Source organism: Listeria rocourtiae subsp. hofi (genome assembly GCF_963575615.1).
Classification (GTDB): domain Bacteria; phylum Bacillota; class Bacilli; order Lactobacillales; family Listeriaceae; genus Listeria_A; species Listeria_A hofi.
This window is the reverse complement of record NZ_CAUYTL010000015.1, coordinates 1-57,671: the sequence shown is the minus strand read 5'-3', so window position 1 is coordinate 57,671 and position 57,671 is coordinate 1. Positions and strand designations below refer to the sequence as shown.

The window sequence follows — 57,671 nt, the reverse complement described above, 5'->3', positions numbered from 1 at the left end:
AAGGCGTGGAGAATACAGCGATTGCAACAGCCTGGATTTTACGTCACCCAGCGAAAATTCAGACTGTGGTAGGCACAATGAATCCAGAGCGTTTGCAAGCGATTAGCAAAGCATCGAATATTACGTTGACACGCCAAGAATGGTATGAGATTTATTTGGCGGCGGGTAATGAGTTGCCTTAAGTATAAGGAAAGGCTATGCGTACGAATCGGCAGTGCGCATAGCCTTTTAACCTTTATTCAAACTATGACGTTTTATAAATCAATTTTCACTGGTAAAACGGCTTTAAATAGTTTATCCATCTGCGACCAATCGGCAGGTGTTGCCATCTGTTGTGACCAGTACATGATAGCCCCTAAATTGGCCGCATAAATATACGTCAAGAGCTCAGCAGGAATGTCATCTGAAAGTGTCAATTTATCCATATTCGCCTCGATGTCTTTCTGAAATTCTGTTAAAAAAAACGAGGCCATCGTCTTGAAAAACGTATCATCATCTTTCTGCTTTTCAAGTACCAACTGCATGTCCATATAAACGGTATCAAACCCAGACTGAAACGGGTGATTAATCCGATTTCTAATATCTAACGCAAAATAGTCTTGAAATTGCTCGTGCAACACATACATTAACAAATCATACTTATCATAAAAATGCTTATAAAAAGTAGTCCGATGAATCAGTGCTTCTTTGCAAATACTGTTCACCGTAACGCTTGCCAACTCCTGTGTTTCAAGCATTGTGAGTAAAGTTTTATAGAGTGCTTTTTTTGTTTTTTGCACACGTAAATCCGAATCGTTCATCTACACATCTCCTAAAGTGTTGCTTAACTATACAGACTAAACAATCTGGTTCTTACATTTCGTCTTGAAATCGTGTAATATACACTGTATGTCTATAAATATATAATAGCGTGAATTGAAGGAGGAAACAATCAATTGGCAAATTTACTTTACAAACTAGGGCAGACCTTTGCTAAACACAAATGGAAAACCATTATTTCCTGGTTTGTCGTTTTAGGGATTATCGTTGCCGTACTAGGCATCAAGGGAATTAATTTTACGGATGATATTAAAATGAGTGGCCTAAAATCACTGGATACATCAAATAAAATTGAGGAAGAATTCAAGCAGGATAGTCAAAAAGGAAGCATCCGAATCGTCTTCAAAAGCAATCAAGAAAAAGGCGTTGTAACACCTGAATCACAAGCCGCGATTACACAAGTTTTAGCAGAAATTAAGAAAAATGATGATACAATTGAAAGTATCGCGAACCCGTATGAAGCGAAAACAATTAGCCCAGATATGACGACTGCTTTTGCGGATATTAGTTATAACGTCAATGCAATGGCTGTAACAGAAAAATCCATCGATAAAGTCAAAGATGCACTAAAGGGTATGGATGATAAAGATCTTCAAACGGAATTAACAGGTAATGTTATGATTACACCAATGGATATCGGTGGTTCATCAGAAGCGATCGGTATTGTTGTAGCACTAGTTATCTTGATTATCGCGTTTGGCTCCGTCATCGCAGCTGGGTTACCAATAATCACTGCGATTCTAAGTCTAGGAACAAGTATTGGCATTATCGCAATTATTTCAAGCTATTTCGAAATGCCAAATGTTACGCTCACACTTGCCGTCATGATTGGCCTGGCTGTTGCCATCGATTACGCGTTATTTATCCTATTTAAATACCGCCAAATCATCCGCACCGAGAAAGACCATCTAAAAGCAGTTGGACTAGCGACAGGAACGGCAGGTAGTGCGGTAATTTTTGCTGGAATCACTGTAATTATCGCGGTATGTGGTCTGTCACTTGTTGGCATCGAATTTCTGACAGTTATGGGGCTGGCATCCGCACTAAGCGTCCTTTTCGCTGTGCTTTCCGCGCTAATTCTAATCCCAGCTTTCATCGGGGTTTTCCATAATAAAATCAGGCCACAAAAAGAAAAAACAGCTAAAAAAGCTGACAACATCTGGACAAAATTCGTCGTTGGAAAACCGCTTATTGCATTTTTACTTGCAGTTATCGTACTCGGGGGACTTAGCATCCCGTTCGGTTCGATGGAACTAGGTATTCCAGATAACGGCTCAAAACCGAAAGATTCCACGGAGAAGAAAGCATACGATATTTTATCCGACAAATTTGGCGAAGGTATTAATGGACCATTAGTTATTTTAGCGGATACGAAGGATAAAGGTAGCGCGGCGCATTTAACCGAAGTTACCAAACATATCACCGGCATGAAAAACGTTGCAATCGTAACGCCACCAATGCCGAATCAGAATGGCGATTACGCGCTTATTTCCGTTATTCCAAAAACTGGACCGACAGACAATAAAACAACGCAACTCGTTCACGACCTTAGAAGTTACGCCAAAACAGCGGATAGCAAATACGGAATCAGCATGGAAGTAACTGGTCAAAGCGCGATTAATATCGACATGTCGCAAAAGCTTAATGACGCGATTCCAGTTTTCGCAAGCGTCATCGTTGTGCTTGCTTTCATTCTATTAACAGTTGTGTTCCGCTCATTACTGATTCCACTAACAGCCGTACTTGGCTTCGTGCTTTCACTAACAGCGACACTTGGCTTCACGACGATGGTTATGCAAGACGGCGTATTTAATGAACTATTCGGTATCAGCACCACAGGCCCAGTTCTTGCCTTCCTGCCAGTGATCACAATCGGAATTCTTTTCGGGCTTGCGATGGATTACGAGGTATTCCTGATGTCCCGCGTACACGAAGAATATACGCTAACAAAAGACAATACCCATTCCATCAAAACCGGCTTAAAAGAAAGCGGACCAGTTATCATTGCAGCAGCTCTGATCATGTTCTCTGTTTTCATCAGTTTCGTTTTCGCGCCAGACCCAATGATTAAATCAATCGGGATTGCGCTAGGCTTCGGTGTATTATTCGATGCATTTATCGTGCGTCTAACAATCATCCCAGCCCTCACAAAACTATTCGGAAAAGGTTCATGGTACATGCCGAAATGGTTGGACAAAGTGCTGCCGTCGATGGATATTGAAGGGCATCATTTGAAGGATAGGAAGTAAGATGTATGTAGATAAAAGTGCGCTGATGTGATTTGGCGTGCTTTTTTCTATATAGCCAGTATATTCGGTAGAAATTCTATTATTTCACAACCAAACAAACATTGTTACATTTTCGCTTCATAGTAACATTCAAAACCCGATTTATGGTATGATTAAAGTATGCTTATCTTCGTACAAAAATGAGGATGAAATCTTAAGGGATGCTTGGAATTTTTAAATTTACGAGGGAAATTACATAACAAAGGACACCTAATTTCGATGCTAATCTAAGAAAGCAAGGGGGCTTATTGCTGATGTCAGGCTTTTTTCAGAAGAGAATGCTGAAATATCCATTGTATGGGCTAATAGCAGTCGTACTTGTCCTGACGGTTGTCACTTTTTATTATAAGTGGTGGTTGGCAGTACTTTTATTTGTTGCTGTTACATCGCTCATTATAACGCTGTTTTTTATGGAGAATCGGCTGAATAAAGAGGTTCAGGAGTATATTTCGAACTTATCGTATCGAATTAAGCGCAGTGAGGGTGAGGCGCTTGTTGAGATGCCGATGGGGATTTTACTATATGATGAGAATTATAATGTAGAATGGTTCAATCCGTTTATGGCGAAATATTTCGGGCAGGATGATGATATTTTAGGTTTGTCGCTCGCGGATGTTGGACCGGAATTTTTAGCGGTAATTCGTGGGGAAGATGATCAAGGAATCCAGTCGATTGCGTGGCGCAAGCACCGTTTTGACACGATTGTGAAGCGGAAGGAACGCATTATTTATTTGTATGACCGGACGGAATATTATGATTTGAACACGCGATATCAGGCGGATAAATCTGTTTTTGGAATTATTTTTCTGGATAATTATGATGAGTGGACACAAGGCATGGACGATCGCCGTCGCAGTGCGTTGAATAATTTGGTAACGTCGATGTTGACGAACTGGGCGAAGGAGCACCGGCTTTATTTGAAGCGGATTTCTTCGGATCGATTTATTGCTTTTTTGACGGAGGCGCAGTTGGAGCGATTGGAAGAGGAGAAATTCCAGATTCTTGACCGGATTCGTGAGCGGACGTCGAAGCAGAATATCCCGCTAACGCTCAGTGTAGGGATAGGTTACAAAGAGGATGATTTGATTAATCTCGCGGATCTCGCGCAGTCGGGGCTTGATTTGGCGCTCGGTCGTGGTGGTGATCAGGTCGTGATTAAGCAACCTGAGGGCCAAGTTCGTTTTTATGGTGGAAAGACGAATCCGATGGAAAAAAGGACGCGAGTTCGGGCGCGGGTTATCTCGCAAGCGTTGCAGGAACTTATTACACAGAGTGATCAAGTTTTTGTAATGGGGCATCGTTATCCAGATATGGACGTTGTGGGTTCAAGCCTGGGTGTGATGAAGATTGCAGAGATGAACGAGCGGCAAGGTTATGTCGTTGTCGAACCAGGAAAAATGAGTCCGGATGTACAGCGCTTAATGCGTAAAATCGAGAAATATCCAGACGTGATTCGCAACATTATCACACCACAAACCGCGCTTGATACAATAACCGATAAGAGCTTACTTGTCATCGTCGATACGCATAAGCCATCGATGGTTATCAATCGTGAATTGTTGGAAACCGCGGCGCATGTAGTGGTTGTGGATCACCATCGCCGTTCAGAAGAGTTTGTGGAGAACCCAGTGCTCGTGTACATTGAGCCGTATGCTTCTTCAACCGCAGAATTAGTCACAGAGCTTTTTGAGTACCAACCAGCCACCGAAAAAGTTGGAAAAATTGAAGCAACGGCGCTTCTTTCAGGGATTGTGGTTGATACAAAAAACTTTACGCTGCGTACGGGTTCCCGTACTTTTGATGCGGCAAGTTATTTGCGCTCACTTGGTGCAGATACGGTTCTTGTACAGCAATTTTTGAAAGAAGATATTGAAACGTTTAGGCAGCGTAGTCGTTTAGTCGAGTCGCTTGAAGTTTACCATGACGGGATGGCGATTGCGACAGGGCGTGAAGATGAAACTTTTGATACGGTCATTGCAGCACAAGCGGCGGATACGATGCTTTCGATGGAGAGTGTTCAAGCCTCGTTTGTTATCACGCTACGACCTGATAAAATGATTGGAATTAGCGCGCGTTCACTCGGCGAAATAAATGTCCAAGTAATTATGGAAAAACTGGGCGGCGGCGGACATTTGTCCAATGCAGCAACTCAGATAAAAAATAGTACAGTTTTAGAAGCAAAAAAACAACTTTTAGAAGCCATCGATGCTTATTGGAAGGGAGAAAACTAAGATGAAAGTTATATTTTTAAAAGATGTAAAAGGTACAGCTAAAAAAGGTGAAATTAAAGAGGTTGCAGAAGGCTACGCGCAAAATTTTCTTATCAAAAAAGGGCTAGCAACACCGGCAACGAGTAGCAGTATTAGCGCCCTTGAAGGCCAAAAAAAGAAAACTGAAAAAGAAGCAGCACAAGAACTAGCAGACGCTAAAGCATTGAAAGAAAACGTTGAGAAACTAACAATTGAACTAAAAACAAAATCAGGCGAAGGCGGCAGACTTTTCGGATCCATCACGTCGAAACAAATCGCTCAAGCCTTAGAAAAAGACCATAAAATCAAAGTCGACAAACGCAAAATCGACCTTCCAGAAGCCATCCGCGCACTAGGACACACAAAAGTCCCTGTGAAGTTACACCATGAAGTTGTTGCGACTTTGGATGTCCACGTAACCGAAGAATAAAGAAAAATCGGTTTTTCACGATGGAGAGTTCGAAACGAGCGGGCTCTTGTCGTCGCCCGCGTGAGAGAGGAGATTTTAATGGTGGATAACCTTCAAGACAGAACACCACCTCAAAATGTTGAGGCCGAGCAGGCAGTTTTGGGTGCGATTTTTCTGCAACCAGAAGCCTTGATTACAGCCTCAGAAATTTTAATGCCGGATGATTTTTATCGTCAGGCGCATCAACTAATTTTTCAATCCATGTTGGAACTTAGTGACCAAGGAAAAGCTGTCGATGTCGTGACTATTTATGAAGCATTGGCATCCACGGGCAAAATTGAAGATGTTGGTGGATTGCCATATTTGACCGAGCTTTCAGGCGCAGTTCCGACTGCAGCCAACTTGGAATATTACGCCCATATTGTAGAAGATAAAGCCTTGCTTCGGAGGCTGATTCGCACGGCAACACAAATCGCGACGGACAGTTATGCGCGCGAGGATGAAGTTGAAACACTCATGGATGAGGCGGAAAAAAATATTTTAGAAGTTTCCTCACGCAAAAACGTCGGAGCTTTTAAAAATATTAAAGATGTTCTCGTCAAAACATACGATGATATTGAGATTCTCCATAATCGAAAAGGTGATATTACTGGGATTCCAAGCGGATTTAGCGCGTTAGATCATATGACTGCGGGCTTTCAGCGTAATGATTTGATTATCGTTGCGGCTCGTCCTTCCGTGGGTAAAACTGCCTTTGCACTAAATATTGCCCAAAACGTTGCGACTAAAACCGATGAAAATGTCGCGATTTTTAGTCTCGAAATGGGAGCGGAACAGCTTGTGATGCGGATGCTCTGCGCAGAGGGCAATATCAATGCTCAGAATTTGAGGACAGGATCACTGACCGCTGATGATTGGCAGAAGCTGACTATCGCGATGGGAACGTTGTCTAATTCAGGTATTTATATTGATGATTCACCGGGTGTGCGCGTCAATGAAATCCGTTCAAAATGCCGACGTTTGCAACAAGAAGCTGGACTTGGGATGATTGTGATTGATTACTTGCAATTAATTTCTGGAAGCGGTCGTAACGGTGGCGAAAATAGGCAACAAGAGGTTTCCGAAATTTCACGTTCTCTTAAAGCGTTGGCACGGGAGTTAAAAATCCCAGTTATCGCATTATCGCAGTTATCTCGTAGTGTGGAGTCACGACAAGATAAGCGCCCAATGATGTCAGATATTCGTGAATCTGGTTCGATCGAGCAAGATGCGGATATCGTTGCGTTCTTGTATCGCGATGATTATTATGATCATGAAAGCGAGAATGACGGAACGATTGAGATTATCATTGCGAAACAGCGTAATGGACCAGTTGGAACCGTGCAATTGGCGTTTGTAAAAGAATACAATAAATTCGTAAATCTCGAAGTTAGGTATGATGATGCACAAGTTCCGTATGGAGCCTAGATGATAAAAAGTAGTTGCAGTAACCAATTTGGTTGTTGCAACTACTTTTTTATTCTGTAAATCGAAGTTGGGATAAAACTCATTTTCATGTAAAATAAGCAAGGTATCACGAATCCTTTTTTTCGAGTAGGATGTGAATCTTGCTTGATACAAACGCTTGTCGCCGACATATTTGGGCTATGTTCCCAGTCACATTGTGTTTTAAACGGTGTATGTCATCGTATAGTCGTCCATGATGAAGCCACTACCGACATCGGTTATAAGCGCTTTTTCGACAGTAAAACCCATCTTTTTGTAGGCTGCGATGGAGTTTGTGTTGTACTTATTTACGAAAAGTCGAATGCTTGGCAAATTATTATTTTGTGCGAATTGGGTGATTTCTGCGAAGAGCTTTTTGCCAATTCCTTGTTTATGATAGGTAGGGTTGATGTATAGTTTGCTTAGGAATAGTTCAGCATTTTTCTGATAGAATGCGGCGTAACCAACAAATGTGGCTGATTTATAGGCCATTAAGTAGGTTGTGCCGTTTTCCATTTCGCTATGTATTGTATCAGCGGATTGGAATTTGTTTAGCATGTAATCGATTTGTTCCTTGGTAATGATGGAGGGATAGTGCTCGTGCCAGATATAGTGCGCAAGTTCGGAAATATGTTGGCTATCTTCTTTTGATTTTGCGATTTTGATATGCATGGTAAAACTCCTTTATTTTAAGTATGCAGTAATAGTAGCATAATGATGTTTTAATGGGAAGTAAGGCGAGTTGTAAAGGTAGACAAAACACATAAAAATAGACTTATCATAGAAGTTACGCGCGTGTCATTGATTTTCAAAATTAGGGCAGATATACTGAAAATGAAAACGAATACAAAAATGGCTGGAAAACTGTTTTGGGATTGGTGAGAGGGGCGAAATTTAGATGAAGAAAACAGCGTACATAATTTCACATTCGCATTGGGATCGGGAGTGGTTTTTGCCGCTTGAGACATTGCGTTATCGGTTGGTAACGTTGCTGGACGAGACGGCGGATTTGTTGGAGAATAAAGACGGATTTGATTATTTTCATTTGGATGGGCAGACGATTATGCTGGAGGATTACTTGTCGGTAAAATCTGGTGAGAGGGCGCGGATGGAGCGCTTGGTCCGAGATGGGAAATTGCGGGTGGGTCCTTGGTATATGTTGCAAGACGCATTTTTAACGAGCAGTGAATCGAATGTACGAAATTTGCTTTATGGCATGCAGGATGCGCAAGAATTTGGAGCGGTGGAGCGAATCGGTTATTTTCCGGACACATTTGGGATATATGGTCAGGCACCGCAACTCGTGAAGCAGGCTGGAATGGATTCGGTGATTTTTGGGCGCGGTGTGAAGCCAACAGGGTTCAATAATCAGGTTTTTGAGGGCGGTTATACGTCGCCATTTTCGGAAATGTACTGGGAGGCGCCTGACGGGACAAGGGTTTTGGGTGTTTTGCTGGCCAATTGGTATTCGAACGGGAATGAGATTCCGGTGGAGCGCGCGGCGGCAAAGGCTTTTTGGGATAAAAAACTCTCGGATGTTAGCGCCTATGCGTCGACGGGAGCGTTGTTGTTTTTGAATGGATGTGACCATCAGCCTGTGCAGGTGGATTTACCCGAGGCGCTGGATGTGGCGCGGGAGCTCTATCCAGACATGGTTTTTAAGCATAGTAATTTTTCTGAGTATGTTTCGGAATTGCGGAAGTTGTTGCCGGGTGATGAGTTGCAAGTGATTGAGGGTGAGCTTACGAATCAGCGGACGGATGGCTGGTCGACACTTGTGAATACGGCCTCGTCGCGGATATATTTGAAGCAGGCGAATCAGCGGGTCCAGCAGTTGCTGGAGAAACTTGTGGAGCCGATTGCGGTGATGGCAACTCGGATTGGGAAGGTTGCGTACCCGGAGGAGTATTTGAAGTTTGCGTGGAAGTTGCTGATGGAAAATCAGATCCATGATAGCATTACAGGTTGTAGTGTTGATGCGGTGCACTGGGAGATGGAGACGCGGTTTATGAAGGCGGAGCAAGCGGCGCGCGCGATTTTGGACGATAAGGTGACGAGGATTGTACGGCAAATGGATACGGTGGCAAAATTTGATGGCGGCGCGGAGTCGGTACCGGTTGTGGTGTTTCATACATCGGGTTACGCGGCTACGAGGGTCGTGACGGTGGATGTGGAGTTGGCGCGGACGTACTTTGCGGAGATGCCATTTGAGGAGATTCCAGCGTATTTGAACGGGTTGCCAAGTGTGCGATTGGAGATTCGAGATGAAAATGGTAATTTGGTGGATGCGGACGTTACGGAACTTGGGATGCAGTTTGATTATGAGTTACCGGATCGTGCATTTCGGAAGCCTTATTTTGCGCGGCGATACCAGGTGAGTTTTGTAGCGGAGGACTTGCCGAGGATGGGCTTTGCAACTTATTTTGCGGTACCTGTGGCTGGTGAAAATGAGGTTGTGCGGATTGAAAATGACGCGAATCGATTGGAAAATCGGTTTTTGCAGGTAAATATTGCGGAAAACGGTTCGTATTCTGTGAGTTGTAAGGAGTCAGGGCAAACTTTTGCTGGGCTGGGAACGTATGTGGATCAAGGCGATATTGGGAATGAGTATATGTTTAAGGAGGCTGGCGACAGGAAGCGGATATCAACGGATAATTTGGTTGCTGAGCTCGCGGTTTTGGAGAGTTCGAGGGTTCGTAAAGTCGTGGAGATCAGGCACCGGATGATGTTGCCGGAGAGTGCTAATACGGAAGCTTTTGCAGATGAAAAGGCGCGTGTTGTTTGGCATCCTGAGCGAGTGTCGCCAAGGTCGGAGCAATTTCGGGAATTTGTCGTGCGAACACGATTGACGCTTGATTCTGGTTCGAAGGCGCTAAAGGTAGATGTGCGGATGGATAACCAAGTAGCGGATCATCGTTTGCGGGCGATTTTTCCGACTGGAACGGCGCGCGCGACGCATTTTGCGGATAGTGTTTTTGAAATTGTGGAGCGGCCTAATCGGGTGAGTGAGGAGTGGCAAAATCCGAGCAATGATCAGCGACAACAAGCCTTTGTGGCATTGGCGGGCTTGATGGTTGTAAATCGCGGTTTGCCAGAGTATGAGGTGAGCGCGGATGGTTCGGAGATTCGTTTGACGTTGCTTCGTGCGAATTCGGAAATGGGTGATTGGGGCAACTTCCCAGCTCCAGAGGCGCAGTCATTTGGTGAACAAGTGGCAGAATTTTATGTTATGCCGTATGTGGAAGAGACGCTTCGGACGGAGGCAGCGAAACGGGCGTATGAGTATCAGCTGGAACCGTTTGCTGTTCAGGCGGATGGGCAACATGATGGGGAGATTTTGAGTCGCATGGAATTCGCGATGTGGGAAGATGCCCCAGGTTTGATTTTCTCTAGCTGGAAAAGAGCGGCGAGTCGGGATGCAGAAATTTTACGTTTTTATAGTGTAAGTGAGAGGATGCAGGAGTTGGTTTTACTTAGTAGCATGCGAAAAACGACAATTTTGGAAGAGGCTAGTCCAGATGATGGGTTAGCAACGAATTGGCAGGTTGCGCCGAGCGAAATTATTACGTGGAGAAAAGAGGATGAGAAATGACAACGAAAAATGTGCCGAAAAGCTTTCAGAGAATGATTGATCGGGTTGCGGAAGTGTTTCCAGAGCACCTGAAATTGCAGGAGATGTTTCAGCAATGTTTTTTAAATACGTATACGACAACGCTTATTGAGACGAAGGAAGGCTTACCGTTTGTGATTACTGGTGACATTCCAGCGATGTGGTTGCGGGATTCAACGAGCCAGATTCGGCCATACTTGATGGTTGCAGAGGAAGATCCGGAGATAGCGGCAGTGATTGCGGGTCTTGTGAAGCAACAGATGCGTTTTGTGCAATTGGATCCTTATGCGAATGCCTTTAATCAAGAAGCGAACGGAAAGGGTTTTCAAGCGGATAAGACGGAAATGTCGCCACATGTTTGGGAGCGGAAATACGAGGTTGATTCACTTTGTTATCCGATTCAATTGGGGTATTTGTTATGGCAGAGTACGGGAAGTTTGGTACATTTTGACACGGATTTTCGGCAAGGTGTAGCAGCGATTCTAGATGTTTGGAAAACAGAGCAGTATCACGAAACGAAGTCGCCGTATTCGTTTGAACGTGAGGATGTGCGCCAGTCGGATACGTTGAATCGTGACGGCAAAGGTACAGAGGTTGCTTATACTGGAATGACGTGGAGTGGCTTCCGGCCTAGTGATGACGCATGTCTTTACGGTTATCTTGTGCCGAGCAATATGTTCGCAGTTGTCGCGCTCGGATATCTTGAAGAAATAAACGCTGCATGTTGGCGTGATGCGAATTTAACTGCAGAAATTGTATTGCTAAAATCAGAAATTGAGCAGGGAATTCAAAATTTTGCGGTGCAAGAGCATCCCTATTACGGTGAAATGTACGCCTACGAAGTCGATGGAACTGGACGCAAAAATTTTATGGATGATGCCAATGTGCCGAGCCTGCTAGCTGCGCCGTACCTGGGTTTTGGCGATTTCACTGATCCAAAATATCTTGCAACACGGGATTTCATTTTGAGTCGGGAAAATCCATTTTATGTAGAGGGCAGTCAGTTGACAGGAATCGGTAGTCCGCATACGCCGGATCATTACGTATGGCCAATCGCGCTTAGTGTGCAAGGGATGACCGCGACCAGTTTATCAGAAAAATTAGCGATTCTCGAAATGCTTACGACAACAGATGGCGACACTGGCTTCATGCATGAAGGCGTCAATGCTAGCAATCATAACGAATATACGCGTGAATGGTTTGCTTGGTCGAACGCGATGTTCAGTGAGTTTGTGCTAAGCCTTTGCGGTATATGTGTGAAAGGCTCCCCGCTAGCCAAAAATATAAAATAGAGTAGCGAAGAGTGCGCCGAATTTGGCTCGCTCTTTCGTGCTAGGAGATGGTATACATGGAAAAAGTAGAAAAAATGGATAAATTCTTTGTTGCTAGTCAATGGTTAATTCGCTTCGTTTGGGCAAACCTAATTTGGATGTTCTTAACTATTATCGGTCTCGGTGTTTTCGGATTTATGCCAGCAACCGCAGCTCTTTTCACGGTAACGCGAAAGTGGTCACAAAAAGAAATTGATATCGCGATTTGGCCGACAGCTTGGAATTCTTATAAAAAAGCGTTTCTAGAAACTAACATAGCAGGCTTATGTTTCGCAGCGATTCTAGGATTCTTATACATTGATCTTCGCATCGTTTTTGCAACAATGAATGGCTTAGCGTCAAGTTTGCTCTACTTCTTTCTATTCTTCTTGTTTGGTATGACAATACTCGCACTCGTCAACTATTTTTCTGTGTACGCGCATTTTATTTATCCGCTAAGAGGCTACATCATTCAGTCTTTTTTGCTCGCTTTCACAAGCTGGAAAACATCACTGCTCCTCATTGCAGGCTTTGGAATTGCAGCGTATTTGATTGCCCAAGTCCCAGCGCTAATTCTTTTTATTTCTGGAGTTTTGCCAGCATATTGGGTGATGAAAGTGAACCTCATTCGGTTTCAGAAAATGCAAGCAAAAATGACAACCCAATCTGCGCAAGATGTGGCATAATAGGGACTGGGGGTGTTTTCTAAAATGAGTGCGAACAAATTAAAACGGCGAATCTTTCAGCGAATGTTATTGATTTTTTCCTTAACATCGCTGTTCACCGTTGGATTATTATTGTTTTTCATATCAAAATACTACACAAACATAAAAGTCGATGCGGTGCTCCAAGAAACGAAAGCGGTTTCAGAGTCGCAACTTGTTGCCGTAAACCGAAAAGAAGCTGCGCTCGTGGCCATGACACAGGAAATCTACAAAAACAGTGAACTCATGAATGACGTCCAAGTTGCGATGACCCATGATTATGCGGATTACATCCAACAAAATATCGATAATTATTACGCAAAACAAGGGTTTTACAGTGTAGATTTGCAGAGTTTTTTAAGGTCCTATTTTACATATGATGACGATGTAATTGCGGTACAACTTGTGTCCTCGGACAAAGAATTCACGTACACTTTTCCCGTAAATTATGGCAAATGGCAACCAATTTACGAAAAATACGGCGAGCAAAGACTACTCCAAAGCGTTTCCCAAAAAGAAAATGTATTTCGCGTCGGATCGAGTATCGTTTTCAAACAAGTTGTTAATGATCCGAGTACGCTTCAACCGCTTGGTACAGTTTTGATGTACGCTGATCCAGCATTTTTAAGAGGCCTCATTCCAAAAGCAAAATCAGCATCCACGTTTGCCGTGCTAAACCGCTCAAAAACAGCGCTGTATAGCAATCATACCCTACCCAACATCACGTCCGCAAACATGGAGAACGATTACCTTCATAACAACGGCTACATCCAAACCACCGAGGAACAAGCATCCGGCGTTTTTGGTAAAGTCATTGTCCCAGAAAGCCAAATCGGCGGTATCCCTGTCCTCCAGTGGACTTTATTCGGCGTCGGCGTTATTCTTGTCCTAATCTCCATTGCAGTCAATTTTTTCATCAGTAGACGTTATTCTAACCGCATTCAAGTCATCATCGACGGCATGGATCAGATGGAAAAAGGTGAGCTCCACGCTAAGCTGCCAGTCGATGAACGCGAAGACGAACTCACACTAATCAGCCAAAGTTTCAATAAAATGGGTGATAGCCTGAACGACTATATTAAGCAAGTGTATACGCTCAAAATCGAGGAACAGAAAGCACAATTAAAAGCGCTACAAGGCCAAGTCGAGCCTCATTTCCTGTACAATTCCTTGGAAGCGATTCGGATGCATGCGAGGCTAGAAGGAGCGAAAGTAACAAGTAACATGATTTACCATTTATCTACGCTACTTCGTTATACCGCTGACAACATCGAGATGGTCACGCTCGCCGACGAGGTTAACTACGTCCGCCAATACCTCCAATTCATGGAACTTCGCTACCAACAAGAAGTTCCATTTTTCCTAGAAGTCGAAGAACCATTATTGGAACATCCATTTTTAAAGTTCACACTTCAACCACTCGTCGAAAATTTCTTCAAATACGCGCGACATGAAGAAAAACGAACAAGTCTCACATTTAGCGTGAAACGAATCGGTGATACACTCGAGGTCAAGATGCGTGATGATGGACGTGGGATTACCGAAGATAAAATGCGCCAAATAAAGAACGATTTAGCTGGTGAAAAAGGCGAGCAAGGTCGAATTGGACTTGTCAATATTCACCGCCGCATCCAACTTTATTTTGGAGAGCAATACGGACTAGCGATTACGAGTATCAAAGGCCAGGGTACCGAAGTGATGCTACGCGTTCCGTACACATCTGAGGGGAGGAAAAACTATGTTGAGAATGCTTTTAGTAGATGATGAACCGCTGATCGTGCAAGGTTTACAAGCGGTGATTCAAGAGTTTGATGAAGAGATTGAGATTATAGGAACCGCCAAAAACGGGGTGGAGGCACTAGCCCATTTTGCGAATGAGCCATGCGATCTTGTGATTACAGACATCAAAATGCCAAAAATGGACGGCCTGCAGTTGATTGAAGCGTGGAAAAAAGAGCAACCTGAGACAAAGTTCATCGTTTTGTCAGGATTTCAGGAATTTGAATACGTAAAAAGAGGGCTTGCCATCGGGATTGAAAACTACCTACTCAAACCGCTAAACGAAACGGAATTACTCGAAACAATTACGCAAATTAAAGAAAAGGTGGAAGCAGATTTTCAAGCAACAGGAGATGACGAAGCGTACTATATTTTGCGGGATAATGCACTTTGGCGCTGGTTGAACAACCGAATTGGAATGGAGGATTGGAAAGAACGGATGGCACTATACAAAATGCCGCTCGCGAAGGATATGCGAACAGCGCTTGTTTGGATACAACCGCTATACGGCCAAGTAGATCGAACCGCGGAAGGCTGGCAGAAACTCCAAAGTCATTTACGTGCAGAGTATCCATTCATGCTGCTGAATCCCGAAGAAGAGCTACTTATTGGATTGATGGCGGAAGACGATGCAGGAATTGCCGCTCAAATCACGACGGTATATGAAGAAATTGGTGCTTTGATTGGCGTGGAGCAATGCTTTTTCTTGATGAGCGAGGTCGGAACTGGAACGGCCTATTTTCCCAAAGCATTCCGCGGGCTTGAGCAGCTACTCCAAGAACGACTCGTCTCCTCACCAGGAACACTGATATCAGCCGACAAGATTTTACCACATCGCTGGCGCCCAAATTTCAGTCAACATCAATTAGCGCGCGCCCTTGTTTTGCAAGAAAAAGAAAAAACACTCGCTTGGCTCGATCAATTCTTCAATGAATGGGATGCGCATCTTTACGAAAGTGATCCACACCAAATCATACGAGTACTTAGCGAAGTCGCATTAATGATGTCCGAATCCGATCCCGAACAGCTACTAAAGGCGATTCGGCAACTAGATGGTGCGGCAACCCCGTGTGAACTCAAAACAACGATGCTGGAACTAATCCACCCATTTTTCGATCGCAATCAGCACGATGACAATAGCAAAAGTCCGATTATCCAGAAAATCATGTCTCACATCACTGAGCATTTCACAGAAGGCATGTCCCTCAAAACACTGGGCGCCAAGTTCCACATTAATGCCGTTTATCTCGGTCAACTTTTTCAAAAAGAAGTCGGTAGTCATTTCACAGATTACTTAAACCAATATCGAGTTAACCACGCAAAAGAAGTGTTGCTCACAACGAAGCAGCCCGTGACAGCCATTGCTGAAGAATCAGGCTACACCGACATGGCTTACTTTTACCGCCAATTCAAAAAATATACTGGATACACGCCAAATGGCTTCCGAAAAAAAGAGAAAGTACAGTAATCAAGAAGTCGCGTTTCGAATTTGCTAAGTACAAAATGTCGAGCTATAATTGGAGTTGTAGAGGGAAAAAGGGGAGGGAAACATGAATATCCGTCTCAAAGTAATATTTATTGTGTTAGGTATCATCGCTATTATCATATTAGGATACATTATCTACAAGGATTATTCTGCTGATTTTAAACTATTCTTTGATCCGGATGCAGATAGAACACAGCTGATGGAAAGCATTCGTAGCCATAAGTTAAAAGATGCCTTGCTACTAGTAGTTTTGACAGCCGTCATGTGCGCTATTCCTGGTGTTCCTAACTCAGTAATCGGTATTCTTATAGGTGTGAGCTTCGGTCCATGGATAGGTGTTCTGATGAATGCCACCGGAAATATATTAGGAAATTTCATCGTGATTATCATGTTACGTAAATTTGGAATATCCAAAAAAGCAAACAGATCGGACGAATTCATAGCTAATATTTCACGCATGAAAAAGCCGCTCTTTGGCATCACAGCGGGTTACATGATTCCAATACTCCCATCCGTTATCGTGAACTACACAGCAGTCAAATTAAGATTACCACTAAAATCACTTTTGCTAGCGATTACATTCGGTGTTTTACCTACTTCATTCCTATATGCATTTGGAGGAGATGCGCTACTAAAAGGAAATACTAAAATTGCGATCTTATCTATTGTTTGTGTTGCCTTACTCGTAGTTTTACTGAGATTTATCCATAAAAGGCAAGCAAGAATCAGTGCATAATCACATTGATTGTAACAAGAATATAAAATAAAGAGAGCGAGTGAAATGAAATGACAGATAAACAAATTTTAGTAGCTATCGATGGCTCAGATCAGTCCAATGATGCCTTTCAAGAAGCCATCCGTATCGCGAAATTAGAAAATGCTAGTTTGGTCTTTTTTACAGTTATTCAAGAAATCATGCCAAATAATGACGAGCTTTACTTATCACTCAATGTACGTCCAGAAATGGATGATGTCTATCGTGCCTTAGCTGAAAAAAGGCTGGAAAGCATGACTGCGACACTTGATTCAGACATAGCATTCAAAAACGAAACGGTACACGGAGATCCGAAACGCAGCATTATCGAATTTGCAAAAGAAAATAACATCGACTTAATCGTTATCGGAGCAACAGGAAGAGGAACCATTGAAAGAACACTGATTGGCTCAACGACTGCATACGTTGTTAATCACGCCCCATGTAATGTAATGGTAGTCAAATAAAAGAGTGTATCGAATGGCTTAAAAACCATTTGATACACTCTTTTGGCATCACATATGAAATTGCTCCTCTTCAAGGCGTTTCATACGTGTAGTCAAACGATAAAAACGCTCTTTATTTTGAGTTTCTAAAGCAAGATCAATCTCATTTTGGATACGTTCCATCCGTTGTTTCTGTGCGAGCATTGTCATGAAACAGTCGATGAACATATCCATAACGATTCTTTCATTCTCAAGCTCCTTGTATTGTTGGGACATTGCTTCAGATATTTTCTTGGCAGACATGACAATCACTCCTTCAAACTATATTTTGTAAATTATTAATAGACAATACCACCTTAAAAGAGCGATGAAACATTATTGAAGCAAAAAAATTGGAGAGTTGAATCATGTATAAAAATAAATCTACTTGATAAGTTAACCTTCAGTTAATATACGACGAAGATAGGGTATATAGCTATTAAATATATCAATTGAAATGTAAGGAGGGAGATGCATCAATGAAAACAATATTAGCCTTGATATGTGTGTCAGCAATCATACTACAGTTATTTGTCCCACAAATTAGTTATGCGATACCAGATGAGAGTGGAAAGAAGCTAACAACAACTTTTGAGTTTATTCTTGTGAGCGGTGTGAACGAAAATCAAGTAAACCAAAGTGTAACAAAAGCGCTAAAGACAAATGGGGAAGGCGGATATTATTTTGATAGGTTGGCTCCTGAGAAATATGAAATCAAGGAAGTTCAGGCTCCAGCTGGCTATATTTTAAATAAAAAGGCACAATCGTTTGAAATTATAGCGGAATTCATGAAGAATTTAGGAGCAATCAAGTTAGCGGATTTTGTGAACTATAAAGGTAGCTATAACGGAAAGAATGGAATATTACCAGAGACGGGCGATTCTGATTCGATGGATTTATTGATTATCGGAATTATTTTACTTGGGGTCGGAATGTTCCTTTTCAAACCGAAAAAGCGAGATGAGTAAGTAAGCAAAAAGCCATACGGCTCTTCTGATTGAAATACATGTGAGCTTGTTTTGGCCTCGTGTGTTTTGTGATATAATTGTAACTTCACTATATCAAATTGGTATATTTTTAATGTGAAATATTTGACATTCTGAAACAACAATGTTATATTGTTTAATGATTCACAAATAAAAATAGGAAACGGAGGTTTTTTTTATGCAAGATTTGTATAAAAGAATAAGAAGAGAAGATGCAGTTATGTTGTTAGTTGATCATCAAACGGGTTTAATTTCAGGTTTAGTACGAGATTATGAATCTGATGCATTTCATCAAAATATCGAAGCTTTAGTAGATATGGCAAATTTCTTTGATTTACCAACCATTGTGACAACAAGTTTTGAGCACGGACCTAATGGGCCGTTAATTCCTTATATTACAGAAAATCTCTCAAATGCTGTGAATATACCGCGACTAGGGGAGATTAACGCATGGGATAACGAAGAATTTGTACAAGCCATTAAAGATACTGGGCGTAAGCAGTTAATTATAGCTGGAGTCGTAACGGATATTTGTGTTTCTTTCCCGACACTTTCAGCCTTAAACGAAGGATATGAAGTGTTTGTTGTTTCAGATGCTTCTGGGACGGTAAGTAAACAAGTGGCTGATGCTGTGTTACTAAGAATGCTAACAGCAGGTGCAGAATTGATGAACTGGTTTAGTGTAGCAGGTGAACTTCAAAGGGATTGGAGAAATGATATAGATGGATTTGGAAAATTGTTATCGAAACATCTGCCTGCTTATTCGGATGTAGTGGCAAGTTATGATGCTGCCCAAAGAGACTTGAGTAAACAACATTAAATTAATATGTGATTAAAGCTATTTAAGAAAGCGGATACAAAATTTCATCCCGGAATTGAATTTAATTCTGGGATGAAATAGTATACTTTTTTGTTTTGTGTTCTATCAGACCGGGTGTTGCAGACTGCATGATTTTATTGCACCCACAAGATTCTTCGATTAATAATAAAGAAAAATCGACTGCTTATCACTACAGGCGTTAACAATGCGTCGATTGTTACAAGTGAGATTTTGGTGTTAAGTGAGCGATTGTTAGAGAGCAGGGTAGCTTATTATAACAGATAGTAGCATGGTGTAACTGATGAAGAATTTGCCAAAGTGTGTAAGTGATATCAAGAATTGAATAAAAATTAACAAGTTATTCCAGCTAGGGAATGATAATAAGCACAGTATCGATGTTATTTCCATTAGTTTTGTTATATATCAAGATTTATTAATTGACAAAATAGCGAGACCGAAGTACACGTTACTGAATATCGTTTACTTTACACCGTAGTTCAAATACTAGGTTGATACTCTTACAAAGAGATAGTCTGCAAAGCATGCTATTATGCTAAATCGATTACTGACTATTATTCTGGCTGGGCATCCAAATATTTTTGTAGTTTATTATCTCCACAATAAAAGTAGCTAAAAACATACTAATATTAGTAGGCAAGACCATGGCCGTGGTACTACCTACTAGTATTAGTATGTTTTATTTGTGTACAATTTGGTATACCAATTTGCTAGCGCCAACGCTCCAACTTTTTCAAGAATTTTTTAGTATACATTTTATTAAGGAAAAATTTTCCGATTTTACTCATATCAGATTCTTGAAACCCTTTTAAGCTGATTTCGTAAAACTCATCAAATGTTGCATCAGGATTAGTCCACTCACCATTTTCGTAACATTTCAAACAATATTTTTCCGAACGTGTACCGCTTTTTTCGGTACCAAATGCTTCTGGTGTGCTCATAGGTATGCCGCAACTTTGGCACTGTGGTGTTTTTGCCATTCACTATCTCTCCATTTCTGAACTATATAAATTGTTATATTTAAAGTATAGCGTACTCTGCAATTTGATACAATAACATCATCTTATCGCTTGTTAGTACAGGTTGAATGCACTACAATATAAACAGGTATTGATTTAAGACAATATGGAAAAGGAGGCTTTTTATAATGAAGCACATAAAAAAAGAGTTCATGCTTGATTGCGGACTTGAAGAGGCTTGGCAATTAATTGTCGACCGCAATAAATATGAAAAGTGGGCAAATGCTTTTCATGAAGGATCAACTTATACGGGTGATATGGGACTTAATGAAACCGTTAACTTTGTTGATCCAGAGGGTAATGGCTTAGTTTCTAAAGTAGTTGTTTTTGAACCAGAAAAAGAAATTAGATTCGCCTTTTTAGGTGAAATCAATGATGGGAAATATGTTGAAGTTGCCGAATTTGCAGATATGCTGGAACACTATATATTTGAACCAGTGGGAAACCAGACAAAAATGCTTGTAGATGTTGCGATGGATGATAGATATTATGATATGATGAACGAGATGTGGGATAAAGCAGGGATTGAGCTTGTGAAGTTAAGCAATCAGTAGTTGTGCTCAAGATTACGATGAAACTAAAACGATAAAAAGAAGATGCCTATAGCCATAATTGGTGGTAGGCATCTTTAGTTATGTAGCAGGCTGAATCGCACTTAAAATTCATACGGCCGCCTATCTCGAAAAATACATATACGTGTTAAATTTCTTTGAATATCTAGTGATACTTTTTTACAACAATGCTTGCTTGAAATGTTTTTTTTACGGAGTTGACTTGAAATTGGACAAAGACATTTGTGTATTTAGCAGCTAGCTTTGTCAAGTTAAATAACCCTTTGCCACGATTGGCTCCTTTGGTAGAATAGTTTTTTTCTGTGAATTTAGATAGAGGTATTTGTAGCTTCTCGTCAGATACACTATTTTCTACTTGCAAGGTGACTGCATCCTTAAATTCTTTTAAATACACTTGAATGAGTGGACAGGTTTGATCTGTACATTCTTCAATTGCATTATCGAGTAGTATATTGAGCATTCGTAGGAAATCGAATAAGTCAATGTTACCTAGGAGAATGGTATTGCAGTCTATTTCAACAGGTATATCTAACTCATCTGCCAGCTTTAATTTGGTCAATAAAACACTTTGAATAGGAATATTATTAATCAGTTGAATATATTCAATTTGATGTGAGGGCAGGTGAGTTCTAGAGTAGGCTTTTATTTTATTAAGCAAATTTAAGGCATCTTCTGTCTGGTTATTTTCGAGGTGAACGGACAATGTCATGAGTAGGCCTCTATAGTCATGTTTAAATTCTTTTGTACGTTCGATAGATTCTAAATTTTTTTGATATTCCATACTCAAAATGTCTAATTTGGTAGTAATACTGGATTTTATGTGTGTAAAATAAATCGTCGCGAATAGAAAAGCAATGTAGGTGTACCACAATAATTCGGTATATATATATAATGATACGGAAGGGGGAGCAAGCATGTAATGTGGGATCATAATGGAGCACGCCCCTATTATTAGAAAAATGGCCAGTAGTGTATGTTTTTTATTAACCTGTACTAAGGTGTCTAAAAAAACATATTTCCGGTCAAGAAGAAGAATGGTTGTAATGATTGTAGAGAGAACAAATAAATGTGGAATAGCATTGTTTAAGTTCGCTTTTGGATAATACAGATAATCTTGATTCAAAAAAAGTTTATGGTATAAATACTTAGAATCAAGAGTAATGGCCCACGTCAAGCTAATCGCTAATGTTCGAAATAAAAGCATCAGCAACACCTTATAGAGGTTTCTAAAAGCGTGATAAAAGATAGCTATAGATAATATAGGTAGTATTATGATGGATAGCATAGTGGGAACTACAGTATTGTAAGAAAACAAGGTTAATAGTAGGCTCATGGAATAGACGAATAAAATAGAGTAAACATAATTTCTATTACTGAAAAATTTATACTCAATGAAAAGCAAAAAGGCAGTGAAATCAATAATGAGAAGGAAAAAATAGTTAACTTGCATCGCTGGGTTCACCGGCCTTTCTAGCAACATCTATTTTTTTTAATGTTCTTGGGTTTAAGATAATATAATCGCCATTTGTAAAAAATACTTTTTCTTCATAGGTGGATATTGATGCTACATTATACAGATTTATGATGTATGATTTTAAGATGACGAAATTACTATAGGTAGCTAATTTTTTTTTAAGTTTCCCTAAACTTGTATTTATAATTAAATTTGAAGTTTGTGTGCGTAGGGTGGCGCTATAACGATTATTTGGTATAGATGCAATGTAGTTAATGGAAGAAATGTTCATCTTTTCTGAGTTAGAACTAATATTTAGATAAACTATTTCCTTCACAAACATAGGCTGTACCTGTTTTTGTATAATCTGAGAAATAGTATTTTTAATTCTTTCTTTCACAGTTTCAGAATGGAAATCTTCTTTAATAATATAATCAGTAGGTAATGTACCACTATTAATAGAGGATAGTGCTTTAGACGGATCACCGGTAACAAATATAATAAAACATTGTTGATTGTAGTTTCGCAGTATACTAGCAATTTCAATCCCGTTGAAATAAAAATTCAAATCAATATCGATCAAAAAAATATCAAAATCAGATATAGCGCTTTCTTGTAAACTTTTTAAGTAACTTGTAAAATCTTGGACTACTACTACCTCGAAACTGACAAGAGGATGTTCTACTTCCCTCACAGCGCGCTCTATATACTCCGCATGCAGAAACTCATTTTCAAAAATTGTAATCTTGATAATAATTCCTCCTTCCTTGTGAATGTATACCCTATGTTCATCTATTGTACAGCAAAAAAACAAAAAAGAACATCGATTTATTTTATAACACAAAATACAAAAAATGCGTTTGAAATACAAATGAAATTATGAGGATATGTATTATCATAGTGTGTATAAAGTAGTTCGTTGTTAAGTAGATAATATTGAGCTGTAGTCTATTATTCTTTTGGCTACAGCACGTATCTGAATAACTTGAGGGGAGATAATAATGAATTTTTTTGAATTCCAATATTACTTTGAAGAGAATTCAATAATGTTTGACTTAGTGAGAACAAAGATGCCCTCCAACTTAGTTTCATTAAAAAAAAATGAAAAATGCATTTTAAGTGATGAACACCTATATTTTATAGAGAAAGGTGTATTGTTGCTGAAACAAAATTTTTATAAAGGGAAGGCTCGTCATACATTATTATTAGAACCGGGATTTATACAATCTAAAACGACTAGCTCTATTGTTAGTATACATTCTTTAGAAAATACAGAATTACTAGTTTTTAATATAGTTGACCTATTCGATCAATTAGAAAAAGAGATGATACTCTCTAATTTTGTATGGTACTTAGCTAAACAAATAAACTTAGAGTTCCAGAATACTTATAAAATAATCAAATCAGCTAACAAAAAAAGCATACTCTCTATTTTATCATACATCAAAGCATCTATTCCTGAAGCTGATGAAAAAATAATGCCTTCCTGGGTGAATGTTAAACTTTTGTCATTACTTTGTAGTTGTTCTGTTGCCTCAGCTAAGAGTAATTTAAAGGCATTAGAGGACGAAAACATAATACAAATGAAAGATGGCCATATAGTGATGTCATGAATAAGAATACCTAATTTAAAGGAGGGATGCGCTATGTGATATGTATCGATTTATAGGTTAAAAAGAATTCATAAAAAAGGAGATACGTATGAAAAGAAATCTAAAATTATCTATTAAGAAATTAGGGCTAATAAGTGCTACAGGAGCACTTATGGTAAGTTCAATAGCTCCAACATTAACAGTCAACCCAGTAAATACTTTTGCATCAAAAACGGTAGCAAACAAAGCCGCTACTAAAACTCCGGAAGACGAAAATATTAGTAATACAGGTGAGACAAGTTATTCAGCTCTGGGTTCAACAGGAACAACGGGCGTATGGGTCAATAAAAACACCAGCACATTTAACTTTGATTACATTACACGCTATAAACTTACCGCAACGTCGCTTTCTTCACAAAAATTTGTGTTGAAAATGGACCCAGCATTGCAAAAGCATATAGTTAAAGTGCAATTGAAAGGAAACACATCTACTTCAAGTAAAGGTGTTGACTTAGTACAAGATAAGAATGGAAACTATACCTATAAATTAGGTTCAATGTACAAAGGAGCTTTCATTGGGTATAACCAAAGTGCGATGATTAGTATCACCACAGATGTTCCTGTCGACTCGCTTGAGCAAGACAGATATAAAGTACAGATGGGAATGTATACAGACGATGAAAGATATATCAGTAGATCGGGACAACAAGTTATTTTAACAAAGAATAACACGGATTTAAAGATTGATAATTCAAACAGCTATATAACGTCAGGTAAATTAGGTTTTGAGAATGGCATTCCTGAAAAAACAGACACTGTGATTTCACTAAAACATGAGCTTCAATATCAAGTGACACTAGCGACGTTTGCAAGAAATAGCTATTACGTATACCAAGTTGATCCTGCATTGGTACCTTACTTATCTCATGTTAGATTTACGGGAGTTAATGGAAGTGTATATGATAATATATCCATCCCTGAGAACGGAAAAATCAAAATGGACGCTGCATCCTTATATGGTAGCTCATTGGCAATTAGTGTTCCGTACTCGATGAAAATGGAAGCAGTTTTAAAGAATGGATTAACAATAGGTGACTTGCCACAAGAATATTACAATATTACAGCACATCAAAATTATAGCGATAGTGGTTCGAAAGCAGGGATTACTGTGGACCATTCCTATGTGAGTGTCGGTATAAAAGGAAGTAAAGAAGCACCAATTCCTAATGCACCAACTGTTAACAAAATTAAAGCGAATGATACCACAATAAGTGGAAAAGCTACAATGAATAATACAGTAACAGTTACACTACCTAACGGAGAACAATATACGGGCAAGGCGGATCAAAATGGTAATTACAAGATTACTGTTCCTGCACAAAAAACAGGCGATCAAGTAAAAGTTACACAAACAAGCGCCCAAGGTAAAGAAAGCGCGGCTACAACAGCAACTGTAGTATCTAATGAAAAACCTACAATCAACGCTAATCCTAAGACAATTCAAGTAGGGGACACATTTAATCCACTTTCAGGAGTAACAGCCAGCGATAAAGAGGATGGCGATTTAACATCTAAGATTCAAGTTACGAGTAATACTGTAAATCCAGCAGTAAGTGGTGTTTACTCTGTTAGCTATTCTGTGACTGACTCAGATGGGAATAAGACGTCAAAATCAGTTCAAGTCACGGTTCAAAGTTTAAATGGAAGTATCGATGTAAATACATTCTACCTAGGTAAAGATTCTTGGCTAAATGGGAAAGTAAGTGGTGATGTAGCTAAAGTTGGGCTTGAAGTAAACGGTAAAAAACATCAGGTGGTCGATGTAACTGGTGCATCATACAAATACTATGCAAAAGATAAAATTTTAAATTTACAAGATGATGTTAAGCTAGTGGCCTACAGTAGCGACAATAAAGTCATCAAAACTGTAAAAGTCAAAGTAGTAGATTCGTCAGTACTACAAGGGGATATCCAAGCAAATAAATATTTTGTTGGTACAGATTCCTTTGTATCAGGGACATATACAGGAGCTGTTAAAAAGATTAGCTTAGCAGTTAATGGCAAAGCTTACAATAAAGTCGATGTAGGCGCAAATAACAAGCTACAATACTACGCGAAAGATAAAATTTCATCAAAAAAAGATGTAGTCGAGATTATAGGCTATAACGTAGAAGGAACTGAGATTTCTCGTACAAAAGTTGCTTTAGGCGATGCTAGCGAACAAAACGGTACTGTAACACCATCAACGTATGCAATTGCTGACGATAGTTTTGTTCAAGGAAGCTATACTGGAAGCGTTGAAAGAGTAGCACTTCAAGTAAATGGAGTAACATATCCAGCTGTAAATGTCCTAGATAAATCAAGTTTCCAATATTATGCGAAAGATAAAATTAAAAATATTACTGATGATGTAAAAGTGCTAGCCTACAATTTGGCAAACCTAGTGATTGATACGAAGCAGGTGAAGGTTGTACAATCGCACGAAGGTAATGCAACGGTATCGCCTGTAAAATATTCTATCGCCGATGATAGTTTTGTTAAAGGCACATACAAAGGTGCAGTAAAAACAGTAGCATTAGAAGTAAATGGTACTAAATACGCTCCAGTAGCAGTTATGGATGGATCAAACTTCCAGTATTATGCGAAGGACAAGATTAAAAAACCGTCTGATAACGTCAAAGTATACGGTTATGATTCTACAGGTACGGTAGTAGATACAAAATCAGTAACAGTAGTTTCGTCTAACAACACAGCAGGGCAGGTAACACCTATGGATTATAATATTGAAGCAGGTGGTTTTGTAAAAGGAACCTACACTGGAGATATTAGAAGCGTAGCACTTCAAGTAAATGGAACAACATATTCCTCGGTAAATGTGGTAGATGATTCGAATTTCCAATATTATGCGAAAGATAAGATCAAAAAAGTATCTGACACTGTGAAAGTACTTGCTTATAATTCTCAAGGAGCTCTATTGGATACAAAACCAGTAAAAGTAACAGATACATCAGCAACTAGCGGATCTATCAATGTGAATTCTTATACAATTGGAACAGACAGCTGGGTTACTGGAATTTACGCTGGTGATGTGAGCAAAGTGGCTCTTAAAATAGATGGCGTAGAACATATGGCTGTAGCAACACAGGATGATGGAACATTTAAATACTATGCAAAGGATAAAATAACCAAAGCAACAAAACAAGTAGAGGTTATTGCCTATTCAGCTGCAAATAAAGTAATCGACAAAAAAATGCTCCCAATTAAATAATAAGTAATTTGGAAAAGCTCAACCGGAATCTGGATAAGGATTTGCATGAGTAAATGCTTATCCAGATTATCCTATTTAAGCGACAAGAGATTAGTCTATTCGAGAAAGGAATTATAAGATGAAAAAAATATTCATACCTATTTTATCTGCGTTATTTATTTTTTCGCTTGTAGGATGTACTACAGGTGGCGCAAAACAAGAGGAAACAAGTAAACAAGAAAAAGTAGAAAATGTAACAAAAGCGGTTAACAATGTGGACATGAAAATTGAAAAAGTAGAAATGAAAGAAAATGGAAAAGGCGATAAAAACATTATGCAACTAACGATGCACTTTAAAAATGAATCGGGTAGTAAATATGGTATCGGTGGCAATGATTTTATTTTGAAATCTAGTGATAAAACCTACCAAGTGAAAAGTGATGCAAACAATATCGGAACAGAAATTGCCCCTGGTAAAACAGCAACGGGTGCGTTGAATTTTGAATTACCGAAAGACGTAAAAACAGGCGAGCTCGTTTATCAGCCAGTTACTTCTGGAAAAGAAAAGTCAAAGGCGCTTGCTACATGGGAAATTTCGCTTCCAAATAATAAGTAATTTTTAAAATCTATGAGGAGATGATTTTTTGAAAATCGCAGTCATTGGGTTAGGCTATATTGGTTTACCAACAGCAATTATGTTTGCTAATCATGGCCAGCGCGTTATAGGTATTGACTTGAAAGCAGATGCGGTGAATATGCTTAACGCTGGAAAAATTCATATCGAGGAACCAGGGCTTCAAACAGAATTAACGAAAGCTTTGTTATCAGGTAATTTTAAAGCACAGTTGGATCTAGAAGAAGCGGACGTTTTTATCATTGCTGTGCCGACGCCTAATAAAGCTGATGCTTACCGAACATGTGACTTAAAACATGTCAAAGATGCTGTAAAAAAAACACTACCTTATCTAAAAAAAGGAAACGTCATGATAGTAGAATCGACTATAGCACCACGCACGACAGAAGATGTAGTAAAACCGATGTTGGAAGAAAACGGGTTTATCGTAGGAGAGGATATCTTTTTAGTTCATTGTCCAGAGCGTGTGCTACCGGGGAAAATTATTCATGAATTGGTGCACAATAATCGAATTATAGGAGGTTTGACGCCAGCTTGCATCGAAGCAGGAAAGAAAGTGTATGGCATTTTTGTTCAAGGTGAACTGATTGAAGCAACAGCAGGCGCTGCGGAACTTTCGAAATTGATGGAAAATACGTATCGAGACGTCAATATTGCTCTTGCGAATGAGCTTGCAAAAATTGGTGACACGCTAGGTATTAATGCATTGGAAGTCATTGAGATGGCGAATAAACATCCTCGTGTTAACCTGCATCAACCTGGCCCAGGAGTTGGTGGTCATTGTTTAGCTGTTGATCCATACTTTATTGTTGCGACAACGCCTCACAACACACCACTAATTCAACAAGCACGTGCTATTAATAATTCGATGCCGAACTTCATTGCAGAAAAAGTAAAAGGCTTGATGGAAGTCATTAATGGCAAAAAAATAACGGTTTTCGGTGTGACATATAAAGGTGATGTGGACGATATTCGTGAAAGCCCAGCTCTTGAAATTATCGAGCTTTTGGGAAAAGAAACGACTTTTGAATTCTCTGTTTTTGATCCGCATGTGAAAACATCTTGGATTGAATCTGATTTGGAGAAGGCTGTAGAAGGTTCAGACTTAATTTGTGTGCTAACAGATCATAGTGAATTTAAAACCGTGACGGCAGAACAGCTGGCAGGTATGAAACAGAAACATATATTTGATACAAAAAATGTGATTCCGAAGATGGAAACAGTGGCGATTTACAATATGGGCAACTTATATGAGATGCAAAAAAGCAGTAAAAAGTTAGTTCCAATAGCGGAATAAGCCAGGAGGCAACAATGGAAGATAGTTTAAACATCAAACAAATATGGGATCTTTTGAAAAAGAATAAGTGGATTATTTTTATAAGTATGTGTGTTAGTGCCTTGCTTATGAGTGGCTACCTTTACTTCTTCTCAACTCCAATCTACCAAAGTGAAACGCAAATATTAATTAATCAGTCGGTACCACAGAATACGGTTGTTCAATCACAAGAGGTACAGGCGAACTTGCAACTTATCAATACGTATACGTCAATTATCACAAGTCCGCGAATTTTAAGGCAAGTATCAGATAACATGGATGACGCGTACACCACTAAAGAGCTCGAGAAGATGATTAAAGTAAATAGTACATCTGATTCACAAGTCGTCAAAATCAATGTGGAGAGTTCAAACGCTGCAGACGCCGTCCAAATTTCTAATGAAACGGTTCGTATATTCAGAAAAGAAATTCCTAAAATCATGAAGATAAACAATATTTATACACTATCAGAAGCAGTGTTGGAAGCGGATACACAACCGATAAAGCCTCACACAGCGCTACTAATTATTGTGGCGAGCTTGTTAGGATTAGTTTTTGGAATCGTGATTGCGTTTATTCGTAATTTATTTGACCGCTCGATTAAAACAGCAGAGGATGTGGAGCAAACGTTAGGGCTTCCCGTGCTATCCATGATTAATGAAATAAAAGACGAGGATGTACTAGAGCATAAAGCAGGCAAGAGACGAAAGAATAGGAAAGGATAGTGTCCAGTGAGTAAACAAATAAAAAGCCAAAGAAAGTTGATTACAGAAACAAATCCGAGTTCCCCGATTGCGGAACAATTCAAGACACTTCGAGCAGCTATTCATTTTTCTTCGGTGGAACGTGAGTATGCATCGATTTTAGTAACATCGCCAGAACCAGAAAGCGGTAAATCGACAGTGTCAGCGAACCTGGCTATTTGCTACGCCAAGCAAGGAGAAAAAACATTACTCATTGATGCGGATATGCGAAAACCGACAAGTCATCAGACATTTGGCATTCCTTATAATATTGGGTTATCCGATATGCTCACAGATAGTAGAACAGAGCTTAAAGATGTAAGTCATCAAACGGACATCGAAAATTTAACAGTTTTGACGAGTGGGACAATGGCACCTAATCCGAATGAACTGCTTGCTTCTAAAAAAATGGAGCAGCTAATTAAGAAATTTGCAGAACAATTCGATCAAATTATTATTGATACCCCACCTATCTTAGCTTCATCTGATGCCCTTGTTTTAACCCCCTATGTGGAAGGCGTAATTGTCGTCCTGCGAAGTGAAAAAACCCTAAAAGAACGTGCAAAAACAGCCGTGATGCAACTGCAAAATACGCAGGTTCCTATTATCGGCACGGTTCTAAATCATGTGAAGAATAACGCAAATAACTATTATTATTATTATCAATAAGGAGAATATAATGGAATCCATGAAAACAGTGGCTAAGTCCACCAAAAAAGCTACGAAACGTTATCCATTGGTCAAGCGAGGGATGGATTTTTTAGGCGCAAGCATTGGTTTACTTCTGCTAGTCCCACTATTTATCGTGTTAGTTTTGGTGATTAAATTAAGTGATTTTAGTGCTCCTGTCTTTTTCAAACAAGAACGGATTGGAAAAAATGGATCGAGGTTTACGATGTATAAGTTCCGCACGATGATTCCGAATGCGGAGGCAAAACTCTCGGAACTACTTCAATTTAATGAGATAGAAGGCGCAATGTTTAAAATAAAGCATGATCCGCGTATTACGAAGGTAGGGCATTTTTTAAGGAAGACAAGTATTGATGAACTGCCTCAGCTTGTCAATGTGCTAAAAGGCGATATGTCCCTTGTTGGACCGCGTCCCCCGCTAGAACGAGAAGTTGCTGAATACTCTGTACGTGATTATAGAAGATTATCTGTTACGCCGGGGTGTACGGGCTTATGGCAAGTCAGCGGGCGAAACAATGTTAGTTTTGCGGAAATGGTGGATCTAGATTTGGAGTATATTCAAAAAGTTAGTTTTACGCTAGACATCAGGATATTATTCCGAACAGTATGGATTATCTTTGTCCCGAATAGTGCCTACTAAGTAAGAGGAGAAGTGAAAGATAGAATGACAAGAACATTTTTGTTAGGTAGTTATGTGGATGTACTTACAATGCAAGAAACGTTGATGAAAGTAGAAGCGATTATTCGAGTCGGAAAACCAGTCCAACATGTGGTGATTAACGCCAGCAAAATTAATTTGATGGCAGAAAACAAAGAACTTGCGGACATTGTCAATGCATCGCCGCTTATTAATGCAGATGGCCAGTCCATTGTTTGGGCGATGAAAATCCTTGCTAATGAAACGCAGGAAAGAGTTACGGGTATCGATTTGTTTGAAAAATTAGTTAAAAAAAGTGCGGAGAATGGCTACCGTGTGTATTATTTTGGTGCTAAGGAAGAAGTTGTGCAAGAAGTAGTTCAACTTCATCAACAGCAGTATCCAAATTTGAAAATTGCTGGGTATCGACATGGCTATTTTGAAGAATCTGAATCAGAAGAAATCGCGCTAGATATTCATAAATCAAAAGCTGATATTGTCTTTGTTGCCATCTCTAGTCCAAAGAAAGAGCAGTGGATTCATGCGTATAAAGAGACAATGGGTGCCCCCTTTGTAATGGGTGTTGGCGGAAGCTTTGATGTTATAGCGGGTGTCACAAAACGCGCACCGCAATGGATGCAAAAAGTCGGTTTAGAGTGGTTTTATCGGTTTATGCAAGAACCTAAGCGAATGTTCCGACGTTATTTTGTTGGTAATATCAGCTTTGTATGGAAAGTCATGAAAGAAAGGTGGCATAAATGAGGTGCTAGCTAGAATGATATTTATGTTACTAAATAATTTCCCAATGCCCAGTAAATTAGCGATAGGCCGAATAATTCGCCGCATTAAAAACCAGGCTGCGCATTCTTTTTTTGGAAGTTGTGCAAAAAATAGCAACTTACGTCCGAAGTTAAAATTACGCCATCCAAAAAATATTTATCTTGGAGCACGGTCATCCATTGGTGACAATGCACGTATTATTGCTACTGCCCCAGTTCACATTGGTGAGGATGTATTGATGGCACCGGAAGTGGTGATTTTGACCGATACGCATTGTATAAAAGGAAAAGAAAAGATTTTAGATAGCGGAACGGCACAAAAACCCGTTTTTATCGGGAATGATGTCTGGATTGGGACACGAGTGACGATTTTAGCGGGAGCTGAGATTCCAGATGGCTGTGTAGTTGCAGCAGGAGCGGTTGTGCCGGCCAAGAAATATCCGCCGTATAGTGTTATTGGTGGGGTGCCCGCCAGAGTGATTAAACAAGAGAGGTAAGGATAACTTTGTTCAAAGAAACCAATATTTTCATCTTTTTATTCGCCATTTTTCCGATTGTTGATGCACTGAATGGCTTTATGTTGTCAGCTGGAATCAATTTTCCTATCGGTGTTGTCTATCGCCTTGTCTGTATTGCCTTTATCATTTTTCAAATTGCTAGAAAAGGGTTTTCGAAAAATCTCTACACATTTTTATCTGTTTCGCTGGTTGTTTATGGTATTGTATCGCTCTTCATACAAACTATCGCACTGCATAATAATGCATCGGCTCTTTTATATGATACGACTAATATGATTAAATTTTTCCTTTGGGTACTTATTCCTTATTACGTATATCAACGTGCGGACGTGTTAAGGAAGGCAAATTATGAAAAGATGTTTTTGACGATTAGTACTCTTTTTACGCTTGGTTTGCTTATTCCCTATGCTCTTGGGGTTGGAAATCAAACATACGCGGCTGCAGATGCTGGATATAAAGCTTTCTTTTTTGCCAATAATGATACAACGATAGGGTTTATTGTTTCGGCGACATTTACAGGTTGGTATTTGTTTCAGCAAACAAAGCAGACAAAAATAAGCACGCGTCTGTTATTAGGATTACTTTATCTCGGTAATTTACTGGGCTTGTTGCTTCTAGGAACAAAAACAGGGATTGTATATGGCCTTGTTTTGACCATTGTATTGCTTCTTCGTTTCTTTTTCTTTCAAAATAGACTTGGTTTCGCTGTGAAATGGGGAATTGGCGTGACAGTTATCTCAGTATTGATGCTGATTGTAATCCAAGGAAGGGCTTTTATCTTAACAACTATTTCTGGTCTTGTTCAGCGACTCACGTATTTTTATAATCTGTATGATGGTGATTTAGTCCGTTTTCTCACGAGTTCGCGTAGTGAATTTTTAGATGTTGCTTTCGAAGCATTTATTGATACTGGCAACTTGGCGACGCAACTCATCGGTTTCGGATTTAGTGCACGTATAGCAACATGGGGATTAGGCGATTTAGTGGAGATGGATTTCTTTGATGTTCTCTTTTCTCTAGGTGTTTTGGGGCTTGTGGTTATGTTAGCGCTCCTACTCTTTTTCATGGTTAAATCCTGCCAGAAACGGAGCATCTACACAGCACTATTTATTATACTCGTTTGTTATGGAGCTTTTGCCGGACATGTTTTATTTTCTGCTTTATCATCCACTTTATTTGGGCTGGTGTGTGGTGGGCTATTCCTACAAAAAGAAAGTTTGTGTGAAAAAGAATGAAAGCTCTTATAATGCGTTTGATGCAGTTTGCGATTGGTTCTCTTGGCTCAGCAGTATTAAATTTGATGACGATTCCAGTCATTACTTTTTTCCTTTCACCAGAAGAATACGGGAAAACGAGTATGTTTATGCTTGTGCAAACGTTGTTAATTTGCGTTATCTACTTAGGTTTTGACCAAGCGTTTGCGCGCGAATTTTATGAATATCCGAATAAGCAGAAACTACTTAGCACGGCAATGGTCATTCCTTTCCTGTTCTCGGGTGTTGTCATTGGATTGATGTGCGGGTTTGCCAAGCCTATCTCTTCTTTTCTGTTTGGCAGTCTTGTACACTATCACGTCGTGTATCTTATCGCCGCTTCGGTTCCATTTCTGATATTTGAACGCTTCTTATTCTTGTACGTTCGGATGCAGAATAAAGCGCTTGAATTTTCGTTGTTTAATATCTTAGTGAAGCTTAGTATTTTAGTTTGCACCGTTTTATTCCTCCTATTTTTCCCCCACACATTTATCACGGTGATTTATGCCACTATTATTGGACAAGTTCTAGGCGATACGATTTTAATGATTCGAAATGTTCGATCGTTATATATGAACCCGATGAAAACAGATCCGTATTTATATCCGAGACTAGCGAAATTTGGCTTGCCGATAGCAATTGCCACGGTTATTTATAGTTTATTTGTGATTATTGATAAATTGTTTCTTCGTTATTTTTGTGATTTTGACGAGCTGGGTTTATACACCGCCGCTTTTAAAATTGCGAGTGCCCTTCTGATTTTGCAGACGACGTTTTCGAACTTTTGGATACCAACGGCGTATGAATGGTATAAGAAGCAAAAACCGATGCGTTATTTTAAATTGGTGAGCGACAGTATTATGTTTCTAATTGCGATCTTATTTATGGGATTGCTACTTTTTAAAGGGGTTATTTTGATGGTTTTATCCCCAGAGTACAGTCAGGCGCAATATATATTCCCGTTTCTCTGTTTTTACCCGCTAATGATGACGGTGAGTGATACAACGAATCTAGGTATCGTTTTTCTGAAACGCAGCTCGTTGAATATTCTTGTTTCGGTTATTGCGCTGATTGTTGCTATTGGTTTGAATTTTCTACTCGTACCTACCTATGGCGCGATTGGAGCTTCGGTTGCAACAGGTTCTGCTTACATTGCCTTTTTTTTAGCACGGACGTATTTTTCCATGCGGATTTGGCATGGTTTTTCTGTAAAAAGCCATCTTATAACGACTTCGCTGCTCGTTGTTGCTGTTAGTTTAAATACGCTGATTCACACCGTTTGGCTGATTTCGCTGATTAATATCATCTTTTTGTTAGGTATTGTTACCGTCTACCTTCCATTACTTCGCACATTGTATCGGTCGTATTGCGCCAGAAAACAGCCAGCTAATATAGAAAAGAAAGGAATGAAATTATGAAAATACTTGTTATTTCCAATATGTTTCCGTCTGAGGAATACCCATCGTACGGTATTTTTGTAAAAAATCATGTTTGCTTGATGGAGGAAGCAGCAGATGAAATAGAGACAGTTACGATGAAGAAAGAAGTAAATAAAATGAAGAAAATGTGGCACTACCTCCTTTTTTATTGCCGTATTTTCTGGACTTTGCTATTTAAGAAATACGATATTGTCTACCTGCATTATGCCTCGCACAGCGCGTTTCCCATTTTATGTGCAAAGCTTTTGAACCGCCACATTAATCTCGTTGTGAATGTTCATGGAAGTGATGTGTTTCCGGAAACGCCTTTCCAAGAGAAGTTGCAAAAATGGGTGGCACGACTATTGAAGCAGGCAAGTCACATCGTTGTTCCCTCGGATTATTTTAAGCAAACAGTCATCAACCGCTATCGTCTTTCACCTGCTCATATTTGGATATCCCCTTCTGGAGGCGTCAACCGCGATTTGTTCGCGCCGCAAGACACAGTGAGAGATACCTCCATTTTTCAAGTTGGTTATGTGGGTCGCATTGATGTCGATAAGGGCTGGGATGACGCGCTTCGTGGTTTTTCTGAATTTAAGCGCCAATCGGATCGACCAGCTGAATTGATTATGGTTGGAAGTGGCAAGGAAAACCAGCAAAAAGAAGCACTTATTCAGGAGTTAGAGCTACAGGGAGATGTTCGCTGTTATGATTTATTGCCGCAAGAAGAACTCGTAGCAATGTATAACGAGATGGATGTCTTTGTTTTTCCAAGCCGTAGAAAAGGTGAGAGTTTAGGTCTTGTAGGCATTGAAGCGATGGCTTGCGGTGTTCCAGTGATTGGCAGCCAAATTGCAGGGATCAGAGGGTATCTCATCGATGGGGAAAATGGCTATTTTTCAGAAACTGGCAACCCTGATTCGATCACTGAAAAATTATTAGAATTCCTTGCGAATAGCGAAGAAGAAAAGCAAGCGTTGAGAAGTAATGCTTTTCATTCTGCGATTCCTTATGATCAACTACGCGTACGAAATGATATGTTAACCATGTTAGCTGATTTAGCAAAATAAGTAAATTAGTACTTAAATTATGATGACAAGGCGGTGAAGACATGCAGATACAAGGAATGTCTGAGGATAACACGATGTATAAAATGAAAAAAATCATCCACTTGAAAAAACATGAAAGTGTACCGTATCCAGGTGACTACATCGTGCATGAAGGCTTTTTAGCTTGTAAAACAGCAGAACAGTTAGTTTATTTTGCCAAACCAGGAGACACCATTGTATCGCTTCATAACAGTTGTGGAGGTTTATTGCAATTTCAAGCGAAAACAGACGTTATACTGGTCAGAATACCAAAAGAATCGTTACTTATCACATTGGAACGGCAAGATGCTATGAAAGAAAAATTGATACATGCACTTGTTATGCGCGTGCAATTTTTTTCTGTACCAACAAAAGATCGATTATTTGTTTTGTTGTATCAATTAGGAAAGGAAATAGGTGTTTCAATAGGCGCAGATTGTTATATTCCATCTGTTATAACGCAAAAAGAAATGGGAGACTACGTTAGCTGTACTAGAGAGTATTTATGTTTAGTAAAAAAGCAGCTGATAGAAGAGGGGTGGCTGGAAGAAGAGCGTGGATGGAAGCTACTGGGCTGGGAACGCTGGGAAGGTGAGTTTGGTAGGATTGTATAGAATGTATATAAAATAGATTTTAAAACTCATTTCACAATACACTGGTTATCCGCTATACTATAAAGTAACAAAGTTCAAAAGGAGAACCGTATGAATATAAATGAAGTGATGCAACAGCTCGAATCTCTTGGTTCTGAGCAAACAAAAAAGACCCTCTGTAAACATGGCGCTAACGAACCGATTTTTGGTGTTAAAATTGGAGATATGAAGAAATACTTAGTCAAAAAAATAGTGAATCAAGACGTGTCACGTGAGCTTTTCGCGACAGGAAACTACGATGCTCAATATTTAGCGGGATTAACCATTAATCCAAAAGAAGTCACAAAAGAAGAACTTCTTAATTGGGCAGAAACTGCAAATTGCACCGCCATAAATGAAGCTATTGTAGCAAGCCTTGCAGCAGAAACACGGTACGCAACTGAGCTCGCAAAAATATGGATGGCATCCAGCGAAGAACGAATCGAGGATACTGGATGGAGCTGTTATGCCAATTACTTATCATTGGCACCGAACGAGGAAATAAACGAAAATGAGGTACTTGCTCTTTTAGAAAATATCGAAAAAAATGTTCATAACGCCAAAAACAGCGTTAAATATACTATGAACCAATTTGTCATTTGCGTTGGAACGTACTATCCTCCCCTACTTGAAAAAGCCATCTCTGTTGCCAAAAACATCGGCCAAGTTTATGTAGATATGGGTGATACTTCATGTAAAGTCCCATTAGCGACAGATTACATCGAAAAAGTGATTGAAAAAGATCGCGTTGGAAAGAAACGAAAACGCGCAATTTGTTAAGTGATTAAAGTTCCAAATAGTCAAAGCTATTGACACGTGAGATGGAGAGAAGGCATATTATTGTCTTCTTTTTTATGTTACCTCGCTCTAAATCCTAATTTTGTCCATAAATCTATATTTCCCCCACTATTCGCCTAACACTCAAAAAGGGTACACTTAAGATGTTGAAAACACTTACAAAAGCGGGGTGACATGAATTGAAGAAGTTCTTCAAAAAACTCTACGCGAATAAAATTTGGTTATTCATGGTTTTGCCGGGGGTCGCATGGTTTGTAATTTTTGCGTATTTACCCATGTTTGGAACTGTGATTGCCTTTAAAGATTACCGTGTAGATGGAAACGGTTTCATATCGAGTCTGATGAACAGTGACTGGGTAGGTTTAGAGAATTTCAAGTTTTTATTTAGGACAGATGATGCTTTCATTATTACGAGGAATACCGTGCTTTATAACTTAGTCTTTATTATCGTGGGACTTCTTTTGGGCGTTGCTTTGGCGATTGTCTTTAACAGTCTTGTGAACAAACGCATGGCAAAAGTATACCAAACTGGGATGTTATTTCCATACTTCTTATCATGGGTTGTTGTAAGCTACTTCCTTTATAGCTTCTTGAGTGAAGATAGCGGACTACTTAATTCATTGATTGTTTCTTTCGGTGGCGATCCGATTTCATGGTATAGCGAACCTAAATATTGGCCGTATATATTGATTTTCATGAATACGTGGAAGGGATTAGGCTACGGAAGTATTGTCTATTTAGCAGCGATTGCAGGTATTGATCGGAATTATTATGAGGCAGCGATGATTGATGGTGCTGGCAAATGGCAACAAATTCGCCATGTCACGATTCCAGCTTTGACACCACTGATTATTATTTTAACGATTCTAAACGTCGGCAAAATTTTTAACTCTGATTTCGGTTTGTTTTATCAACTTCCACGTAATTCAGGGCCACTTTTTCCAGTGACGGATGTTATTGATACATACGTTTATCGCGGTTTGACATCGCTTGGGGATATCAGTATGAGTGCTGCGGCCGGTCTTTATCAATCGGTTGTTGGTTTCATCCTCGTCATGCTGACAAATTATATTGTGAAGAGGATCGATCCAGAGTATGCCCTATTTTAAAAACGGAGGCGAGTTAATTGGCAGAACAAATTGAACAAGTCGAGCAGTTAGAGCAGGTTAATGGCGACCTCCGCTTGCCACCGAAAAAAGGTAAACGTAAAAAGCCTGATGTTGTGGATTTCGGAACAAAGACGAATGTGGCAATGAATATTTTACTTGGATTTCTGGCAATTCTTTGCGTCTTTCCATTTCTATATATCATTGTTATTTCGTTCAGTAGTCAAGGGTCACTAGCAACAAATGGTTTTCGCCTTATTCCGAGTGAGTGGAGTACCGAAGCTTACAAGTATCTATGGAATATGAAAGGGCAGCTACTTCAATCTTACGGAGTGACTATTGTCGTGACAGTAGTTGGGACGATATTCAGCGTATCAATGATTGCGTTATATTCGTACGCGATTTCCCGCAAACAATTCGCGTACCGGAAGCAATTCACATTTTTCGCTTTTTTCACCATGTTATTTAGTGGCGGAATGGTACCAGCATATATCGTTATGACTCAAGTACTACAATTGAAAAATTCAATCTGGGCGCTTATTTTGCCATTAGCAATGAATGCGTTTTACATCATGATTATGCGTACCTTTTTTATTCGCTCAATCCCAGAGCCAATATTAGAAGCAGCGCGAATCGAAGGCGCGAGTGAGTTACGAATTTTGTTGAAGATTGTATTACCTTTATCGTTACCGGGCATTGCAACAATCGCTTTATTCAGTACTTTAGGATATTGGAATGACTGGTTTAACGCTTCACTTTACATCGACAATCCACAACTTGTTCCGCTCCAATCTTTGTTGATGAAAATCGAGAATAATCTAGAATTCATGCGTCAAAATGCTGATATCGCGTTTACATCAGGAGCCTTCTCCGGGATTCCACAAGACGGCGCAAAGATGGCGATGGTTGTTATTTCGACTGTGCCAATCGCGATTACGTATCCATTTTTCCAGAAATATTTTATTAGTGGACTCACAATCGGCGGCGTCAAAGAATAGCCCAGCGAGCTTAGAAACGGTCATCTGCGTCGTTAAAGATTCCGCGTTCCGGTGCTCATGTACAGATCGTACATTCCGCTCCGGTACTCGTCTTTGCCTAGCATATAACCATTTCTAAGCCCGCTGAGGTTCGGCGATGCAAGGCTGGTTTTACGTTAAAACATTATAAACGGGGAGGACTTTTGATGAAGAAGAAATTGTTTTTAGTTATGATTTTGAGTGCGATTATGTTGGTGATGGCAGCCTGTGGTAGTGATAAATCGGCGAGTGGGGATAGTGAGGTTACGCTGAAATGGTATATGATTGGAACGCCTCAAAAGGATCATGATAAGGTAATGAAAGAGGTGAATAAATATACGCAAGAGAAGCTCGGGTTTGGCGTTGATATGACGCAAATCGACTGGGGCGACTACGGTGGTAGAATGCAGACGATGATTAATTCAGGTGAAAATTTTGATATCGCTTACACGGCTGCAGGAGAGTTTGTGACGTACTCGCAAAAAGGTGCGTTTATGGATATTTCGCAGTATCTTGATAAAGAGGGTAAAAAGATGAAAGCCGAGTTGAATGACGAACTTTGGAAAGGCGTGACAATGGATGGTAAAGTTTACGGTGTGCCTTCCAACAAAGAAATCGGTGAGCAACAAGTGTATGTTTTCAATAAAGATTTGGTGGACAAATACAAAATGGATGTTTCGAAAGTGAATTCGTTTGCTGATTTAGGCCCGCTTTTGAAAACAATTAAGGAAAATGAGCCGAATATTACGCCGATTGGTGGGAATAAAGATTTTAAACCAGTGACGCCATTTGATTATCTGATTGATTCTGCGGTTCCGCTTCCATTTGCAGTTGATGAATACAATGATACAGGCAAAGTGGTAAATTTTTATGAGCAACCGGAAACGATTGCTATTTTGAAAGATTTGCATGGTTTTTATAAGGATGGATATGTAAGTAAGGATATTGCGACATCAACAGATCCGTGGTCTTATGAGAAGGAAAACTGGTTCGTGCGTATTGAGAAATATCAACCGTACGCGGAATCGATTTGGGATAAGCAAACGAATGGTCAATATAAAGTGGTAACACAGCCGATTATGAAAACGCCGATTATTAAAAATAGTTCTGTGACCGGAGCAATTCAAGCGGTATCTGTAACCTCGAAGCATCCGAAAGAGTCTGTGGAATTTTTGAATTTGCTGAATACTGATCCGTATTTGCGTAATTTAGTCGACAAAGGAATTGAAGGAACGCATTACAAAGAGCTTGCAGATGGCAGTATTGAAGACTTGCCAGCACGCGTAGAGAATTATTCGATGCCAACATATGCACTTGGAAATCATTTCATTTTGAAGCGCTATTCTGATGAGCCAAAAGATAAATGGGAGAAATTCAAGGAGTTTAACGATGAGTCAAAAGCATCACCAGGACTAGGTTTCTACTTCGATTCGAAAAATGTCCGCACAGAAATCGCTGCGATTACAAACGTATGTAATGAGTTCGGGCCAGCGCTCCTGACAGGGACGGTAGATCCAGATACTTATATGCCGAAGTTCAAGAAGAAATTGAATGATGCAGGTATGAAGACCGTGATGACGGAAATGCAGAAGCAGTACGATGCTTTTAATAAGGACAAAAAAGAATAAAGCAATGCGATTCTGATCTGCCTGTAGAGAGCAATTGAAAAAAGAATTTTAATTTGTTATACTAATGATGAAAAGAGGATCATACGCGAAAATGGTTCTCAGTAGCGCTGTTGCGAACGATAGCATCGGCTATAGAAAATAAGCCATCTAATTCCTCCATCAAAAAGTGAGTGTTAGGTGGTTTATTTTTGTCTTTCGTCAATGTGAGCTATAATTTACATGAAGTTACTAAGCATAATTATGATTTGGAGGGATTCAAATGGCTGAAACGGTGGATCAATATATGGCGGATTTAGAGACGGATGAGCAACGAAAATGGACGATGACGTTCGTTTCATTTATGCGCGAAAATTATCCGGATTTTGAGGAGAAAATTTCGTATCAGATTCCGACATTTAAATTTGGTAAGCAATATATCGCGTTTTCAAATGCAAAGACTCATTTTTCGGTTCATACGCTAGATTTTGAGTTAGTTTTGGAGATGAAGGAGCGCTTGCCGGATGCGAAATTTGGGAAGGGTTGCGTGAAGGTTAAATTTAAGGATGATGATGCGATTCCAGAATTGTTTAAGTTTTGCCGAGAAATCGTGATTCGAAATCAAGTAGGCATGTGATGTGAATTGCCCTATATTGTAGGCATAAGGAGGTGTGTGAAGTGACGAAATTTCAAGCGATTCATGATGCGGCACTTAGCTTGAAGGGTGCGACACATGATTACAAAGGAGAATGGGGCGCGGATCGCTTTTTTGTTGGCGAAAAAATGTTTGCGATGCTGGGGACAAATAAAGAAGGTCGCGATATTCTAACGGTAAAAGTGGAACCGAATCAAGGAGAAGTTTTGCGCTCAGAAAATCCAGCCATTATCCCGGGTTACTATATGAATAAATCTCACTGGGTATCTATATTACTGGATGAGGAGAATAATCCGGAATTTCTGGCAAAACTGTTGGCACATGGTTATGAACAAGTTTTACGAAAACTACCGAAATATCGTCAAAAAGAGATAGAAGGCTAAAAAAGAGATTATCGCCATAAAATGTGATGATAATCTCTTTTTTGCTATGATTTTAAATCGGCGAGTTGGGCTTTGTCAACATCTTGAAAATTGGTTAGGTAATCCGCAGCATCTTTTTTTGTCATGACAGTTGCGACACTTTCTGGCTTGGCATCGACGCTCTCCCACAGATTATCTGGAACAATCACAATATTCTTAGCATAAGTTCGCGCGTCACCAAGTGTTATATTTCCGCCATATGTGAGCGCCTGCTTCTTCGCTCCAATCGAGATTTCTGTCGCGTTATCCTTCGCAAGCAATATCATTTTTCCCTTTGTAGCTGGAAGTTCCTTCAACACCTCTGTTTTATCCGAGTTAACGACTTTCGTGAAAGCCTGCTGTTTTTGCATCGATTTAGCATCCGTCTCTTTCAAGAAAATCGTTAAATTATCGTCTTCACCATCTTGTTTTGCGGCAAAAATAGTAGAAGAATCTATATCTTTCTTATTGCTGGCAATCGTATTTGTCACCTGATCTTTACTCCCATACAGAATCAAGCCCTTCGCTTTATCGAAAATACAACCAGACAAGACTAATAAAAGCCCACCCAGAACCATTCCTATTAGTAAAAATTTTTTCATGTTAATTCCAACTCCTAAAAAAGATTGAGCTTTCGTTCACAGATAGCTCTTAAACCTATCTTACCGAACTTTCAAGTATGAAACCCTCGATTCACATGACACATTATGCAATTTATCTTACGTTTTTGTTGTGTGCGTCTTATTTTATGTATAGACGAACGATTTTTGTATTCCATTTCGAAAACGTTCGATAATTCATTGACTATTGCCAGGACAAACGGTACAATTGAGAGTGGAAAAAGCTTGCGAAATCGAGCTTAAAAGACCAATTAAATGAGGTGTTTAGATGTCTTCAGTTGTTGTTGTAGGAACACAGTGGGGCGATGAAGGAAAAGGAAAGATTACAGATTTTCTTTCCGAGAATGCGGAAGCTATTGCACGTTACCAAGGCGGTAATAATGCAGGTCACACGATTAAATTTGATGGAGAAACATACAAATTGCACTTAATCCCATCCGGTATTTTTTACAAAGAGAAAATTAGTGTGATTGGAAACGGAATGGTTGTTGATCCGAAAGCGCTTGTGACAGAGCTTGCCTACTTGCATGATAAAGGCGTTGATACAGGGAATTTGCGTATTTCGAACCGTGCGCACGTAATTTTACCGTACCATATTCGTATTGATGAAGCCGATGAAGAACGTAAAGGCGCTAACAAAATCGGTACGACTAAAAAAGGAATCGGCCCAGCTTACATGGATAAAGCCGCTCGTGTTGGTATTCGTATCGCGGATCTTTTGGATAGAGAGACATTTAAAGAGAAATTAGAGCATAACTTACAAGAGAAAAACCGTTTATTGGAGCGCTTCTATGAGTTGGAAGGCTTTAAAATAGAGGATATTTTAGATGAGTATTACGAATATGGTCAGCAGTTTAAGCAGTATGTTTGTGATACATCGGTTGTGTTAAATGATGCGCTGGATGATGGTAAACGTGTTCTTTTTGAGGGGGCACAAGGGGTTATGCTGGATATCGACCAAGGTACATACCCATTCGTAACGTCGAGTAACCCGATTGCTGGTGGTGTGACGATTGGTAGCGGTGTTGGACCTTCTAAAATTAATCACGTTGTCGGTGTTGCAAAAGCTTATACGACACGTGTTGGTGATGGGCCGTTCCCGACAGAGCTTGATAATGAAATTGGGAATACAATTCGTGAAGTTGGTCGTGAATATGGAACGACGACTGGTCGCCCGCGCCGTGTTGGTTGGTTCGACAGTGTTGTTGTTCGCCATGCTCGCCGTGTGAGTGGTTTGACAGATCTTTCGTTGACGCTTCTAGACGTATTGACTGGGATTGAGAAGTTACAAGTCTGTGTTGCATACGAATTAGACGGTAAAGTGGTCGAAGAATTCCCAGCGAGTTTGAAAGAATTAGCTCGTTGTAAGCCAGTTTATGAAGAGTTGGACGGCTGGACAGAAGATATTACAAATGTGAAATCGTTGGATGATTTACCAGCGAATGCGCGTCATTATATGGAGCGCATTGCTCAACTAACCGGTGTTCAAGTTTCAATGTTCTCAGTAGGTCCGGATCGTTCGCAGACACATGTTGTTAAGAGTGTTTGGCGCTTATAAAATGGACTACATGCTCACTGCGCTCTCATGCATATTGAGGTTCTAAAAAAGCAAAGTACGCTTTCTAAGAACCACAACAAAGCTGAAAGAGCCCGCTAGCCTCGACAGAATTTGTTAGGGGGCGAAGTGAAAACCCGTATTTGGTTTTTGCGGAGGCCACGAAAATTCCGAGAGGCTGGCTCTAGAGGCTAGATTTCGGAGACGCGGAGCATGGATTACATGTTCACTGCGTTCTCATGCATACTGAGGCTCTAAATCGGCAAGTGATGCCTCATAAGAGCCTCAGCAAAATAGGAAGAGAAGTTAGGTATTTGCGCCTAACTTCTCTTTTTTAATGTGTACATAGTTTCATCTCCATCTGCGAAATCTGGATTTAAAGTGAATTCTAGTTTTTTGAGGAGTTGGATGGAGCGTTGGTTTTTTGTATGAGTCACGCCGTCAATTTGTTGTAGTGGAAGTGCTGCGAAACCGTATTTGAGCACTGGTTTTAGCGCTTCAAGCATGTAACCAGAACCTTGAAATGATGGTAAAAGTTCGTAACCTAAGTCTGCGCGTGTGTTCCCTTCTGAAAAATTCCATAGGCATACTGTTCCGATAAGTTCGTCGGTTTCTTGTAGCGTGATTCCCCAGAAAACCCACGTGTTGCTTTCTATACCAGTGTTTATTTTATCAATAAATGTGGATGCTTGCTTGATGTTTTGTTGTAAGGGGCGGTCTTGAAAAACGGCAACTTCTGGATTCGATCGCAAGGAGAAAATAGCGCTGGAATCTTCAAGAGTTATTTGACGTAATGTGAGCCGAGTGGTTTGGATGGTTGGGAACTTCATTGGATTGTCCTCCTTTTAGTTGTTTATTTGAGCATAGAACATTTTTTTGTGAAAAGCAATACATTAATTGTTTACTTTTTGGTTAATCTAATATTATTTTGTTTGACATTATGGTTATCTATTATGTATAATGCATTTAAGATGGCTTTCTATTTTAATTAACTATAGAGTTTATTGTAAGCGTTTTTTTATAAGGAGGAGCGATGGGAATGTTGAGAGAAGAATATCCACGACCGCAATTTGTGAGAGAAAACTGGATGAATTTGAATGGGAAATGGGAATTTGCTTTTGATGATGGGGATGTTGGATTGCGTGAAGGTTGGTTCCATGGAGAGCGGGAGTTTGAGAAGCGAATTATTGTGCCATTTGCGTATCAGACGGAGCTTAGCGGAATTGATGATCAGGCGCATCATGAGATTGTGTGGTATAAGCGGGAATTTGAGTTGGCGGATTTGGCTGATAATAAGGAAGTGAAGTTGCACTTTGGTGCGGTAGATTATACGGCAAGTATTTTTGTGAACGGGCAAAAGGTCGGCGAACATGATGGCGGGCATACTTCGTTTACGCTGGACATTACGCCGTTTGTTGTCAGTGGTGGGGCCGTGACGCTAGTTGTGCGGGTATTTGATCTGCAAAAAGACGAGACAATTCCGCGTGGGAAGCAGAGTTGGACGCCAGAACCGGATTCGATTTGGTACACGAACACAACGGGAATTTGGCAGACGGTTTGGCTGGAAATCGTGGATGCGGTACATATTGAAAAGCTACGTATGACGCCGAATGTGGATACTGGCATGGTGGAACTCGATTTGATTTTTGCAGGCGGCGCAGTTGGTAAGCGCTTACGATATGCAATTCATTTTGGCGAAACCCTGATTGCGAAAGATGTAGTGACGTTGACGCAAAATCACATGCAGCGCGATGTGGCGATTTATCAAAAGCAGATTTTCCGCTCACCGAATCATAATGATGGCTGGAATTGGACGCCGGAAAACCCGAATCTTTTCCAGATTGAATTTTTTCTAGAGGATGATTTAGTGTTGTACGATCACGTTTCTTCGTATTTCGGAATGCGCAAGGTGCACACGGAGGCTGGTATGGTTTATTTGAATAACCGCCCATACTACCAAAAGTTGGTGCTCGATCAGGGCTACTGGCGTGAAGGCTTGCTGACGGCGCCATCTGATGAAGCATTACGTCGTGATATCGAGTTGGCGAAAGAAATGGGGTTCAACGGTTGTCGCAAACATCAAAAAGTAGAAGATCCACGTTTCTTATATTGGGCAGACACACTGGGCTATCTCGTTTGGGGTGAATGTGCGGCGGCTCCAGTTTATACCGAGGAAGCTGCGACTCGACTAACCCGTGAATGGCTAGAAATTATCGAGCGTGATTATAACCATCCGAGCATTGTGACTTGGGTTCCAATCAATGAAAGTTGGGGCGTACCAAACATTCATAGCAACCGCGAACAACAGCATCATACTCAGGCGATGTATCATCTTATTCATTCTTTGGATAAGACCCGCCCGGTAATCTCCAACGATGGTTGGGAAATGACCGAAACAGATATTTGCGCGGTGCATAATTATTCACACGGTCGCGAAGATGAATCACAGAAATACGCCGATTTTAGCGAAAGTATCCACGATAAAGACACCATTCTAAAATCCCAATCCACGTTGCGCGCAATATACGCAGCAGGATTCGAACACCAAGGCGCGCCAATTTTACTAACAGAATTCGGAGGCATCGGCTTTCAAACAGGCGACCAAAGCGGCTGGGGCTACACATCTGTGAAAAATGCAGAAGAATTCGTCGCCGATTACAGCCGGGTGATGCGCGCTGTTTATAGATCAAAAGTCCTTCATGGCTACTGCTACACGCAACTAACCGATGTAGAAGTCGAGATCAACGGCTTACTAACATACGACCGCGAACCAAAATGCGATTTAAAGCGGATACGAGAGATAAATGATCAGTATTTTAATCAGATTGTAGAATAATGGAAAAGGAAGGGGCCTGTCAAATAAGGCCCTTCCTGCTGTGTGTGAAATGTTTGCCAATCGAGGTCGAAAGTGCTAGAATAAGTCTTGTCGGTAAAACTCTTTATCACACGGGTTGTTAGCTCAGTTGGTAGAGCAGCTGACTCTTAATCAGCGGGTCGGGGGTTCGAAACCCTCACAACCCATCTCAGAGCCTTAACGGATTTCACGTCTGTTGGGGCTTTTTTGTGCGTGAATTTGTTTGTGGAAATCCTGAAAAATCCTTATGAAAAAAATTTAAATGAACTTAAGGAAGCAATAGTATATGGTTTAACTAACACGTAATGGATTTAACATTCCTGAAATGCTACCTTAATAGCTACTAAGAGTGTAATGTTATCCTTTCTATTTATGGCAAAAATTTGGAAGTTATATGCTAATATCTGTTATACTGTTATCAATGAAAGGAACGAAATAACAACATAACAGGAGGAGGGAGAAAAATGCAAAAATATAAAATTTTAAACTCAAAGATTGGAAATGGAAATAAATTGAGTGTGTGTGCTGATGAAAGCGGCGTCTTGTTTAGCAAAGAACATATTTTGGAGAGTTGGAAAAAGGGGTATCAAGAAAAAGTTTCTCGGAGTAAAGAAGAGATTGGACTACGGATGCCCCAATTTGGCGCGCTATCCTCAATAAGAGCGCATTGGGCTACATCAACCGCACCTGCTACAATTGTTCTGCCTACTGGAACAGGGAAATCTGAAACGATGTATACTACCATTATTTCAGAGAGAATATGTTCAACATTGATTATTGTTCCGTCCAATCTTTTACGTGAACAAATTTTTGAAGGGGCTAGTCGATTTGGCATTCTGTCTGAATTGGGAATGATATCAGACGAAGTCATATTTCCAACAACTTTACTTTATAAAGCGAAAGTAGATAATAAGGATGAGAGTATTCTTTCTGATGCGTTTGATAAGGCAAATATCATTGTTTCAACTCCAGGGATGATTAAGAATTTACCTACCAATTTATTGAGCCAATTGTCCGAAAAAGTAGAAGTTGTGATATTTGATGAGGCCCATCATCTTGGAGCTCCCGATTGGAGGACTGTTAGAGAAAAGTTTTTAGAGAAAAAAATTCTACAATTCACAGCAACCCCTTTTAGAAATGATGGTAAAAAAATTGATGGTAAAATTATTTTCAACTATAGTTTAGGCTTAGCTCAAGAATCCCAATATTTTAAGCCGATTGACTTTTATCCTATACAGGAATTCGATGAGCATAAATCAGATAAGGCTATTGCGAAAGTAGCAGTGGACTGTTTGAGAGAAGATATTAATCTTGGCTATGAGCATATACTTTTAGCTAGAGCAAATAGTCGTAAGCGTGCAGATGAATTGTTTGAAGGTATATATTCTAAGTATAAAGAATTTAATCCTGTATTAATTCATACAGGTATTCCAAGAGTTCAGAGCAATGAAAATCTAAAGAAAGTTAAGGATGGTAGTTCACGGATTGTTGTATGCGTTAACATGTTTGGTGAAGGTATAGATATTCCAACGCTTAAGATTGCTGCAATTCATGATAAATACAAATCATTACCAGTTACATTGCAGTTCATTGGGCGATTTGCCAGAACTAGCAATAATAAATTAGGGAATGCAAAACTCGTTACTAATGTTGCACTAGATGATTTGAAAGAATCTGTTGAAGAATTATACCGTCAAGATTCTGATTGGAATAGACTGCTTAATATTCATTCAAATCAAGCTGTGGATAAAGAAGTTGAACTTGGGGAGTTCGTAAACAGGTTTGAAAAAGGCCATGTTGAAGATATAGATTTATCACAAATAAAAATGAAGATAAGTACGCGAATGTTTAAAAATGAATCCAAGGCGATTTTTGAAGACGGTTGGAAACAAGTTTTAGATCCTGAAACGACCACACGATTCATTAATAAAGAGGATTCAGTGTATATATTTATCGAGCCTATTGAAAAGAAAGTAGTTTGGTCGGAGCAAAAGGATTTAGTGGAATATGATTATGATTTCTTCGTTGTATTCTTTGATAAAGTCAATGGGGTTGTTCATATAAATGAAACCGATTCTGGAAAGGGAAACCGCCTTGTTGGTAAAATGTTTCCTCAGGCTGTAGACATCAAAGGTGATTCGGTATGGCGTATCCTAGAAGGGATTAATAGATTACTGATTGCTACTTTGGGGTTAAGGCAAGTTCCGAATGGTCAAATTATCTTTAGAATGTTCGTAGGTACAGATATTAAGTCTGGAATAAATGAAGCAGTGGTATCAAGTTCAACTAAATCCAATATCTTTGGCTATGGCTATCAAGATGGAAAACGCATCAGTGTGGGCTGTTCTTATAAAGGGAAGGTCTGGATGCGATGGGTAGAGCGAATTAGCTTTTGGACAGAATGGTGCAAAAAAATAAGTGAAAAAGTATTAGATGATAGCATTGATACGAGTACAGTATTAGACAATTCGCTTACTTTAGAAGGCATTGAAGAATTCCCTGAAGGAGTTCCCTATAAAATATCATTACCCGAAGTACTAGAGATATCGAATTCATATGCTAAGCAGCTGTATCTTGCTAAAGAGGATAAATTATTTCCTTTTTTTCAAACAGTTGTAAGCAACCCCAAGCTCATAAATGGGAAAATACAATTTGATTTTTGGATAAATGCTAGGGAGTTTGCTTTTGAGCAGATTATAGATGGCAATAAGTATTGTTTCAAACAGATAAAGGGCGAAGAATTGAAAGTGAAGCTAAGAAATCAAACCATTAGTATGTCAGAGTACCTTTATAAAAATTCGCCAGAAATATCCTTTATACAGGCAGATGGAACCGTTGTTGTTGTGCAAGAAAATCTAAAGACTGTAATTAAACCTAAGAAAGAACTTAAATTATCTGCAAATATTATACATTCAATTGATTGGGATGCATTAGGAGTTAATATTAAATCGGAATCTCAAGGGAAGGGAAGAAAATCAGATTCAATTCAATATGCTACAATACATAATATTGTAGATCAATCATCGGATGTGATATTTGATGACGATGGATCGGGAGAGATTGCAGATATTGTTTCAATTAAAATTGATGAGGAGCTACGGAGAGTATCTTTTCATTTATACCACTGTAAGTATTCTGGTAGAGCTCTTGCTGGAGCAAGGGTTAATGATTTATATGAGGTATGTGGGCAAGCTCAAAAATCTATCATGTGGAATGATAATATATTAGAGCTTGTTCAGCGGATGATACTAAGGGAAAATATGCGACTTGAAAATGATAGCGCAACTCGTTTTGAAAAAGGTGATTTACAGATCTTGCATATGTTGAAAAAAATGGTCAAATCAGGGTTTGAAACAGATTTTAAAATATCGATTGTTCAGCCAGGAGTATCTAAATCCAAGATGACAGACTCTATGAATCAAATAATTCTATCGACGGATGCGTATTTAACGGATACTTATAATATTCCTTTAACATGTTATTTTAGTAATTGATAGCTATTAAGAGCAGTGGATAAAGTTTTTTGTGTAGATTTGAATACTACGGGTTCAGAAGATGTTATCAAATTTATCACTCATACTTTTTTGTTTATTTGGGAATAGATGTCCATGGGTATCAATTGTTGTAGTAATGCTAGCATGTCCCATGCGCTCTTTTATCGCAGTTATTTCCTCGTGGTTATCAATTAATAATGCAACATGCGAATGCCGAAAATCATGCAGTCTGATAGGTGTCAGTCCAGCAACTTTACAAATTTTTGTAATCTTTTTCGTCCCAAAACATTCACGTATAGGCGTATTAATACTGTACTGAAAAATAGTAATATCTTTCAAATCGGTTATCAAATAGGATTTCAATAAAGCTTCCTGACGTTCTTTCCAGTCCTTAAGCATCTCCGCTAATTTTGCATTAATAGTAATGTAGCGGTTACTATTAGTGCTTTTTGGCGTGGTGACAATATTCTCACCGCCCACACGAGACATAGTTCTAGAAACATGAATCTCATTTCGTCTAAAATCAGTATCCTCCCACTTCAATGCCAACATTTCTCCAGCGCGCATCCCAGTTAGATAAGCCGTCGTAAAGAATACTTTATCAACGTGATCCTTTTTATCGATAGCATCAATAAAAGTCTTGAATTCCGCAGTAGTCCAGAATTTCATTTTTTGTTTCACGACTTTCAACTTCTTAATCCCCGTACAAGGATTCCTAATAATAAGGTTATCATCAATAGCGACATCAAACAGTTTTTTCAGCAAAATCATGTGCTTATTGATACTATTATTAGATAAACGTGTCTTCTCACCCTCATTTAGTAGTTTATATCTGAATTGTATACAGTCTTTCTTTTCTAATTTCGCAATTATGCTCCCTGTAAAGTGAGGCATAATTCTATGATTATAGTATCCTTTTTGAGACCTTACATAAGTAAGTTTCTGATCTACAGTATAGTTCGCGAAATATTTATCACCGATCTGGTCAAACGTCACTTTCAAATTCGTCACGAAGTTATTTTGGAAATACTGCTGTTTGTAATAACTTTGCAAATGTTCGGCTTCTGCCTTGGTTTTAATATTTTTTTCTTTATTCTGCGCTGTTTTTGTGAAACTGGATCGTATCCTATTAGTGAAGAGAAAGGCGGTAAAGAGGTTAGGCAATAGAGAAAAAAACTAATTTATTAAAGCCTTTGAAATTCTTTGACTGCAGGCAGTTCAATGGCTTTTTTGATGTTAACTAGAAAAATGAAGGTAACGTTTAAAAATCGGTTTATATACATGGAGCATGCTAATAATACCAAATTTTTTGATATGTCTTAGGATTTTTAATCATTAATATATGGTATAATATTTCCAATAGCACTAAAATAAGGAAGGAATGAGCAGCAAGTGGCAAAGAAAATACAGTTACCAAGTGGTCGATTAGCAGAACACGCTAGTGCAATCCAAGCCACGACGAATAATTTAAAGCTACAACCAAAGCCAAGCGTCTCGTATTCCACAGGTAGCGCGCGGCAACTAGTAGAAGGCGCGATGGAGTTTGCGCAAATGACGGCATCTGCTCCCGCGGCGTTCCAAAAAGATACAGCCAATTTGAAAAATGTGGAAAAAGCATTTGTAGCCTCAGAAAAAGCGCTGGGCGATATGCTACATAAAGGAATCGAATGGGTGGGAAGTAAAAAATAGGTCAGGGGGATACATAGCAATGCAACCAAGACAACGGGAAGAAGACGCTTGGAAAGAGCAAATCAAGAAAGAGCGACAGTTTGAAGAGTTGGAGCAATTGTTTTCGAAAGCGAAACGGGCACAAGAAAATGTGTTACATACTTTTCAGGACGCGTGGCAGGGGAACCAGTCACGACAGCGATTAGGATTGGTCGAAGAAACCATGACGGAAGAATGGCGGAAACGGAAAAAACAGATGTATACTATGGATGATGCTTTACAGGAATCGCGTCGAGCCTACCAACGAGCCAAATTTGCATCGAAGGAGGCTGGGACGCATGCCACGGATTGAGATTGGCGAAGTACGTTATTTTGTGGAACAGTTTTTGCGGGAAAGTAAACGGTTACGGGATGCATTGCGAGATTATCGAAAAGCCGTCGCGAAATTAGTGGCAGATGGTGAAATCCAAGGTGAGTTTGTCTATAGCGCGAAAAGCTATTATGAAACGATACATTATCCCATCGTAGACACGACTGTTGAATGCTTGAGTGAAGCAGATCGGATTTTGAAGAAGTATGTGCAGGACTTTGAATCGCAGGTGGATGATTCCTTTGACTCGCGACTGGATTCGGATAAATTGGACGCGTTATACGCTGAAATCAGGCGGTCGGAGAATTTATTGGATGACTTCACGCACGCGATGGATTCGATGACGGGGAACTTGAACCTTGGACAACAGATAGGCATGAAGCTGGGGCTGGAAACATCCATGATGCAAATCAAAGAAGAAATCAAGGTTTTAGAACGCTATCTGGATTTTGAGCATAGTCATACGAATGTGATGCACGATGTTTTATCGCGAATGTATCAGGTGAAGACGGGCGTGAATGAAATCCTAGCTGGGAAAGCTTTCAACGGAACGACACACATGTACGATTCCAGCAAGATGCAACTGGGCTGGTTGAATCATTTGGTACCAGAGAAGAAGCCGAAGAAAACATATAACTTTGATGATTACACGAAGACATTAGAGGGTGGCTACTGGGTTTTAAGCAAGAATGGAGTGATAGATCAAGAATCTGCAAAAGCAACAATTGCCTACAATGACGGCTTAAAAGATGGTACAATTAAGCGCGAAGTGGAAGACGCAGATATTGATTTTGAAACGGAATATATGCTAGCCGCAATGGAAGGCTACAATTTACTTACAGGCGAGCCAATCACAAAGGCACAAAGTTTTTCTATCATATCGGCAGTGCTTCTCGGCGCTGTTGCAATGAAAGGCAGAGGTATTAAAGTTCCAAAAAGTAGATTTAGCAAGATACAAAGTGACTTGAAAATCAAAGCAACTAAAGATTTAGAAATAAAAAACATTAGTAAGAAAATCATGGCAACGAAGCCAATGAACTCCCCAGTACCAGAGAAATGGATTAAAAAAGGTGGCAGTATTTCTATCGATAGTAAAGGCACATGGAGTTATACCAACAAAAATGGTCAGACGGTTAGATATCCGAATGGTTATCCAGACTTTAAAGACTACAGACACCCCGATGTTGAGCCTGTTACGATTAAGGTGGCATCGCCTAAGAACCCTCAAGCTGACTTCAGGGCTGCAAATCTTGAAGCCAAATTAGATAAGAATTCGCAACCACCTGTTCCTGAATTGAGTAAGCCACCTATAGGATATACTTGGCACCATCATGAGGATGGGATGACAATGGAGCTTGTTGAAGCGAAAATTCATAAAGATTTTAGGCATATTGGTGGACAATCTGCTGTAAATGGAAAAATAAATAGGAGCGTGAAATAATGTTTAAGATGAACAGTGAAAATAAAAAAATAGCTAGTAAGGATATTGAAGCATTTGAATCTAAGCATGGTTTACACCTACCACAAGAATATAAGGCTTTCTTGCTTGAATTTAATGGTGGATACCCTGAAAAATCTAATTTTATAATATCAGACGATGAAGGCGTTAGCTTAGTTAATAAATTTTACGGTATTGGAGAAGAATCAGGGGATCTAGGTGAGACATTTGAAATATTGGAGGGTGAAATACCAGATGGCTTCATTTCTATTGCTGACGATCCTGCTGGAAATGAAATCTGCATAGGAACAGAGAAGAGCAAGTATAAAGAAAAAGTTTATTTTTGGCGACACGACATGGAATCTGATTCGGAAATGGATAATATGTTTTTGCTTGCTGAGGATTTACAAACATTTTTGAATAAATTGTATGGAGATAATGATGAATAGTGGGTACTTGTAGTGATAAAAGAATTTGGTAAGGCACAAGCAGAGGATATAAAAGCTATGGGAAAACGATATGATGTCAACCTGCCATCGGATTATATGGCTTTCCTAGAGTCATCCAATGGTGGCATAGTAGATAAGTCGGAAAGAAACCAAGTATGGATAGAAGACTTAAATTCAAGTATCAATATTGATGTATTATATGGTGTAAATACAGGCAATAGCTCCTCCAGTATAGAAACATGGATGGAAAAACTAAAAGATGACATGGTGGAAGGTTCGATAATCATTGGGGATGCCCTTATACAGGGCATGATTGTGATGATCTGCGAAGGCGAATTTGCAGGAATTTACTACTGGGACGACTCATTTCAATTTGAAGAATCGACGGATGGAGAGAATACGTATTGGATTGCAAAGGACTTCTCAACCCTTATAGATATGATTAGAAGATAGTATTGGGAAAAAATATGCTGTGAATACTGCTACTTTTTAAGAGTACCAAACAAAGAAATTAATATGCGAATGGCTTATCTGATAGGAGTTTAATATGAGTGAGAACGGGAAATGGGGAAAAATTCATAACTACGCAAAAAGCTGTTGGAAAAAGATTTGTGAAGAGTTTAAAAAAGGAATGGTTAGGTTGATAGCTTGGAGCATACCTGTTGCTATAGCGATCTTAGCTTGGGGCTTTATTGAGGATAGATTTATAAATCCAGATTTCGAGTTAACGGGTGTTGAAATTGAACATATTGAACAAACTACTACTGATGAGCTGAATGCACGACCAGGAACGTCAGCTAAATCAGATTTTGAAGAAACTATTTATGCCTATAAACCGATACTTGATATTAGTTTAATAGCAACTGGGGATATTCAAGATATATATCTTGCTTATGGCTATGATGATGACAGTGTGGTTGATGAAGGGACTATCTACAGATTGCAAGGAGTTACTCAGAAAGAGGGCTTTAAGGAAAGAACAACATGTAGAACTGTGTTAAATTATAATACTTCTACGAATATTGGATATAAAGATGTCTACTTAATCATAAAAGATTCCAAAACTGCATCTAAAAACGTATATCTAATAAATATTCGAACTGACGAGCTTGAATATGCTCTCAAGCTTGAGTCAAGAGAAAAAAAGTCTGACGGGACAGTTGTTCTTGAACAGACAGTCAACGCTAAGACGAATAAAGGGAGTCTCAAGTTTGATTTCATTACCGAGCAGGGTATAATGACCTTAACTCATAATGAGGAAGGAAATGAAGGTATGGATATCAATTATATTTCTGTAAATCGAGAAAAATTATTGAGAAATATGTCCAAACTGAGGAGTTTGCCATTGTAGAGTTTTAAATCGTGAGCATTCTGTATTAGGTACTCAAAAATTCCTAAACCTATAAAACTAACCCTAAAATCCATCAATTTTCACAATCAAACTCCACTCATAACAACATTTGAATCCATAATAATTCTAAAATTTAACTCTTAATCAGCGGGTCGGGGGGTTCGAAACCCTCACACCCCATCTTAGAGCCTCAACGGATATCATGTCTGTCGAGGCTTTTTTGTACGCAAATTTGTTTGTGAATGTGCAAAAAAAGTGCAATTTAGATTTAAAACGCGACAAATCTCCTTATTGCCCAAACTCAAAGTAAGTTGGATTCACTAGAATTAAAGCGTGTAAAAAAGACGTAATTTATCGGGAATGTGCCTTTTCTTTGACAATCTCCCTTTTTTTCTAAAATTTGTATATAAATAGAACGGTTTAGCATAGACATTACTAGAACATGAATATACAATTGGCACAAGGAATTCAAGAAATGTTTTGTATATTATTTATTAGTGGTTCCAAAAGAGAGAAAGAGGGAGAATACATGAATAAAAATACAGTAAAATTAGTGACACCACTTATAGCAACATCGTTAGTTTTTGCATCTTTAGCACCTGCTATTGTTGTAAATGCTGATGAAATCAACAATAATACGAAGGTAAGTGCGCTGTCTGTTGGAATATTAACAGATGCAGATATATTAGCGGCTAACAATTATATTTCTTTTGATATAAACACTAAGCAATTTGTAGTAGATAGCACTATAGCAAATATATTTCCAGCTGAGAAAGTGGCATTGGTTGAAGAGTATGTTAAGCAAACTAATATTGAATTAGCTGGCATTAAGCAGGATGGCTCGGAAGTAGCTTCTGCAATAGATCCAACCGGACACGAAACAGTGTTAACTCCGATTTTACTACGGGGTGCAGGAGTAAACTCTGTTACCTTCCATTGGAACTATGCACGTATTAAAATTAAAGCTAGTTCTTTGAAAGCGGCTTTAGCGATAGGATTTACGATTAGCTCTGTTAATGTTTCGTCTAAAGTTGTTGCGTCTGCACTTGCGGCTGCTGGTGTAGCTGCTGGCTTGAAGAATTTTAAAAATGGTATCTGGTTTGATTATAATTACGTGACTGGAGGCTTTTTAAGTCACGCCGGATTACAATAAAATCTAGTTGGGAGGTAGACACTGATTATGAAAAAAAGCATAGATGAAAATTTGGGAATATTTGGTGGAATGTTTTTGATTTTATTAATACTCTCACTGTTCTTCCAAGAGAATCCTTTAACTATTAGCAATAAAATATGGTTGATAGCTTTTTTTCTTATACTGGTCATAGGAAGATATTTTTCCAATAAGAGAAGAGCTAAGAAGAAGGTATCTAAAAGTTAAATTGAGTACTAAGTGAGGTAATTAATGTGAAAAGCCTAATTCTGATGTGCACCCCAAAAGTTAGACCAAAAATCTAACGTTTGGGGTGTTTTGCTGTGGCAAAGTATGATGCATCATTT

53 protein-coding genes and 1 tRNA gene (1 of these 54 running past the window's edge) are annotated in these 57,671 nt (G+C 39.4%); 45 read left to right on the top strand and 9 right to left on the bottom strand.

The window, feature by feature from the left end:
- On the top strand, nt 1-182 hold the end of the coding sequence (locus R8925_RS08345; protein ID WP_430535432.1) for an aldo/keto reductase. The gene continues 736 nt to the left of window position 1, outside the view; 182 of the gene's 918 nt are visible here — the last part of the coding sequence; its start codon lies beyond the left edge, outside the window; it ends in the stop codon at nt 180-182.
- Nucleotides 183-254: 72 nt separating this feature from the next.
- On the opposite strand, the gene R8925_RS08340 is transcribed toward R8925_RS08345, so the two are convergent.
- Nucleotides 255-800: a TetR/AcrR family transcriptional regulator gene (locus R8925_RS08340; RefSeq protein ID WP_430535431.1), complete on the bottom strand. Its 546-nt coding sequence runs from the start codon at nt 798-800 to the stop codon at nt 255-257.
- Nucleotides 801-935: 135 nt separating this feature from the next.
- Between R8925_RS08340 and R8925_RS08335 the strand changes: the two genes are divergently transcribed.
- The 4 genes from R8925_RS08335 to dnaB all read left to right on the top strand — a co-directional run bounded on the left by R8925_RS08335 (nt 936) and on the right by dnaB (nt 7,232).
- On the top strand, nt 936-3,068 hold the full coding sequence (locus R8925_RS08335; RefSeq protein WP_430535430.1) for an MMPL family transporter: 2,133 nt from the start codon (nt 936-938) through the stop codon (nt 3,066-3,068).
- A gap of 293 nt (nt 3,069-3,361) precedes the next feature.
- Entirely contained in the window at nt 3,362-5,338 is a 1,977-nt protein-coding gene (locus R8925_RS08330; RefSeq protein ID WP_430535429.1) for a DHH family phosphoesterase, read from the top strand.
- A 1-nt stretch (nt 5,339) separates the two neighbouring features.
- Nucleotides 5,340-5,786, top strand: coding sequence for a 50S ribosomal protein L9 (gene rplI, locus R8925_RS08325; RefSeq protein ID WP_430535428.1), 447 nt, complete (start codon nt 5,340-5,342; stop codon nt 5,784-5,786).
- Nucleotides 5,787-5,864: 78 nt separating this feature from the next.
- Nucleotides 5,865-7,232: a replicative DNA helicase gene (gene dnaB / locus R8925_RS08320; protein ID WP_430535427.1), complete on the top strand. Its 1,368-nt coding sequence runs from the start codon at nt 5,865-5,867 to the stop codon at nt 7,230-7,232.
- A 201-nt stretch (nt 7,233-7,433) separates the two neighbouring features.
- Here dnaB and R8925_RS08315 read toward each other — a convergent pair whose 3' ends face one another.
- On the bottom strand, nt 7,434-7,922 hold the full coding sequence (locus R8925_RS08315; protein ID WP_430535426.1) for a GNAT family N-acetyltransferase: 489 nt from the start codon (nt 7,920-7,922) through the stop codon (nt 7,434-7,436).
- Between the two features lie 226 nt (nt 7,923-8,148).
- On the opposite strand from R8925_RS08315, the gene R8925_RS08310 reads away from it, so the two are divergent.
- The 7 genes from R8925_RS08310 (at nt 8,149) to R8925_RS08280 (ending at nt 17,360) form a co-directional block, all read left to right on the top strand.
- Nucleotides 8,149-10,842 (top strand): alpha-mannosidase, encoded by a 2,694-nt coding sequence (locus tag R8925_RS08310; protein ID WP_430535425.1) that lies wholly within the window; start codon nt 8,149-8,151, stop codon nt 10,840-10,842.
- Entirely contained in the window at nt 10,839-12,152 is a 1,314-nt protein-coding gene (locus R8925_RS08305) for a glycoside hydrolase family 125 protein (RefSeq protein WP_430535424.1), read from the top strand. The genes R8925_RS08310 and R8925_RS08305 overlap by 4 nt, the downstream gene beginning before the upstream one ends.
- Before the next feature lie 56 nt (nt 12,153-12,208).
- Nucleotides 12,209-12,856, top strand: coding sequence for a YesL family protein (locus R8925_RS08300; RefSeq protein ID WP_430535423.1), 648 nt, complete (start codon nt 12,209-12,211; stop codon nt 12,854-12,856).
- 24 nt (nt 12,857-12,880) lie between these two features.
- A complete protein-coding gene (locus R8925_RS08295; RefSeq protein WP_430535422.1) occupies nt 12,881-14,638 on the top strand; it encodes a sensor histidine kinase in 1,758 nt (585 codons plus the stop codon).
- Nucleotides 14,613-16,121 carry a response regulator transcription factor gene (locus R8925_RS08290; protein WP_430535421.1) on the top strand — a complete coding sequence of 503 codons (1,509 nt, stop codon included), beginning with the start codon at nt 14,613-14,615 and terminating at the stop codon, nt 16,119-16,121. The genes R8925_RS08295 and R8925_RS08290 overlap by 26 nt, the downstream gene beginning before the upstream one ends.
- 82 nt (nt 16,122-16,203) lie before the next feature.
- Nucleotides 16,204-16,875 (top strand): TVP38/TMEM64 family protein, encoded by a 672-nt coding sequence (locus R8925_RS08285; protein WP_430535420.1) that lies wholly within the window; start codon nt 16,204-16,206, stop codon nt 16,873-16,875.
- 50 nt (nt 16,876-16,925) lie between these two features.
- Nucleotides 16,926-17,360 (top strand): universal stress protein, encoded by a 435-nt coding sequence (locus tag R8925_RS08280; protein ID WP_430535419.1) that lies wholly within the window; start codon nt 16,926-16,928, stop codon nt 17,358-17,360.
- 48 nt (nt 17,361-17,408) lie between these two features.
- Here the strand turns inward: R8925_RS08280 and R8925_RS08275 are convergent, their stop codons facing one another.
- On the bottom strand, nt 17,409-17,642 hold the full coding sequence (locus R8925_RS08275; protein WP_036071861.1) for an IDEAL domain-containing protein: 234 nt from the start codon (nt 17,640-17,642) through the stop codon (nt 17,409-17,411).
- A 215-nt stretch (nt 17,643-17,857) separates the two neighbouring features.
- Between R8925_RS08275 and R8925_RS08270 the strand changes: the two genes are divergently transcribed.
- Both R8925_RS08270 and ycaC read left to right on the top strand, forming a co-directional pair.
- Nucleotides 17,858-18,346: a prealbumin-like fold domain-containing protein gene (locus tag R8925_RS08270; protein ID WP_430535418.1), complete on the top strand. Its 489-nt coding sequence runs from the start codon at nt 17,858-17,860 to the stop codon at nt 18,344-18,346.
- Between the two features lie 196 nt (nt 18,347-18,542).
- Nucleotides 18,543-19,184: an isochorismate family cysteine hydrolase YcaC gene (gene ycaC / locus R8925_RS08265; RefSeq protein WP_430535417.1), complete on the top strand. Its 642-nt coding sequence runs from the start codon at nt 18,543-18,545 to the stop codon at nt 19,182-19,184.
- Nucleotides 19,185-19,912: 728 nt separating this feature from the next.
- On the opposite strand, the gene R8925_RS08260 is transcribed toward ycaC, so the two are convergent.
- Nucleotides 19,913-20,182: a zinc ribbon domain-containing protein gene (locus tag R8925_RS08260; protein WP_430535416.1), complete on the bottom strand. Its 270-nt coding sequence runs from the start codon at nt 20,180-20,182 to the stop codon at nt 19,913-19,915.
- A gap of 167 nt (nt 20,183-20,349) precedes the next feature.
- On the opposite strand from R8925_RS08260, the gene R8925_RS08255 reads away from it, so the two are divergent.
- A complete protein-coding gene (locus R8925_RS08255) occupies nt 20,350-20,775 on the top strand; it encodes a hypothetical protein (protein WP_430535415.1) in 426 nt (141 codons plus the stop codon).
- 163 nt (nt 20,776-20,938) lie between these two features.
- Here the strand turns inward: R8925_RS08255 and R8925_RS08250 are convergent, their stop codons facing one another.
- On the bottom strand, nt 20,939-21,574 hold the full coding sequence (locus R8925_RS08250; RefSeq protein ID WP_430535414.1) for a sensor histidine kinase: 636 nt from the start codon (nt 21,572-21,574) through the stop codon (nt 20,939-20,941).
- Nucleotides 21,575-22,232: 658 nt separating this feature from the next.
- Nucleotides 22,233-22,940: a LytR/AlgR family response regulator transcription factor gene (locus tag R8925_RS08245; RefSeq protein WP_430535413.1), complete on the bottom strand. Its 708-nt coding sequence runs from the start codon at nt 22,938-22,940 to the stop codon at nt 22,233-22,235.
- Nucleotides 22,941-23,247: 307 nt separating this feature from the next.
- On the opposite strand from R8925_RS08245, the gene R8925_RS08240 reads away from it, so the two are divergent.
- The 19 genes from R8925_RS08240 (at nt 23,248) to R8925_RS08150 (ending at nt 42,357) form a co-directional block, all read left to right on the top strand.
- Nucleotides 23,248-23,859 (top strand): cyclic nucleotide-binding domain-containing protein, encoded by a 612-nt coding sequence (locus tag R8925_RS08240; RefSeq protein ID WP_430535412.1) that lies wholly within the window; start codon nt 23,248-23,250, stop codon nt 23,857-23,859.
- Between the two features lie 88 nt (nt 23,860-23,947).
- Entirely contained in the window at nt 23,948-27,106 is a 3,159-nt protein-coding gene (locus R8925_RS08235; RefSeq protein WP_430535411.1) for an immunoglobulin-like domain-containing protein, read from the top strand.
- Nucleotides 27,107-27,224: 118 nt separating this feature from the next.
- Nucleotides 27,225-27,701 (top strand): DUF4352 domain-containing protein, encoded by a 477-nt coding sequence (locus R8925_RS08230; RefSeq protein ID WP_430535410.1) that lies wholly within the window; start codon nt 27,225-27,227, stop codon nt 27,699-27,701.
- 28 nt (nt 27,702-27,729) lie between these two features.
- Nucleotides 27,730-29,016 (top strand): nucleotide sugar dehydrogenase, encoded by a 1,287-nt coding sequence (locus R8925_RS08225; protein WP_430535409.1) that lies wholly within the window; start codon nt 27,730-27,732, stop codon nt 29,014-29,016.
- Nucleotides 29,017-29,030: 14 nt separating this feature from the next.
- Entirely contained in the window at nt 29,031-29,759 is a 729-nt protein-coding gene (locus R8925_RS08220) for a YveK family protein (protein ID WP_430535408.1), read from the top strand.
- Nucleotides 29,760-29,765: 6 nt separating this feature from the next.
- Nucleotides 29,766-30,446, top strand: coding sequence for a CpsD/CapB family tyrosine-protein kinase (locus R8925_RS08215; protein WP_430535407.1), 681 nt, complete (start codon nt 29,766-29,768; stop codon nt 30,444-30,446).
- Between the two features lie 10 nt (nt 30,447-30,456).
- Complete coding sequence (locus R8925_RS08210) at nt 30,457-31,107, top strand: sugar transferase (RefSeq protein WP_430535406.1); 651 nt, start codon at nt 30,457-30,459, stop codon at nt 31,105-31,107.
- A 24-nt stretch (nt 31,108-31,131) separates the two neighbouring features.
- Entirely contained in the window at nt 31,132-31,866 is a 735-nt protein-coding gene (locus R8925_RS08205) for a WecB/TagA/CpsF family glycosyltransferase (protein WP_430535405.1), read from the top strand.
- Nucleotides 31,867-31,879: 13 nt separating this feature from the next.
- On the top strand, nt 31,880-32,380 hold the full coding sequence (locus R8925_RS08200) for an acyltransferase (RefSeq protein ID WP_430535404.1): 501 nt from the start codon (nt 31,880-31,882) through the stop codon (nt 32,378-32,380).
- 8 nt (nt 32,381-32,388) lie between these two features.
- On the top strand, nt 32,389-33,636 hold the full coding sequence (locus tag R8925_RS08195; RefSeq protein ID WP_430535403.1) for an O-antigen ligase family protein: 1,248 nt from the start codon (nt 32,389-32,391) through the stop codon (nt 33,634-33,636).
- On the top strand, nt 33,633-35,072 hold the full coding sequence (locus R8925_RS08190; RefSeq protein WP_430535402.1) for a lipopolysaccharide biosynthesis protein: 1,440 nt from the start codon (nt 33,633-33,635) through the stop codon (nt 35,070-35,072). The genes R8925_RS08195 and R8925_RS08190 overlap by 4 nt, the downstream gene beginning before the upstream one ends.
- Nucleotides 35,069-36,145, top strand: coding sequence for a glycosyltransferase family 4 protein (locus R8925_RS08185; protein WP_430535401.1), 1,077 nt, complete (start codon nt 35,069-35,071; stop codon nt 36,143-36,145). The genes R8925_RS08190 and R8925_RS08185 overlap by 4 nt, the downstream gene beginning before the upstream one ends.
- 74 nt (nt 36,146-36,219) lie before the next feature.
- On the top strand, nt 36,220-36,777 hold the full coding sequence (locus R8925_RS08180; protein WP_430535400.1) for a Crp/Fnr family transcriptional regulator: 558 nt from the start codon (nt 36,220-36,222) through the stop codon (nt 36,775-36,777).
- A 90-nt stretch (nt 36,778-36,867) separates the two neighbouring features.
- Nucleotides 36,868-37,575, top strand: a complete 708-nt coding sequence (locus tag R8925_RS08175) for a DNA alkylation repair protein (RefSeq protein ID WP_430535399.1) — start codon at nt 36,868-36,870, stop codon at nt 37,573-37,575.
- Nucleotides 37,576-37,820: 245 nt separating this feature from the next.
- Entirely contained in the window at nt 37,821-38,702 is an 882-nt protein-coding gene (locus R8925_RS08170; protein ID WP_430539426.1) for an ABC transporter permease, read from the top strand.
- 17 nt (nt 38,703-38,719) lie between these two features.
- Nucleotides 38,720-39,697, top strand: a complete 978-nt coding sequence (locus R8925_RS08165) for a carbohydrate ABC transporter permease (protein WP_430535397.1) — start codon at nt 38,720-38,722, stop codon at nt 39,695-39,697.
- 185 nt (nt 39,698-39,882) lie between these two features.
- A complete protein-coding gene (locus R8925_RS08160; RefSeq protein WP_430535396.1) occupies nt 39,883-41,343 on the top strand; it encodes an ABC transporter substrate-binding protein in 1,461 nt (486 codons plus the stop codon).
- 259 nt (nt 41,344-41,602) lie between these two features.
- The gene (locus R8925_RS08155) at nt 41,603-41,956 is read left to right on the top strand and encodes an iron chaperone (RefSeq protein ID WP_430535395.1); all 354 of its coding nucleotides are present in this window, start codon (nt 41,603-41,605) and stop codon (nt 41,954-41,956) included.
- A gap of 41 nt (nt 41,957-41,997) precedes the next feature.
- Complete coding sequence (locus R8925_RS08150; protein ID WP_430535394.1) at nt 41,998-42,357, top strand: MmcQ/YjbR family DNA-binding protein; 360 nt, start codon at nt 41,998-42,000, stop codon at nt 42,355-42,357.
- 44 nt (nt 42,358-42,401) lie between these two features.
- On the opposite strand, the gene R8925_RS08145 is transcribed toward R8925_RS08150, so the two are convergent.
- On the bottom strand, nt 42,402-42,977 hold the full coding sequence (locus R8925_RS08145) for a lipoprotein BA_5634 family protein (RefSeq protein ID WP_430535393.1): 576 nt from the start codon (nt 42,975-42,977) through the stop codon (nt 42,402-42,404).
- A 286-nt stretch (nt 42,978-43,263) separates the two neighbouring features.
- On the opposite strand from R8925_RS08145, the gene R8925_RS08140 reads away from it, so the two are divergent.
- The gene (locus tag R8925_RS08140) at nt 43,264-44,553 is read left to right on the top strand and encodes an adenylosuccinate synthase (protein ID WP_430535392.1); all 1,290 of its coding nucleotides are present in this window, start codon (nt 43,264-43,266) and stop codon (nt 44,551-44,553) included.
- A 317-nt stretch (nt 44,554-44,870) separates the two neighbouring features.
- On the opposite strand, the gene R8925_RS08135 is transcribed toward R8925_RS08140, so the two are convergent.
- Nucleotides 44,871-45,380, bottom strand: a complete 510-nt coding sequence (locus R8925_RS08135) for a GNAT family N-acetyltransferase (RefSeq protein WP_430535391.1) — start codon at nt 45,378-45,380, stop codon at nt 44,871-44,873.
- A gap of 209 nt (nt 45,381-45,589) precedes the next feature.
- On the opposite strand from R8925_RS08135, the gene R8925_RS08130 reads away from it, so the two are divergent.
- From R8925_RS08130 to R8925_RS08120, 3 genes are all read left to right on the top strand, one after another.
- Nucleotides 45,590-47,386, top strand: a complete 1,797-nt coding sequence (locus R8925_RS08130; RefSeq protein WP_430535390.1) for a glycoside hydrolase family 2 protein — start codon at nt 45,590-45,592, stop codon at nt 47,384-47,386.
- A gap of 112 nt (nt 47,387-47,498) precedes the next feature.
- A tRNA-Lys gene (locus R8925_RS08125) sits at nt 47,499-47,571 on the top strand.
- A gap of 297 nt (nt 47,572-47,868) precedes the next feature.
- Complete coding sequence (locus R8925_RS08120) at nt 47,869-50,898, top strand: DEAD/DEAH box helicase (RefSeq protein ID WP_430535389.1); 3,030 nt, start codon at nt 47,869-47,871, stop codon at nt 50,896-50,898.
- A 54-nt stretch (nt 50,899-50,952) separates the two neighbouring features.
- Here R8925_RS08120 and R8925_RS08115 read toward each other — a convergent pair whose 3' ends face one another.
- A complete protein-coding gene (locus tag R8925_RS08115) occupies nt 50,953-51,951 on the bottom strand; it encodes a tyrosine-type recombinase/integrase (protein WP_430535388.1) in 999 nt (332 codons plus the stop codon).
- A 339-nt stretch (nt 51,952-52,290) separates the two neighbouring features.
- On the opposite strand from R8925_RS08115, the gene R8925_RS08110 reads away from it, so the two are divergent.
- The 7 genes from R8925_RS08110 to R8925_RS08080 all read left to right on the top strand — a co-directional run bounded on the left by R8925_RS08110 (nt 52,291) and on the right by R8925_RS08080 (nt 57,327).
- Entirely contained in the window at nt 52,291-52,587 is a 297-nt protein-coding gene (locus R8925_RS08110) for a hypothetical protein (RefSeq protein WP_430535387.1), read from the top strand.
- A 19-nt stretch (nt 52,588-52,606) separates the two neighbouring features.
- Nucleotides 52,607-52,918, top strand: coding sequence for a hypothetical protein (locus R8925_RS08105; protein WP_430535386.1), 312 nt, complete (start codon nt 52,607-52,609; stop codon nt 52,916-52,918).
- Nucleotides 52,905-54,377 carry a T7SS effector LXG polymorphic toxin gene (locus tag R8925_RS08100; RefSeq protein ID WP_430535385.1) on the top strand — a complete coding sequence of 491 codons (1,473 nt, stop codon included), beginning with the start codon at nt 52,905-52,907 and terminating at the stop codon, nt 54,375-54,377. Before R8925_RS08105 ends, R8925_RS08100 begins: the two co-directional genes overlap by 14 nt.
- On the top strand, nt 54,377-54,823 hold the full coding sequence (locus R8925_RS08095; RefSeq protein ID WP_430535384.1) for an SMI1/KNR4 family protein: 447 nt from the start codon (nt 54,377-54,379) through the stop codon (nt 54,821-54,823). The genes R8925_RS08100 and R8925_RS08095 overlap by 1 nt, the downstream gene beginning before the upstream one ends.
- Nucleotides 54,824-54,835: 12 nt before the next feature.
- Nucleotides 54,836-55,276: an SMI1/KNR4 family protein gene (locus R8925_RS08090; RefSeq protein WP_430535383.1), complete on the top strand. Its 441-nt coding sequence runs from the start codon at nt 54,836-54,838 to the stop codon at nt 55,274-55,276.
- A 94-nt stretch (nt 55,277-55,370) separates the two neighbouring features.
- Nucleotides 55,371-56,174: a hypothetical protein gene (locus tag R8925_RS08085; protein WP_430535382.1), complete on the top strand. Its 804-nt coding sequence runs from the start codon at nt 55,371-55,373 to the stop codon at nt 56,172-56,174.
- 529 nt (nt 56,175-56,703) lie between these two features.
- Nucleotides 56,704-57,327: a hypothetical protein gene (locus tag R8925_RS08080; protein ID WP_430535381.1), complete on the top strand. Its 624-nt coding sequence runs from the start codon at nt 56,704-56,706 to the stop codon at nt 57,325-57,327.
- The last annotated feature ends 344 nt before the right edge of the window (nt 57,328-57,671 follow it).

Coding starts and splice junctions, on each gene's coding strand:
- R8925_RS08155 (WP_430535395.1), top strand. CDS start 41,603: ATGGCTGAAACGGTGGATCAATATATGGCGGATTTAGAGACGGATGAG.
- R8925_RS08305 (WP_430535424.1), top strand. CDS start 10,839: ATGACAACGAAAAATGTGCCGAAAAGCTTTCAGAGAATGATTGATCGG.
- R8925_RS08295 (WP_430535422.1), top strand. CDS start 12,881: ATGAGTGCGAACAAATTAAAACGGCGAATCTTTCAGCGAATGTTATTG.
- R8925_RS08330 (WP_430535429.1), top strand. CDS start 3,362: ATGTCAGGCTTTTTTCAGAAGAGAATGCTGAAATATCCATTGTATGGG.
- R8925_RS08100 (WP_430535385.1), top strand. CDS start 52,905: ATGCCACGGATTGAGATTGGCGAAGTACGTTATTTTGTGGAACAGTTT.
- R8925_RS08230 (WP_430535410.1), top strand. CDS start 27,225: ATGAAAAAAATATTCATACCTATTTTATCTGCGTTATTTATTTTTTCG.
- R8925_RS08160 (WP_430535396.1), top strand. CDS start 39,883: ATGAAGAAGAAATTGTTTTTAGTTATGATTTTGAGTGCGATTATGTTG.
- R8925_RS08340 (WP_430535431.1), bottom strand. CDS start 800: ATGAACGATTCGGATTTACGTGTGCAAAAAACAAAAAAAGCACTCTAT.
- R8925_RS08315 (WP_430535426.1), bottom strand. CDS start 7,922: ATGCATATCAAAATCGCAAAATCAAAAGAAGATAGCCAACATATTTCC.
- R8925_RS08185 (WP_430535401.1), top strand. CDS start 35,069: ATGAAAATACTTGTTATTTCCAATATGTTTCCGTCTGAGGAATACCCA.
- R8925_RS08290 (WP_430535421.1), top strand. CDS start 14,613: ATGTTGAGAATGCTTTTAGTAGATGATGAACCGCTGATCGTGCAAGGT.
- R8925_RS08135 (WP_430535391.1), bottom strand. CDS start 45,380: ATGAAGTTCCCAACCATCCAAACCACTCGGCTCACATTACGTCAAATA.
- rplI (WP_430535428.1), top strand. CDS start 5,340: ATGAAAGTTATATTTTTAAAAGATGTAAAAGGTACAGCTAAAAAAGGT.
- R8925_RS08250 (WP_430535414.1), bottom strand. CDS start 21,574: ATGGAATATCAAAAAAATTTAGAATCTATCGAACGTACAAAAGAATTT.
- R8925_RS08300 (WP_430535423.1), top strand. CDS start 12,209: ATGGAAAAAGTAGAAAAAATGGATAAATTCTTTGTTGCTAGTCAATGG.
- R8925_RS08310 (WP_430535425.1), top strand. CDS start 8,149: ATGAAGAAAACAGCGTACATAATTTCACATTCGCATTGGGATCGGGAG.
- R8925_RS08280 (WP_430535419.1), top strand. CDS start 16,926: ATGACAGATAAACAAATTTTAGTAGCTATCGATGGCTCAGATCAGTCC.
- R8925_RS08260 (WP_430535416.1), bottom strand. CDS start 20,182: ATGGCAAAAACACCACAGTGCCAAAGTTGCGGCATACCTATGAGCACA.
- ycaC (WP_430535417.1), top strand. CDS start 18,543: ATGCAAGATTTGTATAAAAGAATAAGAAGAGAAGATGCAGTTATGTTG.
- R8925_RS08180 (WP_430535400.1), top strand. CDS start 36,220: ATGTATAAAATGAAAAAAATCATCCACTTGAAAAAACATGAAAGTGTA.
- R8925_RS08105 (WP_430535386.1), top strand. CDS start 52,607: ATGCAACCAAGACAACGGGAAGAAGACGCTTGGAAAGAGCAAATCAAG.
- R8925_RS08240 (WP_430535412.1), top strand. CDS start 23,248: ATGAATTTTTTTGAATTCCAATATTACTTTGAAGAGAATTCAATAATG.
- R8925_RS08235 (WP_430535411.1), top strand. CDS start 23,948: ATGAAAAGAAATCTAAAATTATCTATTAAGAAATTAGGGCTAATAAGT.
- R8925_RS08255 (WP_430535415.1), top strand. CDS start 20,350: ATGAAGCACATAAAAAAAGAGTTCATGCTTGATTGCGGACTTGAAGAG.
- R8925_RS08085 (WP_430535382.1), top strand. CDS start 55,371: ATGAGTGAGAACGGGAAATGGGGAAAAATTCATAACTACGCAAAAAGC.
- R8925_RS08200 (WP_430535404.1), top strand. CDS start 31,880: ATGATATTTATGTTACTAAATAATTTCCCAATGCCCAGTAAATTAGCG.
- R8925_RS08170 (WP_430539426.1), top strand. CDS start 37,821: ATGGTTTTGCCGGGGGTCGCATGGTTTGTAATTTTTGCGTATTTACCC.
- R8925_RS08275 (WP_036071861.1), bottom strand. CDS start 17,642: ATGTCTGCCAAGAAAATATCTGAAGCAATGTCCCAACAATACAAGGAG.
- R8925_RS08095 (WP_430535384.1), top strand. CDS start 54,377: ATGTTTAAGATGAACAGTGAAAATAAAAAAATAGCTAGTAAGGATATT.
- R8925_RS08080 (WP_430535381.1), top strand. CDS start 56,704: ATGAATAAAAATACAGTAAAATTAGTGACACCACTTATAGCAACATCG.
- R8925_RS08130 (WP_430535390.1), top strand. CDS start 45,590: ATGTTGAGAGAAGAATATCCACGACCGCAATTTGTGAGAGAAAACTGG.
- R8925_RS08145 (WP_430535393.1), bottom strand. CDS start 42,977: ATGAAAAAATTTTTACTAATAGGAATGGTTCTGGGTGGGCTTTTATTA.
- R8925_RS08220 (WP_430535408.1), top strand. CDS start 29,031: ATGGAAGATAGTTTAAACATCAAACAAATATGGGATCTTTTGAAAAAG.
- R8925_RS08210 (WP_430535406.1), top strand. CDS start 30,457: ATGGAATCCATGAAAACAGTGGCTAAGTCCACCAAAAAAGCTACGAAA.
- R8925_RS08270 (WP_430535418.1), top strand. CDS start 17,858: ATGAAAACAATATTAGCCTTGATATGTGTGTCAGCAATCATACTACAG.
- R8925_RS08190 (WP_430535402.1), top strand. CDS start 33,633: ATGAAAGCTCTTATAATGCGTTTGATGCAGTTTGCGATTGGTTCTCTT.
- R8925_RS08175 (WP_430535399.1), top strand. CDS start 36,868: ATGAATATAAATGAAGTGATGCAACAGCTCGAATCTCTTGGTTCTGAG.
- R8925_RS08205 (WP_430535405.1), top strand. CDS start 31,132: ATGACAAGAACATTTTTGTTAGGTAGTTATGTGGATGTACTTACAATG.
- R8925_RS08285 (WP_430535420.1), top strand. CDS start 16,204: ATGAATATCCGTCTCAAAGTAATATTTATTGTGTTAGGTATCATCGCT.
- dnaB (WP_430535427.1), top strand. CDS start 5,865: ATGGTGGATAACCTTCAAGACAGAACACCACCTCAAAATGTTGAGGCC.
- R8925_RS08120 (WP_430535389.1), top strand. CDS start 47,869: ATGCAAAAATATAAAATTTTAAACTCAAAGATTGGAAATGGAAATAAA.
- R8925_RS08140 (WP_430535392.1), top strand. CDS start 43,264: ATGTCTTCAGTTGTTGTTGTAGGAACACAGTGGGGCGATGAAGGAAAA.